Annotated in this window: 52 protein-coding genes (2 of these 52 only partly in view); 36 read left to right on the forward strand and 16 right to left on the reverse strand. The window is 30.8% G+C overall.

What is annotated here, in order from left to right:
- The 12 genes from leuC to ACZ5N4_RS08670 form a co-directional block, all read left to right on the forward strand.
- A protein-coding gene (gene leuC / locus ACZ5N4_RS08615; RefSeq protein ID WP_464209018.1) for a 3-isopropylmalate dehydratase large subunit crosses the window boundary here: on the forward strand, positions 1 to 702 show its 3' portion. 573 nt of this gene lie to the left of the window's left edge; 702 of the gene's 1,275 nt are visible here — the last part of the coding sequence; the start codon falls outside the window, past its left edge; the stop codon is at positions 700 to 702.
- Positions 696 to 1,187 carry a 3-isopropylmalate dehydratase small subunit gene (gene leuD / locus ACZ5N4_RS08620; protein WP_464209020.1) on the forward strand — a complete coding sequence of 164 codons (492 nt, stop codon included), beginning with the start codon at positions 696 to 698 and terminating at the stop codon, positions 1,185 to 1,187. The genes leuC and leuD overlap by 7 nt, the downstream gene beginning before the upstream one ends.
- Before the next feature lie 21 nt (positions 1,188 to 1,208).
- Positions 1,209 to 2,273: a 3-isopropylmalate dehydrogenase gene (leuB, locus tag ACZ5N4_RS08625; protein ID WP_464209022.1), complete on the forward strand. Its 1,065-nt coding sequence runs from the start codon at positions 1,209 to 1,211 to the stop codon at positions 2,271 to 2,273.
- The gene (locus ACZ5N4_RS08630) at positions 2,274 to 2,417 is read left to right on the forward strand and encodes a hypothetical protein (protein ID WP_464209023.1); all 144 of its coding nucleotides are present in this window, start codon (positions 2,274 to 2,276) and stop codon (positions 2,415 to 2,417) included.
- A 114-nt stretch (positions 2,418 to 2,531) separates the two neighbouring features.
- Positions 2,532 to 4,145, forward strand: coding sequence for a biosynthetic-type acetolactate synthase large subunit (gene ilvB, locus ACZ5N4_RS08635; RefSeq protein WP_464209025.1), 1,614 nt, complete (start codon positions 2,532 to 2,534; stop codon positions 4,143 to 4,145).
- Positions 4,146 to 4,227: 82 nt separating this feature from the next.
- On the forward strand, positions 4,228 to 4,704 hold the full coding sequence (gene ilvN / locus ACZ5N4_RS08640) for an acetolactate synthase small subunit (RefSeq protein ID WP_464210872.1): 477 nt from the start codon (positions 4,228 to 4,230) through the stop codon (positions 4,702 to 4,704).
- A gap of 571 nt (positions 4,705 to 5,275) precedes the next feature.
- The gene (aroF, locus tag ACZ5N4_RS08645; RefSeq protein ID WP_464209027.1) at positions 5,276 to 6,307 is read left to right on the forward strand and encodes a 3-deoxy-7-phosphoheptulonate synthase; all 1,032 of its coding nucleotides are present in this window, start codon (positions 5,276 to 5,278) and stop codon (positions 6,305 to 6,307) included.
- Between the two features lie 94 nt (positions 6,308 to 6,401).
- On the forward strand, positions 6,402 to 7,259 hold the full coding sequence (locus ACZ5N4_RS08650; protein ID WP_464210874.1) for a prephenate dehydrogenase: 858 nt from the start codon (positions 6,402 to 6,404) through the stop codon (positions 7,257 to 7,259).
- Between the two features lie 25 nt (positions 7,260 to 7,284).
- The gene (gene aroB, locus ACZ5N4_RS08655; protein WP_464209029.1) at positions 7,285 to 8,349 is read left to right on the forward strand and encodes a 3-dehydroquinate synthase; all 1,065 of its coding nucleotides are present in this window, start codon (positions 7,285 to 7,287) and stop codon (positions 8,347 to 8,349) included.
- A 71-nt stretch (positions 8,350 to 8,420) separates the two neighbouring features.
- Positions 8,421 to 9,707: a 3-phosphoshikimate 1-carboxyvinyltransferase gene (gene aroA, locus ACZ5N4_RS08660; RefSeq protein ID WP_464210876.1), complete on the forward strand. Its 1,287-nt coding sequence runs from the start codon at positions 8,421 to 8,423 to the stop codon at positions 9,705 to 9,707.
- Positions 9,679 to 10,752, forward strand: coding sequence for a chorismate synthase (gene aroC, locus ACZ5N4_RS08665; protein WP_464209031.1), 1,074 nt, complete (start codon positions 9,679 to 9,681; stop codon positions 10,750 to 10,752). The genes aroA and aroC overlap by 29 nt, the downstream gene beginning before the upstream one ends.
- A gap of 58 nt (positions 10,753 to 10,810) precedes the next feature.
- The gene (locus ACZ5N4_RS08670) at positions 10,811 to 11,962 is read left to right on the forward strand and encodes a chorismate mutase (RefSeq protein WP_464209032.1); all 1,152 of its coding nucleotides are present in this window, start codon (positions 10,811 to 10,813) and stop codon (positions 11,960 to 11,962) included.
- A 92-nt stretch (positions 11,963 to 12,054) separates the two neighbouring features.
- Here ACZ5N4_RS08670 and ACZ5N4_RS08675 read toward each other — a convergent pair whose 3' ends face one another.
- Positions 12,055 to 12,933 carry a LysR family transcriptional regulator gene (locus tag ACZ5N4_RS08675; RefSeq protein WP_464209034.1) on the reverse strand — a complete coding sequence of 293 codons (879 nt, stop codon included), beginning with the start codon at positions 12,931 to 12,933 and terminating at the stop codon, positions 12,055 to 12,057.
- Positions 12,934 to 13,171: 238 nt separating this feature from the next.
- On the opposite strand from ACZ5N4_RS08675, the gene ACZ5N4_RS08680 reads away from it, so the two are divergent.
- Entirely contained in the window at positions 13,172 to 13,741 is a 570-nt protein-coding gene (locus ACZ5N4_RS08680) for a flavodoxin family protein (RefSeq protein ID WP_464209036.1), read from the forward strand.
- A 454-nt stretch (positions 13,742 to 14,195) separates the two neighbouring features.
- Entirely contained in the window at positions 14,196 to 15,896 is a 1,701-nt protein-coding gene (locus ACZ5N4_RS08685; protein ID WP_464209038.1) for a PocR ligand-binding domain-containing protein, read from the forward strand.
- Positions 15,897 to 15,986: 90 nt separating this feature from the next.
- Here ACZ5N4_RS08685 and ACZ5N4_RS08690 read toward each other — a convergent pair whose 3' ends face one another.
- Positions 15,987 to 16,541 (reverse strand): BUD32 family EKC/KEOPS complex subunit, encoded by a 555-nt coding sequence (locus tag ACZ5N4_RS08690; protein WP_464209039.1) that lies wholly within the window; start codon positions 16,539 to 16,541, stop codon positions 15,987 to 15,989.
- A gap of 213 nt (positions 16,542 to 16,754) precedes the next feature.
- Positions 16,755 to 18,764 carry a PAS domain S-box protein gene (locus ACZ5N4_RS08695; RefSeq protein WP_464209041.1) on the reverse strand — a complete coding sequence of 670 codons (2,010 nt, stop codon included), beginning with the start codon at positions 18,762 to 18,764 and terminating at the stop codon, positions 16,755 to 16,757.
- Positions 18,765 to 18,981: 217 nt separating this feature from the next.
- Between ACZ5N4_RS08695 and ACZ5N4_RS08700 the strand changes: the two genes are divergently transcribed.
- On the forward strand, positions 18,982 to 19,941 hold the full coding sequence (locus ACZ5N4_RS08700; protein WP_464209043.1) for an aromatic acid exporter family protein: 960 nt from the start codon (positions 18,982 to 18,984) through the stop codon (positions 19,939 to 19,941).
- Positions 19,942 to 20,041: 100 nt separating this feature from the next.
- Here the strand turns inward: ACZ5N4_RS08700 and ACZ5N4_RS08705 are convergent, their stop codons facing one another.
- Complete coding sequence (locus tag ACZ5N4_RS08705; RefSeq protein ID WP_464209045.1) at positions 20,042 to 20,536, reverse strand: ferritin-like domain-containing protein; 495 nt, start codon at positions 20,534 to 20,536, stop codon at positions 20,042 to 20,044.
- A gap of 415 nt (positions 20,537 to 20,951) precedes the next feature.
- Here ACZ5N4_RS08705 and ACZ5N4_RS08710 point away from each other — a divergent pair, with 415 nt between their 5' ends.
- Complete coding sequence (locus ACZ5N4_RS08710; RefSeq protein WP_464209047.1) at positions 20,952 to 23,147, forward strand: ATP-binding protein; 2,196 nt, start codon at positions 20,952 to 20,954, stop codon at positions 23,145 to 23,147.
- A gap of 455 nt (positions 23,148 to 23,602) precedes the next feature.
- On the forward strand, positions 23,603 to 25,396 hold the full coding sequence (locus ACZ5N4_RS08715; RefSeq protein WP_464209049.1) for an ATP-dependent metallopeptidase FtsH/Yme1/Tma family protein: 1,794 nt from the start codon (positions 23,603 to 23,605) through the stop codon (positions 25,394 to 25,396).
- 29 nt (positions 25,397 to 25,425) lie between these two features.
- Here ACZ5N4_RS08715 and ACZ5N4_RS08720 read toward each other — a convergent pair whose 3' ends face one another.
- The gene (locus tag ACZ5N4_RS08720; RefSeq protein WP_464209051.1) at positions 25,426 to 26,133 is read right to left on the reverse strand and encodes a YczE/YyaS/YitT family protein; all 708 of its coding nucleotides are present in this window, start codon (positions 26,131 to 26,133) and stop codon (positions 25,426 to 25,428) included.
- 360 nt (positions 26,134 to 26,493) lie between these two features.
- On the opposite strand from ACZ5N4_RS08720, the gene cooS reads away from it, so the two are divergent.
- The 10 genes from cooS (at position 26,494) to ACZ5N4_RS08770 (ending at position 38,433) form a co-directional block, all read left to right on the forward strand.
- Positions 26,494 to 28,380, forward strand: coding sequence for an anaerobic carbon-monoxide dehydrogenase catalytic subunit (gene cooS / locus ACZ5N4_RS08725; RefSeq protein WP_464209053.1), 1,887 nt, complete (start codon positions 26,494 to 26,496; stop codon positions 28,378 to 28,380).
- Positions 28,381 to 28,401: 21 nt separating this feature from the next.
- The gene (locus ACZ5N4_RS08730; protein ID WP_464209054.1) at positions 28,402 to 28,851 is read left to right on the forward strand and encodes a 4Fe-4S dicluster domain-containing protein; all 450 of its coding nucleotides are present in this window, start codon (positions 28,402 to 28,404) and stop codon (positions 28,849 to 28,851) included.
- Complete coding sequence (locus ACZ5N4_RS08735; RefSeq protein ID WP_464209056.1) at positions 28,851 to 30,080, forward strand: NAD(P)/FAD-dependent oxidoreductase; 1,230 nt, start codon at positions 28,851 to 28,853, stop codon at positions 30,078 to 30,080. The genes ACZ5N4_RS08730 and ACZ5N4_RS08735 overlap by 1 nt, the downstream gene beginning before the upstream one ends.
- Before the next feature lie 398 nt (positions 30,081 to 30,478).
- Positions 30,479 to 30,910, forward strand: a complete 432-nt coding sequence (locus tag ACZ5N4_RS08740; RefSeq protein ID WP_464209058.1) for a CBS domain-containing protein — start codon at positions 30,479 to 30,481, stop codon at positions 30,908 to 30,910.
- Positions 30,911 to 31,074: 164 nt separating this feature from the next.
- Positions 31,075 to 32,739 carry a ribonuclease J gene (locus tag ACZ5N4_RS08745; RefSeq protein ID WP_464209060.1) on the forward strand — a complete coding sequence of 555 codons (1,665 nt, stop codon included), beginning with the start codon at positions 31,075 to 31,077 and terminating at the stop codon, positions 32,737 to 32,739.
- A gap of 118 nt (positions 32,740 to 32,857) precedes the next feature.
- Positions 32,858 to 33,133 carry a hypothetical protein gene (locus ACZ5N4_RS08750; protein WP_464209062.1) on the forward strand — a complete coding sequence of 92 codons (276 nt, stop codon included), beginning with the start codon at positions 32,858 to 32,860 and terminating at the stop codon, positions 33,131 to 33,133.
- 244 nt (positions 33,134 to 33,377) lie between these two features.
- Positions 33,378 to 34,619 (forward strand): S-methyl-5-thioribose kinase, encoded by a 1,242-nt coding sequence (gene mtnK / locus ACZ5N4_RS08755; protein WP_464209064.1) that lies wholly within the window; start codon positions 33,378 to 33,380, stop codon positions 34,617 to 34,619.
- Positions 34,613 to 35,686, forward strand: a complete 1,074-nt coding sequence (mtnA, locus tag ACZ5N4_RS08760) for an S-methyl-5-thioribose-1-phosphate isomerase (protein WP_464209066.1) — start codon at positions 34,613 to 34,615, stop codon at positions 35,684 to 35,686. The genes mtnK and mtnA overlap by 7 nt, the downstream gene beginning before the upstream one ends.
- A 14-nt stretch (positions 35,687 to 35,700) precedes the next feature.
- Entirely contained in the window at positions 35,701 to 37,032 is a 1,332-nt protein-coding gene (locus ACZ5N4_RS08765; RefSeq protein ID WP_464209068.1) for a CoA-disulfide reductase, read from the forward strand.
- A gap of 726 nt (positions 37,033 to 37,758) precedes the next feature.
- Complete coding sequence (locus ACZ5N4_RS08770) at positions 37,759 to 38,433, forward strand: NAD(P)/FAD-dependent oxidoreductase (protein WP_464209070.1); 675 nt, start codon at positions 37,759 to 37,761, stop codon at positions 38,431 to 38,433.
- A 220-nt stretch (positions 38,434 to 38,653) separates the two neighbouring features.
- Here ACZ5N4_RS08770 and ACZ5N4_RS08775 read toward each other — a convergent pair whose 3' ends face one another.
- The 6 genes from ACZ5N4_RS08775 to ACZ5N4_RS08800 form a co-directional block, all read right to left on the reverse strand.
- Complete coding sequence (locus tag ACZ5N4_RS08775) at positions 38,654 to 40,390, reverse strand: DUF4153 domain-containing protein (RefSeq protein WP_464209072.1); 1,737 nt, start codon at positions 40,388 to 40,390, stop codon at positions 38,654 to 38,656.
- 241 nt (positions 40,391 to 40,631) lie between these two features.
- Entirely contained in the window at positions 40,632 to 41,174 is a 543-nt protein-coding gene (locus ACZ5N4_RS08780) for a hypothetical protein (protein ID WP_464209074.1), read from the reverse strand.
- Between the two features lie 60 nt (positions 41,175 to 41,234).
- Positions 41,235 to 43,721, reverse strand: coding sequence for a glutathionylspermidine synthase family protein (locus ACZ5N4_RS08785; RefSeq protein ID WP_464209076.1), 2,487 nt, complete (start codon positions 43,719 to 43,721; stop codon positions 41,235 to 41,237).
- Positions 43,722 to 43,743: 22 nt separating this feature from the next.
- Entirely contained in the window at positions 43,744 to 44,127 is a 384-nt protein-coding gene (locus ACZ5N4_RS08790) for a hypothetical protein (RefSeq protein WP_464209077.1), read from the reverse strand.
- Between the two features lie 4 nt (positions 44,128 to 44,131).
- Positions 44,132 to 44,779, reverse strand: coding sequence for a hypothetical protein (locus tag ACZ5N4_RS08795; RefSeq protein WP_464209079.1), 648 nt, complete (start codon positions 44,777 to 44,779; stop codon positions 44,132 to 44,134).
- A 15-nt stretch (positions 44,780 to 44,794) separates the two neighbouring features.
- Positions 44,795 to 44,980 carry a hypothetical protein gene (locus ACZ5N4_RS08800; RefSeq protein WP_178906114.1) on the reverse strand — a complete coding sequence of 62 codons (186 nt, stop codon included), beginning with the start codon at positions 44,978 to 44,980 and terminating at the stop codon, positions 44,795 to 44,797.
- Positions 44,981 to 45,392: 412 nt separating this feature from the next.
- On the opposite strand from ACZ5N4_RS08800, the gene ACZ5N4_RS08805 reads away from it, so the two are divergent.
- Positions 45,393 to 46,295, forward strand: coding sequence for a diguanylate cyclase (locus ACZ5N4_RS08805; protein WP_464209081.1), 903 nt, complete (start codon positions 45,393 to 45,395; stop codon positions 46,293 to 46,295).
- A gap of 33 nt (positions 46,296 to 46,328) precedes the next feature.
- Here ACZ5N4_RS08805 and ACZ5N4_RS08810 read toward each other — a convergent pair whose 3' ends face one another.
- Positions 46,329 to 46,559 (reverse strand): glutaredoxin family protein, encoded by a 231-nt coding sequence (locus tag ACZ5N4_RS08810; protein ID WP_178906116.1) that lies wholly within the window; start codon positions 46,557 to 46,559, stop codon positions 46,329 to 46,331.
- Positions 46,560 to 46,819: 260 nt separating this feature from the next.
- On the opposite strand from ACZ5N4_RS08810, the gene ACZ5N4_RS08815 reads away from it, so the two are divergent.
- The 4 genes from ACZ5N4_RS08815 to ACZ5N4_RS08830 all read left to right on the forward strand — a co-directional run bounded on the left by ACZ5N4_RS08815 (position 46,820) and on the right by ACZ5N4_RS08830 (position 51,427).
- Positions 46,820 to 48,001, forward strand: coding sequence for an MFS transporter (locus ACZ5N4_RS08815; protein WP_464209083.1), 1,182 nt, complete (start codon positions 46,820 to 46,822; stop codon positions 47,999 to 48,001).
- Between the two features lie 38 nt (positions 48,002 to 48,039).
- Positions 48,040 to 48,516: a PaaI family thioesterase gene (locus tag ACZ5N4_RS08820; RefSeq protein WP_464209085.1), complete on the forward strand. Its 477-nt coding sequence runs from the start codon at positions 48,040 to 48,042 to the stop codon at positions 48,514 to 48,516.
- A gap of 230 nt (positions 48,517 to 48,746) precedes the next feature.
- Entirely contained in the window at positions 48,747 to 50,129 is a 1,383-nt protein-coding gene (locus ACZ5N4_RS08825) for a rhodanese-like domain-containing protein (RefSeq protein ID WP_464209087.1), read from the forward strand.
- Between the two features lie 773 nt (positions 50,130 to 50,902).
- Positions 50,903 to 51,427, forward strand: a complete 525-nt coding sequence (locus ACZ5N4_RS08830; RefSeq protein ID WP_464209089.1) for an FmdE family protein — start codon at positions 50,903 to 50,905, stop codon at positions 51,425 to 51,427.
- 369 nt (positions 51,428 to 51,796) lie between these two features.
- Here the strand turns inward: ACZ5N4_RS08830 and folE are convergent, their stop codons facing one another.
- From folE to ACZ5N4_RS08850, 4 genes are all read right to left on the reverse strand, one after another.
- Entirely contained in the window at positions 51,797 to 52,393 is a 597-nt protein-coding gene (gene folE, locus ACZ5N4_RS08835) for a GTP cyclohydrolase I FolE (protein WP_464209091.1), read from the reverse strand.
- Between the two features lie 4 nt (positions 52,394 to 52,397).
- Positions 52,398 to 53,063 carry a putative 7-carboxy-7-deazaguanine synthase QueE gene (gene queE, locus ACZ5N4_RS08840; protein WP_464209093.1) on the reverse strand — a complete coding sequence of 222 codons (666 nt, stop codon included), beginning with the start codon at positions 53,061 to 53,063 and terminating at the stop codon, positions 52,398 to 52,400.
- Positions 53,053 to 53,496 (reverse strand): 6-carboxytetrahydropterin synthase QueD, encoded by a 444-nt coding sequence (queD, locus tag ACZ5N4_RS08845; RefSeq protein ID WP_464209095.1) that lies wholly within the window; start codon positions 53,494 to 53,496, stop codon positions 53,053 to 53,055. Before queD ends, queE begins: the two co-directional genes overlap by 11 nt.
- A gap of 281 nt (positions 53,497 to 53,777) precedes the next feature.
- The gene (locus ACZ5N4_RS08850; protein ID WP_464209096.1) at positions 53,778 to 54,437 is read right to left on the reverse strand and encodes a phosphatase PAP2 family protein; all 660 of its coding nucleotides are present in this window, start codon (positions 54,435 to 54,437) and stop codon (positions 53,778 to 53,780) included.
- Positions 54,438 to 54,610: 173 nt separating this feature from the next.
- Here ACZ5N4_RS08850 and ACZ5N4_RS08855 point away from each other — a divergent pair, with 173 nt between their 5' ends.
- The 4 genes from ACZ5N4_RS08855 to ACZ5N4_RS08870 all read left to right on the forward strand — a co-directional run.
- Complete coding sequence (locus tag ACZ5N4_RS08855) at positions 54,611 to 54,799, forward strand: hypothetical protein (protein WP_464209098.1); 189 nt, start codon at positions 54,611 to 54,613, stop codon at positions 54,797 to 54,799.
- 264 nt (positions 54,800 to 55,063) lie between these two features.
- On the forward strand, positions 55,064 to 55,714 hold the full coding sequence (locus ACZ5N4_RS08860) for a PspA/IM30 family protein (protein WP_464209100.1): 651 nt from the start codon (positions 55,064 to 55,066) through the stop codon (positions 55,712 to 55,714).
- Positions 55,715 to 55,915: 201 nt separating this feature from the next.
- Positions 55,916 to 56,353, forward strand: a complete 438-nt coding sequence (locus ACZ5N4_RS08865) for a hypothetical protein (protein WP_464209102.1) — start codon at positions 55,916 to 55,918, stop codon at positions 56,351 to 56,353.
- Positions 56,354 to 56,568: 215 nt separating this feature from the next.
- Positions 56,569 to 57,671, forward strand: the start of a protein-coding gene (locus ACZ5N4_RS08870) for an ATP-binding protein (RefSeq protein WP_464209104.1). It continues 2,269 nt past the right edge of the window; the window shows 1,103 of its 3,372 coding nt (coding positions 1-1,103); the start codon lies at positions 56,569 to 56,571; its stop codon lies beyond the right edge, outside the window.

Genomic DNA, 57,671 nt, shown 5'->3' on the forward strand with positions numbered 1-57,671 from the left:
GGAGCACTTTATCAATCAATGGAATATACAGGAGATGGAGTTAGAAGTTTATCTATGGATGATCGTTTTGCTATGACAAATATGGCTATTGAGGCTGGAGCTAAAAATGGAATTCTTGAAGTAGATGAAAGAACTATAGAATATGTTAAGGAACATTCCAATAGAAATTATATGATTTATAAGGCGGATGATGATGCCGAATATACAAGAGTTATAGAAATAGACTTAGCCACTATTCGTCCAACAGTAGCTTTTCCACATCTTCCTGAGAATACTAGAACTATTGATGAGGTGGGAGAGGTAACTATAGACCAAGTTGTCATAGGTTCCTGTACCAATGGGAGAATAGAGGATTTAAGAGCAGCTGCAAAAGTTTTAAAGAATAAAAAAGTAAATCAAAAGGTAAGAACCATTATATTCCCAGCCACTCAAAAAATTTATCTTCAAGCTTTAAGAGAGGGTCTTATTGAAGCATTTATAGAAGCAGGTGCAGTGGTAAGTACACCAACTTGTGGACCTTGCCTTGGAGGACATATGGGTATATTAGCAAAAGGAGAAAGATGCATAGCAACTACAAATAGAAATTTTGTAGGAAGAATGGGGCATCCAGAAAGCGAAGTTTACTTAGCAAGCCCTGCAGTAGCAGCGGCATCAGCAATTACAGGTAGAATTTCATCACCAGAGGAGGTAGCAAAATGGTAAAGGGAAAAGTAATAAAATATGGTGACAATGTAGACACAGATGTTATTATTCCAGCTAGATATTTAAACACCAGTGATGCTTTAGAGTTAGCATCTCACTGTATGGAAGATTTGGATAAGGATTTTTCAACTAAAGCAAAATGTGCAAACATTATAATAGGTGGAAAAAACTTTGGATGTGGTTCTTCAAGAGAACATGCTCCTATTGCTATAAAGGCTGCTGGAATTAAATGTGTTATAGCTGAGACTTTCGCAAGAATATTTTATAGGAATTCGATAAACATAGGACTACCTATAGTTGAATGTGCTGAAGCGGCCAAAGATATTGAAGAAGGCGATGAAGTAAATATAGACTTTAAAACTGGAATTATTACTAATGTTACTAAAAATAAAACCTATAAGGCAGAAGCATTTCCAGAGTTTATGGAAAAGATTATAAAGTCAGAGGGACTTATAAATTATATAAAAATAGAAAGTAATAACTAACTATATAGAGGTGAATGTGATATGAAAATAACGATTATACCAGGAGATGGAATAGGAAAAGAGGTAATAAATCAAGCTGTTAAAGTATTAAAGAAGATTGAAAGCAAGTATAAATGTAATTTTGAGTTTAATGAGGCATTACTTGGTGGTGCTGCTATAGATGCAACAGGGAATCCAATACCAGAAGAAACAATACATAAATGCAAAAATAGTGAAGCAGTTATTCTAGGAGCAGTAGGTGGACCTAAGTGGGATAACCTTCCTTCAAACTTAAGACCAGAAAAAGGACTGCTATTATTAAGAAAAGAGCTAGGAGTGTTTGCAAATTTAAGACCAGCTATTTTATTTCCACAATTGAAATCAGCATCTACTTTAAAGGACGAAGTTCTGGGTGAAGGATTGGATATTATGATAGTTAGAGAGTTAATAGGTGGAGCTTATTTCGGAGAAAAGAAGAGAATAGATATTGATGGTGGACAAAGAGCTTATGACACAATTGATTATTGTACTAGAGATATAGAGAGAATTGCAAAAAAAGCCTTCGAGGTTGCCAGAAAAAGAGATAAAAAACTTATTTTAATAGATAAAGCTAATGTATTAGAAACCTCAAGACTTTGGAGGGAAGTAGTGACAAAAATAAGTGAAGATTATAAGGATATAAAATTAAATTATATGTATGTTGATAATGCTGCTATGCAGCTAATTAAAAATCCTAAACAATTTGATGTAATACTTACAGAAAATATGTTTGGAGATATTTTAAGTGATGAGGCTTCCATGCTAACTGGATCACTAGGGATGCTTCCTTCAGCCAGTGTAGGAGAAGGCAGTATAGGTCTTTATGAGCCAATCCATGGATCTGCACCAGATATTGCAGGGCTGGATAAAGCAAATCCTATTGGAACAATAATGAGCACGGCTATGATGTTTCGATACAGTTTTAATATGGAAGATGCAGCTAAAGATATAGAAAGTGCTGTATCAAGAATTATGAATAAAGGATACCGTACTGGCGATATTATGGAAGATGGTATGAAAATTGTGGGAACAGAACAAATGGGAGATCTTATTGCAGACGAGGTATAGATGTCCAACCTAAGTGTTTGGCTTATTAGCGGTATTCATATAGGTACTTCTTCTGTACTGTTAATAATTTTAGTTATCTCTAAAGCAACTTCGCCAAGAGCTAACATAAAACCATTAAATGCACTGTCAGATGTATCACTATGAATACCTTGATTAAGTCAATTATCCAATTTGGATATCTATATAGGGATAAAAGGCGATCAGTTAATTTTATGGAAAATATTACAACTATATTATATGAGATAGGAGGGAAGCAATATGAAAGTTGCTGAGGCAATTATACAGTGTTTGCATGAAGAAAATGTAGATACAGTATTCGGATACCCTGGGGCTACAGTTATTCCTATATATGAAGCTTTGAGAAAGTCAGGCATTAAGCATATATTAGTTAGACAGGAACAAGCAGCCGGTCATAGTGCAAGTGGCTTTGCAAGAGCTAAAAAGACGGTAGGGGTATGTATTGTTACATCAGGCCCTGGAGCAACAAATTTGATTACGGCTATAGCTACTGCATATATGGATTCTATTCCTTTGGTAATTATTACAGGTCAGGTTAAATCAAACCTAATTGGCAAAGATGCCTTTCAAGAAGCTGATATTACAGGAGCAACAGAATCTTTCACGAAGCATAATTATTTAGTTAAATCTGCTGAATATGTTCCTAAAATTATAAAAGAAGCCTTTTATATAGCTTCTACGGGAAGGCCAGGACCGGTATTAATAGATATACCAGTTGATATTCAGTGTGAAGATATAGAATTTTTTTACCCAAAAGAAGTAAATATTCGAGGATATAAACCTAAATTTGAAGGACATAAAGGACAGATAAAAAGAGCAGCAGAAAAGATTATGGAAAGCAAAAAACCTCTTATATGTGTAGGGGGAGGTATTATTTCTGGTGGAGCGGAGAAGGAGTTAAAAGAGTTTGCTCAGAAATCAAAAATACCAGTTGTCCATACATTAATGGGAAAAGGTAGTATTAATGAAGATAACCCATATTATGTAGGATTAATAGGATCTCACGGATTTTCCTATGCTAATAGATCTATATCAGAGGCGGACCTTTTAATACTTATAGGAACTAGAGCCGCAGATAGAGCTATTGCAGGATCAGACTTTGCAATAGATGCTTATGTCATTCATATTGATATTGATCCAGCGGAAATAGGAAAAATTTTAGGTCCCAATATTCCTGTAGTAGGAGATTCTAAGAAGGTTTTAGAAGAATTGATAAAGGAAGTTAACGAAGTCGACACAAAAGAGTGGCTTGATCAGATTTCAGCATGGAAAAAGGAAGTGAAGGAGCCTATTAAATTGAACTCAAAGGTAAGTCCTAAGTATGTTTTGAATATGCTGGATCAAATTTTAGAGGATAATGCAACTATTACTGCAGATGTAGGGCAAAATCAGATCTGGAGTGCAAGAAATTTTCAAATAAAGAATTCAACAAGTTTCTTTACTTCAGGAGGACTTGGCACTATGGGGTATTCTCTGCCTGCTGCGGTTGGGGCTAAAATAGCGAATCCTAGTAAGACAGTTATAGCTGTTGTCGGAGATGGTGGTTTTCAAATGAGTATGGCTGAACTTGGTACAATAGTTGATAATAATGTAAACATAATAATACTTTTATTTAATAATTCAGTGCTGGGAATGGTTAGAGAAATTCAAAAAAATATCTATGGCGTTGGCAAGTATAGTGGTGTAAATTTTAAGTGTCAAACAGATTTTATTAAAATAGCAGAAGCTTATGGATTAAAAGGTAGAAGGATTATTAGAAATGGAGAGTTCAAGGAAGCCTTTAGGGAAGCTATAAATTCCAATAACACATTTATAATAGAATGTATTATTGATTCTAGCGAAAGTACCTTTTAAGAGTATTAAACATCTTTAATTTGTTATTTTTTCAGATATCGTATTTAAGATAATTTATTGAATAAAAGAGAGGGTGAAGGTTATTAATAAATATATTTTGTCTGTATTAGTAGAGAATCACTCAGGAGTATTAAGTAAAATATCGGGATTATTTAGTAGGAGGGGTTATAATATTCACAGTCTAACTGTAGGTGTTACAGAGGATCCTAATGTATCTCGAATGACTATTGTAGTATCTGGTTGTGAACATATGCTGGAACAAATAAGTAAACAATTAAATAAGCTCATAGATGTTATAAAAATAGTAACCTTAGATTCTGTAGGCGCTGTTTATAGGGAATTGGCACTTGTAAAGGTTGCTATGAATCAAGCTAACCAATCAATAATTACGGAAACTGTTAACATTTTTAGAGGCAATATTGTAGATATAGATATTAGAAGTATGACTATTGAAATTACTGGTGATGAAGAGAAAATATCTGCGTTTATTGATATGATGAAACCTCATGGAATAAAAGAAATAGTCAGAACAGGTCTTACTGCATTAGAAAGAGGATAAGCGAAATTGATTAATTAATTTGATTGGTAAGATGCAGTGTAAAATTATGCAGTATATAAAAATGATATAATTTTTGCAAAATAATGAATAAAAAATATTTTTCATTCATTATTTTGTGAAAATTAATATAAGGGTTGATGTTAAGGGAATTTGTATAAAAAACATGCATAATTTTATTGATTGACATAAATAATAAAGTTGTTATAATAGGTTTAAATGAAAAATTAGTTTGCATATTCAAATATTGGTTATGAATTTTTATTATATATTATTGATTAAATATTGATTTGGAGGATAACATTATGGAAAATATCATTAGAAAGGGAATAAGCCAAAAATTTTATTTTTACTTTTTTAGCTGGAGCTTTTATTATTTTAGCGCTGGCTATTTTTGGTTCAAAAAAATATATATTTCTATTTCTAATGAGTTTAATAAATACAGGTATATTTCTAATAGCGCACTGCGATGCACTTAATTTAGATATATTTGATTTAGTTTATAGATAAGGCTCATTATGAGCCTTATTTTTTTATACTTTTTTACTAATAAATAACTAAGGGGGCATTTATCATGATAATAATTATGAAACCACACACACCAAAGGAAGAGATTTTAATACAAAAGCAAAGACTAGAAAGAGAGGGATTTGAAGTGAACTTATCACAAGGAGAGAATTACTGTATTCTTGGATTAATTGGGGACACTACAAAAATTGATGAAAGCAAAATAGGTGCAAATGAATATGTAGAAAAGATTCTTAAGGTTCAACAGCCCTATAAGTTAGCAAATAGATTATTTCATCCCGATAATACAGTAATTGATGTTAAGGGTGAAAAAATTGGGGGAAATAAAATTGCTATTATGGCAGGTCCTTGTTCTGTAGAAAGTGAAGAACAGATAGTAGAAATAGCAAGGCTAGTAAAGAAAAGTGGGGCAGGATTCTTACGTGGAGGTGCTTTTAAACCAAGAACTTCACCATACAGTTTCCAAGGACTTAAAACTCACGGGTTGGAGCTTTTAAAATTAGCAAGAAAAGAAACAGGACTTCCAATAGTAACTGAGATAATGACTGCAGATATGATAGATAAATTCGTTGAAGATGTGGATGTAATACAAGTTGGAGCAAGAAATATGCAAAACTTTGAGCTTTTAAAAGAGCTTGGAAAAACTAGAAAACCAATACTTTTAAAAAGAGGCCTTTCAGCGACTATAGAAGAGCTTTTAATGTCAGCAGAATATATAATGTCAGAGGGAAATGAAAATGTAATACTTTGTGAAAGAGGTATAAGAACCTTTGAAAATTATACAAGAAACACTTTAGATTTAAGTGCTATACCAGCTATAAAGAAGTTAAGTCATCTTCCAGTAATAGTGGATCCTAGCCATGCTGCAGGCTTATGGTGGATGGTAGAACCTTTATCTAAAGCAGCAATTGCAGTAGGTGCAGATGGACTTATTATTGAAGTTCACAATGATCCTGCTAATGCCAAGTGTGATGGCCAACAATCTATAAAACCTGATAAATTTCACAGACTTATGGAAGATATAGATGCATTAGCACAGTTAGGGTCAAGAGAGATTTATGAAACAATAAATTTTTAGGCTTTAATTAGTAAGGTTTTAGTTGTGAAAAAGAATACTTTGGAGTTTTTAGTGTAGTTTGCAAAAAACTTTTCAAATAAAAGGGGAAGATATAATGGATGAATCTGGCTTTAAACTTAATATAGCAATTGTAGGCTTAGGTCTTATAGGAGCATCTTATGCTATGGCACTTAAAGACTTGGTGCCCAAATGTATATATGGAGTAGATAAAAATGAAGAAACTTTAAAAAAAGCTTTAAATATGGGGATTATAGACGAGGCCTACAAAAATGGAGATGTATTTTTAAAGAATGTAGATTTAATTATTATAGCTCTTTATCCTCAGGATACAGTAGAGTTCATAAAGGATAATTTGCATAACTTTAAAGAAGGAGTTTTAATAACAGACACTTCTGGAGTAAAAGAAAGCATAGTTGATAAAATAAATTCCATTTTACCAGATAATATGGAGTTTATTGGTGGACACCCAATGGCAGGGAAAGAGGCTGGAGGTATTAAGTTAGCTTCTAAAGAAATTTTTAAAGGAGCTAATTACATCATAACTCCAACGACAAAAAATAATAAGTGTAATATTGACGTCATAGAAAATATGGCTAAAAGTATAGGTTTTAAAAATGTAATATATATAAATCCTGAGGAACATGATAGAATAATATCCTTTACTAGCCAGCTTCCGCATGTTATAGCAGTTTCGCTTATTGATGCATGTATAGAAGAAAATGATATTGGGTTATATACCGGTGGGAGCTTTAGAGATGCTACTAGAGTTGCTATTATAAATTCTATGTTATGGTCAGAGTTATTTACCATGAACTCAGAGAAATTAATATCTGAGATAGAACGTTTTGAGGAAAGTATAAGCAAATTAAAGGACGCAATAAAGTGTAGAGATGTTGATAAACTAGATCATATTTTTAAGAAAGTATCCTTGAAAAGAAAAAAATTGGTATAAAAATGAAATATATGGAAGTGATTGGATGAGTATAATAGACATTGAGCTTAAGCACAAAAAATATAAAATACACATAGAAAAAGGAATAATAAATACTATTGGTGAACATATAGCAGAACATTATAAGGGTAAAAATATAGTACTGATTACAGATTGGAATGTAGAAAAGTTTTATTTAGAAAGAGTTTGCATATCTCTTGAAAAAAGTGGATTTAACATAAAATATATATCCATTAAACCGGGGGAACAGAGTAAAACGCTTAGTACGCTGCAGGAAGTATATGAAAAGTTCTGTGATTATGGATTAAAAAGAGGAGATTTAATAATATCGCTAGGAGGAGGAGTAGTTGGAGATTTAGCAGGCTTTGCAGCAGCCACTTATTTAAGAGGAATAAAATATGTTCAAATTCCTACATCTCTTTTAGCTCAAGTGGACAGTAGTATAGGTGGAAAGGTAGCTGTAGATTTGCCCTTTGGGAAAAACTTAGTAGGAAGTTTCTATCATCCTGAGGCAGTTTTTATAGATTCTGAGGTATTACAGACCTTAGATAAAAAATTTTTTAACGATGGCATGTCAGAAATTATAAAATATGGGCTAATAAGGGATAGAAGTATTTCAGATACAGTTCTGAATTATGATAATAAAGAAGAAGTTCTAAAAAATATAGAAGAGATAATATATAAATGCTGCTCCATAAAGAAAAACATAGTTGAAAATGATGAAAGAGACAGGGGAGAGAGAATGCTGCTAAATTTCGGCCATACATTGGGTCACTGCATAGAAAAGTACTTTAATTATGAGATTTATACCCATGGGGAAGCGGTAGCAATTGGAATGGCTCACATAACTAAGGAAAGTGAAGAATTAGGGATTACAGAGAAAGGTACTTATGATTATATAAAAGGTGTTTTACAAAAATATGAACTGCCATTTGCAATACCAGATGTAGATTATAGTGAATTATTTGAAGCAATTAACTATGATAAGAAGGCAGAGGAGAATGCTATTAATTTAGTACTATTAACTAAGGTAGGAGAAGGTAAAATCATTAACGTAAGCATGGATGATATTGAAAAATATATAGTTTAATAATCTGATTATAAAAGTGTTTAAAATAACACTGTAAAATCAAAGAGATAGGGGGCTATTTAATGAAAAATATACAATATAAAATTATAAATCCGGTAAATTTATCAGGAAATATAACAGTTCCACCATCTAAAAGTGATTGTCATAGAGCAGTAATTTGTGCTGGCTTATCAGAAGGAGTTAGTGAAATAGAAAATATTACTTTTTCAGAAGATATCGAAGCTACCTGCCAAGCTATGAAACACTTAGGTATAAATATAGTAAAATTTAAAGACGGCTTAATTGTAAAAGGTAAAAATAAGCTCAGTGCTAAAGAATCTAGTATACACTGCTGTCAGTCAGGCTCTACATTAAGGTTTCTAATACCATTGGCAGCAACTTTAGGTGAGGAAGTTACTTTTGAAGGTGAAGGAAAGCTTGTAGAAAGGCCACTCAAGCCATATTATGATATTTTTAACAGCCAAAAATTGCAATATAAAAATCAAGATGGAAAACTTCCTTTAACAGTAAATGGCGTATTAAAGTCTGGGGAATATAAAGTTAAGGGAAATATAAGTTCCCAATTTATAAGTGGATTACTATTCGCACTTCCGCTTTTAGAGGGAGACTCCAAAATAGTGATTACTACGGAATTAGAGTCAAAACCATATGTAGATATGACCTTAGATATGCTGAATAAATTCTCAATAAAGATAGAAAACAATAATTATAAGGAATTTATTATAAAGGGAAATCAAAAATATAAATCCTGCAACCATAGAGTAGAGGGAGATTTTTCACAGGCTGCATTTTTACTTACCATAGGAATTTTAGGTGAAGGTATAAAATGCAGAGGACTTAATGTCAAATCACTTCAAGGAGACAAGGCTATATTAGATATTCTTAGAAGTATGGGAGCACAGATTATTGAAGATGAAGAAGAAATAGAGGTTTTACCTTCAAAAACGCAGGGCACAGTGATAGATGCATCTCAATGTCCGGATTTGGTTCCTGTACTTGCGGCTTTAGCATCTGTAAGTGAAGGCAATACGGAAATAGTTAATGCAGCAAGGCTTAGAATAAAAGAAAGTGATAGATTGGCAGCTATAAGCTCTGAACTCAATAAAATTGGAGCAGATGTAGAAGAAAAAGAGGATGGATTAACAATAAGAGGAAAAGATAAGCTGAGAGGTGGAGAGACATATAGCTGGAATGACCATCGTATAGCAATGGCGCTGGCATCTATTTCGTCAAAATGTACAGAACCGCTTATAATAAAGGATTCAAACTGTGTTAAAAAATCCTACCCAGAATTTTGGCAGCATTTTAGAAAGCTAGGAGGTAATATAGATGAGTGGAGTGTGGGGGAACAATATTAAGCTATCAATATTTGGAGAGTCACATGGCAAGGCTATAGGAATTACAATAGATGGACTTAAATCAGGGATAGAAATAAACCTAGATTATATAAAAAATCAAATGCAAAGAAGGGCTCCAGGATCTAGCACACTTTCTACCCCAAGAAAAGAAGGAGATAATTTTGAAATATTAAGTGGATTGTTTAATGGTAAAACCACAGGAACCCCACTTTGTGCAGTAATTTATAATCAAAATACTATATCAAAGGATTATGAAATTACAAAAAATCTAATGAGACCTGGCCACGCTGATTACGCAGGACATGTGAAATACAATGGCTTCAATGATTATAGAGGAGGCGGACATTTTTCAGGAAGACTTACAGCACCTATAGTTTTTGCAGGAGCTGTTTGCAGACAGATATTAGAAAACAAAAATATAATTATAGGAAGTCATATAAAGAGCATAGGAGAAATTAAGGAAAAGAATTTTGATTTAAAAGATCTAGAAGTTGAGAAGCTAATTGAGTTGTCAAAAGCTGAGTTCCCAGTGCTAAACCATAAAAGTAGAGAAAATATGGTGGAGAGTATTTTAAAAGTAAAGGAAGAAGGGGACTCCATAGGAGGAGTTATTGAAACAGCAGTATTAAACCTTCCACCAGGAATTGGCGATCCATTTTTTAATTCTATGGAGAGTACTATTTCAGGGCTATTATTCTCAATTCCAGCAGTAAAAGGAGTTGAGTTTGGTGCAGGCTTTGACATAGCAAGTATGAAAGGTTCAGAGGCAAATGACGAGTATTTTATAGATGATAATAAAAAAATAAAAGCCAGAAGCAATAATAATGGAGGAGTTACAGGGGGGATTACAAATGGTATGCCTCTTATATTTAGAGCTGCTATTAAACCTACTCCTTCAATATCAAAGGCTCAAAATACGGTGGATATAGAAAAAAAAGAAAATGCTGTTTTAAAGATAAAAGGCAGACATGATCCCTGCATTGTGCCGAGAGCAGTGCCAGTAATAGAAGCGGTGGCGGCAATAGCAATATTAGACTTAATATAGTCTTAACATAAGAATTTTGTGACGCAAAATTTTTGAATTTTATAACGGGGGTGCTATTTTGGAGAAGCTAAGCTGTTTAAGAGAAAAGATTGATATAATAGATGAAGAGATAGTTAAACTTTTTGAAGAAAGAATGGATATAGTGTGTAAGGTGGCAGAGTACAAAAAGCAAAATTCTATGGAAGTTCTAAATGCTAAACGAGAAAATCAAGTTATAGAAATGCAGCTAAATAATTTAAAAAACAAATCCATAGAAAAAGAAACGGAAGAGCTATTAAAACATATTATGTACATAAGTAGAAGCTTACAGAATAAGTTATTAAAGGATGATGATTTGAATTTTGAAAAGTATAAGAATAACTTTAAAATAGGCAGTGAAAAAGCACCTTTAGTAGGCTTTCAGGGAGTTCCTGCTTCATTTAGTCATGAAGCTTTGATTAAATATTTTGGAGAAGATACTGAGATTTTGAATTTCAAAAATTTTAAAGATGTATTTGAGGCTTTAAAGAATGGCGATATACAATATGGAATTTTACCTATTGAAAATTCATCAACTGGAGGAATTACTGAAGTTGATGATCTGTTGAGGAAATACAATTTCTATATAGTAGGTGAAAAGTGCCTTAAAGTAGACCATAATCTTATAGTAACTAAGGATGCAAAGGCTTCAGATATAAAAGAGATATACTCTCATGCCCAAGCATTTCTTCAGAGCAGTAAGTTTTTTGAAGAACATGATGATTGGATGCTAATACCCTACTTAAATACAGCACAAAGTGCCAAATATGTATGTGAAGAAAATAATAAGTCTAAAGCCTGCGTTGCAAGCAAAAAAGCAGCAGAATTATATGGACTTAAAATCATAGAAGAAAATATAAATTATAATAATAATAATTATACAAGATTCATTATAATAGCTCCAGAAATTAAAGTTAATAAGGAATGTAATAAAGTTAGCATAGTTATTGCACTGCCTCATAAAGTAGGTACACTTTACAATATAACAAGACATTTCTATAATAATAATTTAAACATGACAAAAATAGAATCTAGACCAGTGGTTAATAAATCATGGGAATACTTTTTCTATATAGATTTTAGTGGGAATATGCAGGATGAAAGTACCATTAATGCTCTAAAGGAAATAGAAAAAGAAAGTATATACTTTAAACTTTTAGGAAATTATAAATCAGATTGTAATGTAAAGTAAAAAATGCTTTTGCAATTTTAAGTAGTTATTATGAAAAAGCTTAACATTTCAGAGAATGACGCTTATATAGTTATAAAGAGAAAAAGAGGTTGTTATTTAACCTCTTTTTCAAAATATTCCAGTACTAATTTAGCCACCTTACTCAATTGATTGTTTTTAAGAACTATAGCACCACCTGTAAGTTCAAAGGTTGGAAACTCTGAAATAATTTTAAATTTGCCATCAGAAAGTTCTTTCGTTATATTCCCTTCTGGGATCAGCGATATGCCCATCTTATTTTCAACCATGTTCTTTATGGTCTCCACATTGGTAAAGTCCATATTTCTCTTTATTTTAATATTAAATTTTTGTAGAAATTTTTCTGCTATCAATGCATATTCACAGTTTCTTCCAAAGGAAAAGAAGGTAATATCATTGCAACTGTTCCTTTTAGTTTTTTCCCAATAGGATTTTTCTGAAATAAATACTAAGTTTTCTTTATAAAGGGGTATAAAATCTAGTTGTTTTGAACGAGGATTGTGTGGAATAATACCAAAATCAATCCTTCTCTTAAGAACAGAATCTATTACATCTTTTGCTGGAATTGTATCTACGCTGAAACTTAGTTCAGGATAAATATATGAGATTTTTCTGATAACCTCAGGAAGTTTGATAGGACCAAAGGTCTCCGAAGTAGCCATTTTTACTGTTCCTTGTGGTTGATGAAAATTGATCATGGAATTCGATAACTCTTTCTCAAAATCAATATACCTGTATGCATATTTAGCAAATTCTTTTCCCGCCTCTGTAACCATAACTCCTCTTGGCAATCTGATAAACAGCTTTTCACCAAAGGTTTCTTCTAAAGTACTAATATGTGTAGATATAGTAGATTGAACATATCCAAGACGTTCTGCTGCTTTAGTTATATTCTCTTCCTCGAATACGGCAATAAAAGTATGAAAAAGTTTTCCTTCTAAATTAAAAATCATGTATAACATCCTCTCAAATTTCCAGTACAAATAAATTTTACATATAACGGTTCTATATAATAATTCTAAAACCCATAAATTAACTAATCATTTTATTTTGCGATGGATCCAATCGGAATTCTTCGTTTTAAATTATTTTCAGTTGATGATATCATTTATGTTGTAAGTGATAAATAGTATCATAATTACTATTATAGCAGACAAATATATAATAAATAAATTGTTAGGAGGAATTTAGATGAAGGTTGTTGCATTTAATGGAAGCCCAAGACAAAATGGAAATACAGCTGAAAGCTTGAAATTAGTTCTTGGAGAGCTTGAAAAGAAAGGAATTGAAACAGAGTTAGTTCAATTAGGTGGACAAAAGGTATTTGGATGTCTAGCTTGTGGAATGTGTGCTAAAAATAAGGACAAACGCTGTGCTCGTAAAGATGATGAAATGAATAAGTTTATAGAAAAAGCAGCAGAAGCGGATGGCATTCTTATTGGATCTCCAACATATTTTAGCAATGTATCTCCAGAGGTAAAGGCATTTATTGATAGATGCGGTTATGTTAATATAGCTAATGATCGCAGCCTATTAAGGGGGAAGGTTGGAGCAGCAGTAGTATCCGTAAGAAGAGCTGGAAGTAATTTTGTATATTCTGCTATAAACTTCTTCTTTGGTATCAGTGAAATGACAATACCTGGCTCAACTTATTGGAATATGACTTTATCACGTGATATAGGGGATTTACAAAAAGATGAGGAAGGTATTCAAACCTTTAAAACTCTTGGGAAAAATATGGCATCTCTTTTGAAGAAGTAAATCATAGCCTCCGTACTATTAAAAGGTATGGAGGTTAACTTTTTATATAGATTTTAGATGAAATCACAAATTATCTATTAAAGAGTTACAATAAAATATTAATAAATTAATACTTAATCGTAATAAATTAATATTATTTATAACTTAATAAAAAGATATAATTTTAGTAAGTTATTAATATTATAAAAAAATATAATTAAATAGTAACATGTTTCATATGAATAACTATTAGGGGAAAAGTATGAGAAGCGACATAGTAAAAGGCGGATCAAAAGGAGTACCCACAATATCTTTTAAAATAGCTCTTCCATGAAATATTATATATATTAAAAGCCATTGCTGTATTTAGCCTGCAACTAAAAACAGCAATGGCTTTTTATTGGCGATTTAAGTTTATTATTATATAATATAGTTAAAATTCTTCTGTTAAGTCATAGGATTGGTGATAATAAATATGATAGACGATCTATATTATAGCAATAAACATGATATTCAAAAATTCGATTGGGGTGAAGTTATTTGGCTTCATGTTCCTTCTAATTTATTGACTCAAAGGCTGAGTGCTGGTTTAGTGAAATTTTTTCCAAGAAAAAAGCAGCCAAGACATGTTCATTTTGGAGAAGAACAGATACTGTATGTGATTCAAGGAAAGGGAATGCATACAGTAAATGGGGAAGAGCAAAAGGTAAAAGAAGGGATGGTTATCCATTGTCCACCTTATTCGGAACATGAAGTGGTAAATACAGGTAACGATGAATTGATTTTCTTGGCAACATATACTCCTTCTAAGTTATTAGAAGTTCATCAAAGTATAGCGACATCTAATAATAAACATATATTAGATATTGTAGATAAGGAAGTATTAGAAAATATTCAGGAGGAAATATCAGGGCTTTTAAAACTTTCAGTAGGTATAGCTGATAACAATAATAATTATGTTACAGATCCTATAAGAATACATAAGTTTTGTGATTTATGCAAAAATATGAACATCTGTAAAGAAAAAGATAACAAATATAAAAGTGCTCTTAAAGGATTAGATAATGTATTTATATGTTGTAACAATATAATAATTATTATAATTCCTATATTGATAGGGGAAGAGATTTTAGGCTATGTAAAATGTGGTCACTTTCTTATAAACAAACCTGTAGATATTAAAAAATATATTTTAGATAGCTATAAATGTGAGATTACAAACATTAAGGAACTAGTAGCTGCTTATAACGATATACCTATTATTCCTAAAAGCAGATTTTATGCTCTTCAAGAATCTTTAACTATAGTTTCTAAACTTATTTCTAATATTATAGAGAATAATTTAGTAGAAAAGGAGTTAAAAGAAAAAAATAATGAAATACTTAAAAATGCAAAAGAAAAGTTATACTTAGAAGATGCATTAAAACAGGCCAACATAAAACTTTTAAGATCCCAGGTGTCCTCAGGCTTTGAGAATCATAGATTTAAACCTAAAAGCTTTTTCAGTAGGGAAAGTATTGAGTATCCTCTTAAAGCAGAAAATAAACTAAGGGCTGCAATCAAAAAATTTGATGAAGTTTTGTGTGAACAGATTATTTCTGAAACTGTTAATATGTATATACAAAAAGAATTTTCTGTTCAAGAGGTAAAAGAAACTTTTGAAGAACTTGTAGTAATTTTAAGCAGATTAGTCTACGAAGAAACTAACGATGATAAATTGTTTCTAAGCATTAGACAGAAATATAAAGAAAAAATAAAAAAGTGTAATAGTTATAAGACTTTGCAAGAAATTTTAGTGGAATTTTCTAAAGAAAATATAGGTATATTAAGAAACATAATGTTAAATGGCAAGTATGATCTTATACAGAAAATTAATTTATATATAGAAAATAATTTTCATCAAGATATTACCTTAGGCTTCCTTGCAGATATGTTTTTTATAACTCCTAATTATTTAAGTACTATTTTTAATGAGAAAAATGGTATGTCTTTAAAGGACTATGTAAACAAGTTGAGAATAGAGAATGCTAAGAAATATTTGATAGAAACTGATATGAAAATATCAGATATAAGCAAAATAGTAGGATATAATCAACTAAGTTACTTTGGAAGTATATTTAAGAAATTTGAAGGATATACACCTAATGAGTATAGGATAAAACTAAGAAATAAATAAAAGGGCAGAGTTTTTACGACTCTACCCTTGATTTTTAAAGGACTATTAACAACAAGTTGTAGTTAAATATTAAAGTTTTTGCTCCTTAGATTAGAAATTTTTTCTCCAATTATTATATTGATTGACATACTTATATTGTATTATATTAAAGAATTTATCTAAAACACCTAGCCTTTTTAGTCCTTTCAGCATTGACATTGGGTATTTTTGAATAATTTCAAAGTTTTTTCTAGGATCTATTATCTTTATAGATTCATCAGCTTGTACAAATATATGACCTAAACGTATATCTATTCTTGTAAATCCTAATGATTCAAAATCATTAAATATCTCAACTAATTGAAAGGCCAAATTTTCATTTAAATCATGAGTCTTCAAATATTCTTTTAGGGTCATTCCATTTATAAAATCCATGATAATAGAATACTCATCATGCTCGTATACTTTAGGGAAAAACCTGCTTTTGCTTCCACACTGTAGAAGATAGAGCTGGCTTTTACAGGAATTTGCTTTGTTAAAAACCTTTATTACTTTATTCGGTGGCAGAAAATAAACTTTACCTTGATGACCTTGTCCAATAAATTTCAAGTTACTTATGTCTATACCACAGTAATAATTTTCACTACTATACTGATATAGATTCATAATAACAACTCCTCATTTAGTTATTTATAAATTTAATCTTTAGATTATGATGTTTTTTTAATGCATTATATTACAAAATATATTAAAAGGTTACTATAGGGAAATAACTAGAAAATTGACTTACACAAAGGGATATATTTACGCAACCAGGAACTGTAAATATATTCGGTCGTATAAGTTAGCTTTCGGTCTTTGAATTTTATACTACAAATTTTATGAATATATATCAGAAAACTCAACGCTTATTCTTTCAACCTTTTTATGTAATTCATCTTCATTATTTATAATATCCAAAGGCTTATGGTATACTTCAGTATTATCTACTATTTTGCTAGGAAGAGAAATTACAAATTCACTGCCTACACCACAAGTACTATAGGCACTTATAGTACCTTCATGGGCTTCTACTAATGCTTTAACTAAAGACAAACCTATCCCGCTTCCTTCAGCTCTTCTAGTAAGCACTTCATCAACTTGTCTAAAACGCTCAAATATTACATCTAGTTTATCTGAAGGGATTCCACATCCAGTATCTTTAACAGTTATCATGATAATGCTGTCCATATCTTTAACAGTTACCTCTATAGTTCCACCTAATTTAGTGTATTTAATAGCATTAGATAAAAGATTTAACATGATTCTTTCAATTTTATCATCATCATAAGCTATTATCTTTTCCTCTGTATTCGTATCAAATATTAAATTAATTCCTTTACTTTCAACATAATCTGCAACGGATAAAGTAATATTTTCTACTGTTTCAATAATGTTATTATTAGCAAAGTGCATATGAAGAAATCCAGAATCAAGTCTTGTAAGGTCGATTATATTATTAATAAGCTTTAAAAGCCTGTAGGAGTTTTGCTTCATAATACCAATATATTTTTCAAATGCACAGGTAAAGTTATTATAATTATCTTTAGAGTTATTGTACATAGAGTTAAGGAGCTGAATGCTGCTTAAGATAATATTTAATGGTGTTCTAAGTTCGTGAGATATATTACTAAAAAATTCAGTCTTTAGTCTGTCATACTCTATTGTCTGCTCTAAGAGTTTTTTATTTTCTTCAATCATCTTTTTTTGTTCTGTAATGTCTTTAATATAACTTAGAACTTGAATACTATTTTCATTAGATAATGGAGTAGAGTATGCATCGCAAACAATCTGTGTACCATCAATTCTAAGCATATTCATCTCTTTTGGCTCAACTTCAAACCCCTGTTCTAAACTGCTTATTCTTTGAGATACTAACTCTTTACAGGAGACATCTACAAAATCCAGTATAGGTTTTCCTACTACTTCATTTATATTCTTTGCTCCAAATAGTTTTAATCCTGGTTCATTTACATAAGAGATAATTCCTTTGTTATAGGTATAAACACCAAGTGGTGATAACTCAATTATTTTTTTGTTTATTTCAGTAATTTTTCTTAACTCTTTTTCTGCTTTTAATCTGTCACTTATATCTCTTATAACGCATAGTTTTACAAATTTATCATTAAGCTTAAATGCATGTGTATTTACTTCAACAGGTAATGTTGTGTTATCTTTTTTCAGAAGGCTAATTTCAAAAGTATAGCAATGTTCTTTTGTGGAGTCCTTTATATGTACCAAGGTGTCTTTAAAAAACTTTTTATAGTCTGCTGGAAACTCTCCTTCAGCATAAACATCATCAGGAGTCATATTTAGTAGCTCCTCTTTGCTATAACCAAGAAGCTTTGTAGCTACGCTATTTACTTCTATAAATTTTCCAGAGGTTCCATCAGAATTTAAAGGAGACAAGAAAATTATATCGTTTACGTTGTTGAATATTGCCGTATGCTTCTGTTTGCTTTCTTCAATATGTTTGAATGATGTAATATCCATATGATATCCTGCTAAATATATGTTTTTGCCATTCTCATCTTTTAAAGCTTTGCCATTACTTTTTATCCACTTGTATCCCTGATACTTGGATTTAATACGGTATTCAGCCATAAAGTAATCATCCTTGCCTTCTATAACTTTTTTTAAAGCATTTGACAGCTGACCAACATCGTCAGGATGAATAAGTGTAAACCAAAAATCTATATGTTCTATAATTTCATATTTAGAATAACCTAAGAAATTTACTAAGGCTCTAATTATAGCAGTTTCACCGGTTATCAAGTCATACTCCCAGATCCATTCAGATAGGCTATCGGCAATTAGGCTATCTCGTATCGATTTATCTATATTAAGCAATACTATGTCCCTCCAAATAAAGAATTTACTGTTATAAATTACTTTTATTGTAGCACATTTTGCTGAATTTACACAAATACTCTCATAATTTTATATGAAATTATAGAGTAAGAATTAGTTTTTATAATATAGATTCTTTTCATATAATACAAGTTTTGATATATTATAAAGTGAAACTTAAATAAACTTTATCTGATTCTCAGTGAAGGGAGATTTTATGAAATTCATTGGCTACAGAACATTAAAAACAGGAATAGGTGCATCAATTGCGATGATTATAGCAAAGCAGATAGGTTTAGAATACGCTGTATCTGCTGGAATCATTACTATACTAAGCATTCAAAATACAAAAAGACAATCAGTAAATATAGCCATTCAACGTATGGCTTCTTGCATAGCAGCACTATTAATTTCATCTGTTGTATTTATGCTTTTAGGATACAACGCAATAGCCTTCGGTATCTTTCTATTAATATTTATTCCTATAACAGTAAGATTTAAATTAGAGCAAGGGATAGTTGTAAGTTCCGTGCTTATAACTCATTTATTAGTTCAGAAATCCTCCAGCATGTTTTGGATTGAAAATGAGTTAGGACTTATGATTATAGGTGTTGGAGTTGCACTACTACTAAATCTATATATGCCAAGCATAGAAGAAGAAATTAAAAAGGATCAGGTATACATAGAAGAAAAAATGAAAGAAATTTTGTTTCAAATGGCAAAATCACTTAAAAATAATAATATCTCTATAAAAGAAGAAAAACTATTTAATAAACTTGAAAAAAGACTCCATATGGCTAGAATACGTGCATACAATAATTTAAATAATTACTTTATGTCAGATGTCAGTTACTATGTTCAATATATGGAGATGAGAACACAGCAGCTTGAAACGTTAAAAAGGATGCAAGAGCATTTTCAAAGGTTTTTTATGACCTATGAACAAAGTATTATAATGGCATATTTTACAGAAAGTGTTGCAAATTCTCTACATGAGGAAAATACAGCTGAAAAGCAATTAAAGGCTGTAGAGATACTAAGGGAGGATTTTAAAAAAATGGAGCTTCCTTCAACAAGAGAAGAATTTGAAAATAGAGCAATGCTTTTTCAATTTTTAAATGACTTAGAACAATTTCTAATAATAAAAAATGAATTCAGAAAAAACTTTATCAAATGATTTTAAGGCTCAGTTGGAGTTTACTTATAAGGAATCCATCTCTCAATCTGAGCCTTAGGCTACTGACAAGCATATTTTGTAAGTAGTTTTTTATTTTACATTAAAATGGTTCAAAACCTTGGTCTGCCCACCACTCTTCAAGCAAGTTATCATACTCCTTAGAAAAGGCTTCTACATGCAATTCTTCCCACTTTGATAACACTTCATATAATTTTTTTGCCTTATCTATATTAGTGTTAGCAGCAGCATTTTTATAGAATTCAACAGCGGCCATTTCATTTTGTATAGCTATACCAAAAACAGATACTACAAGTGCAGCACTTTTTCTATCAAGTTTATCCCAGCTAAAAAGTTTTGGTGATGGTAGGGCTTCTATTATAGCTAAATTAAAATCATCCTCTTTATCGTTTTTTATTTTATCGAAAAGATTTTTTAACCAGTCTATATGTTTTATCTCCTCATTATGTAAATCAATAAAGGCCTCTTTTACTTCCTCAGATATTCCATTTTTCTCGGAAGCAAGCTTGTAGAATTCTGAACCCTCAATTTCATTAATTATAGCTTGTTTTAATAATTGAAGTTCTTTTTTATCCATTATAATACCCCCTCTTAAATTAATTATTATTACTTAGTAATTATTATTAATTTAATTATAACATTTATAAAATAAATTACCAGTATTTTTTAAAATTAATTGCAATTTTTTATCACAAAAAGTATAGCAATAAATATACAAAATTCAACAAAGGTATAAGCCTCTATTGGTATTTACAGTGTTATATAAAGTAATGCTCAAATATATTAAAACAAATTCGGAAAAACGAAAAAAATTATAGGTCTAATTAAAAGAATTGTAATTTACTGTTTTTTTACTACTATAAAAGTAATATAAAATTTACTTCTAAATGTAAAAATATGTTTGATAAAAATGCTTTAAAATATCTAATAATGTAGTTAAAATTGTATTAAGGGCAATGTTCTGAATATTAGGACGAAAGAGGGGGACGTACTTGGTTTTTAATTATTTAATAATACATTCGCTTAGAGTATCTCTAATTGTACTTTTATCTGTTTTTTTTCTAGTTATGCTGATGGTTTTTTTGCTAGATCGTAAGGTATATTTAGGTATGTGGGCAGGAGGATTAAGTCTATTTTTGACAAATATTATACTGCTTATGAGTGTTAATCATGGTTATGGAAATGAATTTATAATATTATTGCAAAGAACTTTTAGTTCATTAGGAGCTTTTCTTATGGCAGAAGGATGCATGAAGCTCTTAAATAAAAAAATTAATCGTAGTATACTTGTCTTTTTATGTCTTAACATAATAGCTGCAACAAATTATGCATTAGGCTTAATGCCGATTAGATTCCTTTTATTTATTCACTTCACTTTTTTAACCTCTATTAATATATACGTAGCTATTGAACTAATTAGATCTAAACAGGCTATTATGTTTAACAAATATGTATTAGGATCTGCCTTTTTAGCCTGGGGGATGTCATATGCTGTTAAGGGTATTGTTTTTATAATAAAGCCACAATTTAGGTTATGGGGAGTTGTTACCACTCTTATAATAACCTTATTCTTTTTAATCTATACTATTTTTGCTTTTTATAGGCACAAAACAAATCTATTATATGAAAAAGAAATGTGTTTTGATGATATTTTTAATTATTCAGCAATTGGTATGGCAGTGGTTGGAGTAGATGGCAGTATTATGCTGGGGAATCAATCTCTTAGTAAAATATTAGGGTATTCTTGCGCCGAGTTGAAGGGCCTATATTCTAAAGATATTACATATAAAGAGGATAGGGATGTGACTTTGAAGGGAGTAGAGGAACTTTTATCAGGACCAAAAAATTCCTTTCAAGTAGAAAAAAGATATTTGAATAAGAATGGGCATGTTGTATGGGCCATTGTAAATATTTCTTTAATTAGAGACAAGAAATGGAAGCCGATATATTTTGTTTTACAAGTTCAAGATGTAACTAGTTATAAAACTTTACAAAATGAGCTTATAAAAAGTAATGAAAAGTATAAGACATTACTAAACTCCTATGACAATTCGATAGCAGTATTGGACAAAGAGTATAGATATGTAGTTGCAAACCAGCATGTTGTAGATACAATAAATCATCAAATAAATAAAAACTTTACACTCAGCACTATTATTGGACAAAAATTTAGTGATATATACCCTACTATATATAATAGTGAAATTTTTAAAATATATAAATATGTAATGAACACGAGAAAATCTAAACATGATATCGTTGAATATACCAATTCCAAGGGTTGTACAGAATGGTATGAGCTTAATATTACACCATCACCTGAGGGTATTCTTGTTATTGCAAATGATATTACTGACAGAGTTAAAGATCATCAAATAATGAAAGAAACTATAGAGTTAGATAGATTGAGAACGGAATTTTTTGCAAATCTTTCACATGAATTTAGAACCCCTTTAAATATTATACTAAGCTCTAACAAAATGCTTTTAGATTCTGTAAATAATCACAAAGGACTAACTAAAGACTATACAGCTAAATATTTACGAGCATCGAAACAGAATTGCTATAGATTGCTTCGACTAATTAATAATATAATGGATATTACAAAATTTGATTCTGGTTTTTTACATTTAAATCTTCAATGCTGGAATATTGTAAATGTAGTTGAAGAAATAGCACAGTCCATTGTAGGGTATGTACAAAATAAGAATATAGATGTGATATTTGACACCGATGTTGAAGAAAAATATATTATGTGTGATGCGGATAAGATTGAGAGGGTAATATTAAATCTACTTTCAAATGCAATTAAATTTACACATAATGGAGGAACTATTGAAGTTAAAGTCTTTGATAAGAACGATTTTATAGAAATTATAGTAAAGGATACTGGAATTGGCATACCAGAAGATAAACTAAATTTGATATTTGATAGATTTAGACAAGTTGATAAGTCTCTTACAAGAAATCAAGAGGGAAGTGGAATAGGTTTATCTTTAGCGAAGGTATTCGTGGAGATGCATAAAGGCACAATTGAGGTTTTCAGCACTAAAGGCGAAGGAACAACTTTCTTAGTAAAATTGCCCACAAATAATTTCTGCAGCTTGGATGAAATTGCTGCAACTAAGCAAATATGTGATAGTAAAATAGAGAAAGTAAATGTCGAATTTTCAGATATATATTTTTAGAATTTCAAGAGAATGAAAGTATTTTCATTCTCTATTATTTTTGCATTTTATCCGAAATGGTATTTAATCTCAACCTAACGCCAAGAATTCTGTTTATTAATAATAATACTTTAGAATAAGTGAATATTTATATGATTTGAGTTTCAAAAAAATTATTTAAATTTACCCAAAATAAAGACTTTTACTACTGCACTTATTGAAATATTGATATTAAGTGGTTTGCATAAGTCTTATTTCTATGTATTCTAAATAGAAAATAAAATCTATATTTTGAAAATGCTGACTTAAAATGAAATTATAAATTTTTTATTAAATAGTGGGAAAAAGCATTAAAATCTATACCTTTTTTTATGGAAATAACTATAATATTCAGTGGAAGAGAAATCGTAAAATATAAGTTGTTTTACGTTTGAATATGTTAAAAAATGTTATTTGTTAAAGGAGAAAAGGTGTGTATGAGTTGGGAAAAATTTACGACATATGTTTTAATGGGAATAGTATTACTTCCTATTATTGTTTGTCCATTTATATTATTAAAGAATCCTAGTTTTGCACCGTATAATAATTTAAACGTTCTGAAAAGTACAGTAGCACGTAATTATACGGATGCAGATATTAGATTTAATGATTTCAAAGCTATGGTTGAAAGTGGCAAGGTACAAAAGGTTTATTATAATGAAGTAGACTCTATTCTTGAAGCAGAAGATAAGTCAGGAAAAAACTTTACTTTTGAAAATCCTAAGAACTCACAGTTCAGACAGTATTTGTTGGAGCATAAAGTAATAATTAAAGAATCTTCTAATGTTTATTCAAATATACTAAGTGTTGTATTATTCAGCATAATTATATCCTTTATAATAAAGCTAATAGCTGGGTATAGAAAAAAAGAAGCTTCCCCAGCAGGAATAGGAGGAGAAAGTTCCGAGGACTTTAGTGAGTCTAAAGATGTCAATGTTAGATTTAACGATGTAGCTGGTAATTCAGAAGCTAAAGATAACATGCAGGATATAATTGAATTCTTGAAGGATCCAGATAGATTTAAAAGATTTGGAGTGAGGATTCCTAAAGGAATAATATTATATGGACCTCCTGGAACAGGGAAAACCCTCTTAGCAAAAGCTTTAGCAGGTGAGGCAGGTGCTTCCTTTATTGCAACAAGTGGATCTAACTTCGTGGAGAAATATGTAGGAGTAGGAGCATCTAGAATAAGAAAATTATTTACAGAAGCTAGAAAAAAGACTCCAGCTATAATATTTATTGATGAAATAGATGCAGTTGGTGGCAAAAGAGGATCAGAAGGCACAAGCACCAGCGAAGATGCTAAAACACTAAATCAACTTCTTGTAGAAATGGACGGATTTAAAGATGATGAAAACATTATAGTTGTAGCTGCAACAAATAGGCTCGATATGTTAGATGATGCGCTAATTCGTGCAGGAAGGTTTGATAGACATGTAATGGTAGGCCTTCCAGATTTAAATGCGAGACACGAAATTTTAAAAGTTCATTCAAAGAATAAGCCTTTATCCAAGGAAGTTGATTTGCTACAGATAGCTAAGCAAACAGTTTATATGAGTGGAGCTGATTTATCAGGAGTAATGAATGAAGCGGCTATATACGCTATTAAGGAAAATAGTGCAGAAATTACTCTAAGACATATTGACAGAGCAATAAACAAAATCGTTGCAGGAGATGAAAAGAAAGATAGATCAAATATATCTGATCTAGAAAAGAAAATAACGGCGTACCATGAAGCGGGACATGCTATAATAGCAAAACTATTAAATAAAGAAAGTGTACCAAAGGTTTCTATCATTCCTACAACAAAAGGAGCAGCTGGATATACTTTAATAAATCCAGGTGAAAAAATGTTTCAAACTAAAGAAGAAATATTAAATAAAATAAGTGGATTGTTAGGTGGGAGAGCAGCTGAAGAAATAATATTTGGAAAGCAGAATATAACAGGCGGTGCCTCTAATGATCTACAAAGAGCTACAAAAATGGCTTTAACGTTAATAACAAAATACGGGATGAGCGAAAAATTAGGTCTTGTAAGCTTTGATGACAGGGAAATTTCTCTTCAAAATGAATTGTTATTAAGTGAAACTAAACAAATATTAGATAAAATCTATAAAAAAACTTTAGATTATATACTAGTAAATAAGGATAAATTAGAAGCTGTTGCACAAAGATTATTAAACTACGAAATAATAGACGAAAATGACCTAGATATGCTGCTTGTAGGTTAGATATAGGGTTTCAATAAGAAACCCTATATCTATTCCTCTACAAAGTTTTTTTCTAAGTGTTCATCACAGGTATGTGAGTTAAAGCGCTTATATAGATCTATAAGATTCATGTGATTTGTACTTTGAGAATCGTATTTTCCTAATTTGAAGGCGAGTTGTACAGAAAAACCTATGCAGCCAGCAAGGATTATTGTTCCAATTCCAGCAGGCCCACCTAAAAAATATCCAACAATTAAGACAGTAACTTCAATGGTTCCTCTAATCATCCAGACAGGTTTGTTTAGCTTTTTTACTAGCCCTTCCATTAAGCCATCTCTAGGACCAGCACCTAAGTTTACTCTAAGATAAAAAAAAGTTGCCCAACCTATTATAAAGATTCCTAAAATAAGCAATAGGATTTGTCCCAATAAGCTATTTGGAGTACTAAAAAATTTAAATTTTTCTATGATATCTATAAATAATCCTATAAATATCATATTAAATACACTTCCAAGACCAGGAACAACTCCAATAAAGTAACATGCAATCAGTATTAATAAACCAGTTAACTCAGATACTTGACCTAAGGTAAGTGAACTATGATAAACAATTCCCATATGCAGAACATCCCAGGGACTCATTCCGAGCTTAGAATACAAAGTACATAGTATACCTATAGAGTATAGAAGAAGCCCAAACATTAATGATGGCATTTTTTTTAGCAGTTCAATTAAAATCACTTTATATTTTTTCTGCAATTTAAGTTCTCCTTTCTCATCATCAAGAAACTCTCTATCTAATTTTACAACTATAGCAGTACAGAGGCAATAATTACCTTTAAGTAACTTAGAATATAGATGGATACTGAAAAGTGAAACTAAGAATTCAGAGAAGATAGCCTGCGAATAGATTCTGTCCTCGCATTTAACAATGATTATTCTTAAATATAAATTTTTTATTGATAACTTATTGACAAGCAGAAGAAAAAGGTTTATATTAAAAGTATACGAATTAAGTATACTTTATAAAAAATTAGAAATATATGACCAGGCATTAGTATGCCTTAATTTTAAAAATAAAAGTATACCAATATGGTAAACAATAAGGAGGAATTTATTGTGTCAATGTGTGGAAACTGTACAACTTGTCAATCAGCAGATAAGGTTTTAGAAGGATTTATAGGTTCTATGGATATGGAAACTTCTCACCATAGAGTTGAAAGCCAAAAGATAAAGTGTGGATTTGGACAACAGGGTGTATGTTGTAAATTGTGTGCTAATGGACCTTGTAGAATAACTCCAAAATCACCAAGAGGAATATGTGGAGCTAATGCAGACACAATAGTAGCTAGAAATTTCCTAAGAGCGGTGTCATCAGGAGCAGCTTGCTATTTACATGTAATTGAGAATACAGCAAGAAACTTAAAATCCATAGGAGAAACAAAGGGAACAATAAAAGGCGTTAATGCTTTAAATAAAGTAGCTAAAGTTTTTGGAATAGAAGAAGAAGATAACCATAAGAAAGCAATAATGATAGCGGATAAAGTTATTGCTGATTTATATAAGCCTAGATTTGAAAAGATGGAAATTGTAGAAAAAATGGCATATAAGCCTAGAGTAGAAAATTGGAAGAAGCTTAATATAATGCCTGGTGGAGCTAAATCAGAGGTTTTTGATGCTATAGTTAAGACTTCAACAAACTTAAATAGTGATCCAGTAGACATGTTATTAAACTGCTTAAATCTTGGAATATCTACAGGACTTTATGGATTAACTCTTACAAATTTATTAAACGATATCATGCTTGGAGAACCTGTTATAAGAGCAGCTAAAGTAGGCTTCAAGGTTGTAGATACAGATTATATAAATATTATGATTACTGGACACCAACATTCAACAATATCACATCTTCAAGATGTTTTAACAGATGAGAAGGTAGTAGAAAAGGCTAAGAAAGCTGGGGCTAAGGGCTTCAAACTTGTGGGATGTACTTGTGTGGGACAGGATCTACAGTTAAGAGGAGAACATTATCAAGAAGTATTCTCAGGACATGCTGGTAACAACTTTACAAGCGAAGCATTAATAGCTACTGGTGGAGTAGATTTAATAGTTTCAGAGTTTAACTGTACACTTCCAGGTATTGAACCTATTGTTGATGAATTTAAGGTTAAAATGATATGTCTAGATGATGTAGCAAAGAAAGCAAATGCTGAGTATGTTGAATATTCCTTTGAAAATAGAGAAGAAATAAGTAATTATGTAATAGACGAAGCTATTAAGAGTTACAGCGAAAGAAGAGGTAATGTTACTATAAATGTACCAGCAGATCATGGTCATGATGATGTAATAACTGGAGTTAGTGAAGAGTCTCTTAAAGCTTTCTTAGGTGGAACATGGAAACCACTAGTAGATTTAATTGCAGCTGGAAAAATTAAAGGGGTAGCTGGAGTTGTAGGATGTTCAAATCTTACTGCTAAAGGTCATGATGTGTTTACAGTAGAACTTACTAAAGAACTTATAAAGAGAGATATAATTGTACTTTCAGCTGGATGTTCAAGTGGCGGACTTGAAAATGTAGGATTAATGTCACCAGGTGCAGCAGAGCTTGCTGGAGAAAATTTAAAAGAAGTATGCAAGAGTCTAGGAATTCCTCCTGTATTAAACTTTGGACCATGTCTAGCTATAGGAAGATTAGAATTAGTTGCTACAGAACTTGCAGAGTATTTAGGAATAGATATTCCACAGCTTCCATTAGTACTTTCTGCTCCACAATGGTTAGAAGAGCAAGCTTTAGCTGATGGAGCCTTCGGTTTAGCGCTTGGACTTCCACTTCACCTTGCAATACCTCCATTTATAACAGGAAGCAAGGTAGTAACAAAGGTATTAACAGAGGATCTTGAAACTTTAACTGGTGGAAAACTTGTACTTGAAGATGATGTAATAAAAGCAGCAGATAAACTTGAAGAAATCGTACTTAATAGAAGACAAAAACTAGGCCTTAAATAATTTGATTGGTGGTGTGCTCCTATGAAAAGAATCATGATAAATAAGGATTTGTGCAGCGCATGTTTAAATTGTTATATGGCATGCATGGCAGAGCATAACGAGAAGGGTAAATCTATATTTGATGTAGATCTTGAGAATGTTGAAAATGAAGGAAGAAACTATATAACTCTAGATAAAGAAGGCAAACCAGTCCCTATATTCTGTCGTCATTGCGATGACCCAGAATGTGTTAACACTTGCATGAGTGGCGCTATGACTAAGGATAAGGAAAGTGGGATAGTCTCTTATGATGAAGAAAAATGTGCTTCCTGCTTCATGTGTGTTATGTCCTGTCCTTATGGAGTATTAAAGCCCGATACAAAAACAAAAAAGGTTGTAGTTAAATGTGATTTATGTAATGGTAGAGAAATACCAAGATGTGTAGAAAACTGTCCAACTGGTGCAATATATCTTGAGGAGGTGGACTGCTAATGAGATATGTAATAATAGGAGCTAGTGCTGCAGGAATTAATGCTGCAAAAACTCTAAGAGAATTAGATAATCTAAGTGAAATTGTTATCATATCAAAGGACACCGATGTATATTCAAGATGCATGCTTCATCATGTTATTAGTGGTAATAGAGATTTGGAGAAAATTGCTTTTGTAGATAAGGACTTTTTCTATAAGAATAATATAAAATGGATAAAGGGTATTGAGGTTATAGATATAAATACTGATGAAAAGCAAGTTGTATTAGAAAAAAACACAATAGAAAAGTATGATAAATTACTAATTGCTTCAGGAGCCTCCTCATTTGTTCCACCTGTTAAGAACTTAAGGGAAGCTAAAGGAGTATATTCCTTAAGAAATTACGATGATGTGTTAAATATAGAAGAAGGAATAAAAAAATCAAAGAAAGCTGTAATATTAGGAGCTGGCCTCGTTGGTATAGACTCAGCTATAGGACTTATGGAGAGAGGAATAAAACTTTCTATTATAGAGATGGGAAACAGAATACTTCCTCTTCAGCTAGATCAAAAAGGAGCTGATAGATATCAAAAGCTTTTTAAGGATAATGCCGTAGATATTTATACTTCAGTAAGCTTAGAAGAAGTAATTCTAAAAGAAGATGGATATGTAAGTAAGGCTAAATTAAGCGATGGAACCTTAATAGACTGCGATATGATAGTTGTAGCTGCAGGAGTTAGACCTAATATAGATTTTGTAAAAAATACCAGCATAAATGTGAATAAAGGAATTGTAATTGATAAAAGTTGTAGAACTTCTGAAAAAGACGTATATGCTGCTGGAGATGTTACTTTTACTGCTCCAATTTGGCCGATTGCTGTAAAACAAGGTATAGCAGCTGCATATAATATGTACGGAAAAGAAAAAGTTTTTGATGATACCTTTGCATTAAGAAATTCTATGAATTTTTTAGGATTAGAAACTGTATCTTTAGGTATAGTAGAAGCTCCAGACAATAGTTACACTGTAGACATTATTGAAACAAAAAATGTCTATAAAAAAGTAATTCATAAAGATGGAATAATATATGGAGCAATTCTTTTAGGTGATATATCTTATTGTGGAGTGCTGCATCAACTTATAAAGAATAAAATAAATATATCTAATATAAATAAAAATATATTCAAAATTGATTACGCAGACTTTTTCAATGTACAGAAAGATGGTCAATATAAATACGAATTTGTATAAAGTTCAACTAAGAATCAGATGGGATTTTAAAGCCCATCTGATTTTTAGTTAAAAGGACAAAGCACTTATGCCACCAATACTAGGGCCAAAAGCAACGGTAGTATTAGTGGTGATTTTTGGTTTTGCATCTCTATAATGTAGTTTTATATATGAAAACTTTGATTATACAGTAAATCAATAGATTATATAGATATAAGACAATCGATATCTAAAAATTACAAAATGTTAATAATTAATTTATTGAGTTTTAAAATATTAGAGGTATAATAAATCTATAAGTATATATAATGATAAATAAAATATTAAGTGGTATTGAGAACTGTAAAATGAGAAAAGGTAGGTGAAGTTGTTACTAATTAGCAAGATAAATTCTAATAATTTAGTAACATAAAGTCGATATGAATATAGCATTTTTTTTAACACCTAAAGAAGAAATAGTATATGAAAATATCAATTCGACTATGAGGCAAGCATTAGAGAAAATGGAATACCATAGATATACGGCTATTCCTTTATTAGATGACCAAGGAAAGTATGTTGGAACACTTACAGAGGGTGACTTGCTTTGGAAACTAAAAAATACTGCAGATTTAGATTTAAAAAGTACAAGTAAGATAAAATTAAGTGATATACCTAGAAGAATGGTAAACAAGCCTATTCATATTAATTCAAACATAGAAGATTTACTTTATACTTCTGTAAGTCAAAACTTTATCCCAGTAGTAGATGATAAAGAAATATTTATTGGAATAATAAAGAGAAGTGACATATTAAACTATTGTTATAAAAGTTTTGTTGAAGCACAATTAAAAGCATTAGCTTTAGATTAGAAATTGAATATATTTATTGCAAAGAAACTTAGTTTAGATATTTATAATTATCATAACTAAGTTTCTTTATTTTAAAAATAAAAAGGATTATTTTTATAATTTAAAGAAAAAATAAAGTATAGGAAAATCCTTAGATAATTAATAGGTATTAAGGAGGAATTCAAGTGAAAAATGAAAATTGCGTAAGAGTTATTCCTTTAGGAGGGCTCGGAGAAATTGGCAAAAATATAACTGCAATTGAATATAAAGACGAAATCATGGTAATAGACTGCGGAATATCTTTTCCTGAGGAAGACATGTATGGTGTAGATTTAGTAATACCTGATATATCATATTTGTTAGATAACAAAGAAAAAGTTAAAGGAATATTTTTAACTCATGGGCACGAAGATCATATAGGCTCAATACCATATTTTTTAAAACAGCTTAATGTACCTATTTATGGCACAAGATTGACTTTAGGAATAGTTGAAATAAAATTAAAAGAGCATGGTTTGCTCAATAGCTCTGAGCTTCATGCGGTAGAACCTGGTGATACAGTGGAGCTAGAAAATTTTAAGGTTGAATTTATACGAAATAACCATAGTATATCAGATTCCTGTTGTCTTGCTATTTTCACACCAGTAGGAGTGATACTACATACTGGCGATTTTAAAGTAGATTATACACCGATAGATGATAAGGTTATGGACTTAAAGCGTATATCTAATCTTGGAAGCAGCGGAGTACTACTGCTTATGGCAGATAGCACAAATGTTGAGCGTTCTGGTCATACAATTTCAGAAAGTTCTATAGGAGAAACGCTGATTAAAATTTTTTCGAAGGCTGAAGGAAGAGTTATTGTAGCCACATTTGCTTCAAATATTCAAAGAATGCAGCAAATAGTTAATGCTTCTGTACAATATGGAAGAAAGATAGCCTTTAGTGGAAGAAGTATGGAAAACATATCTAAGGTTGCAATGGAACTAGGATACTTGCATATACCAGAACATTATATGATTTCTGTAGATGAAATTCGTAATTACCCGAATGAGCAGATAACTATCATAACTACAGGAAGTCAAGGAGAACCTATGTCAGCCCTTGCTAGAATAGCCTTTTCTACTCATAAAATAATTAAACTTGAACCTAATGACTTAATTATTATATCTGCATCACCAATACCTGGCAATGGAAAGTTCATATCAAGAGTAATTAATGAACTATTTAAAAAAGGAGCAGAGGTTATTTATGAAGCATTAGAGGAAGTACACGTATCCGGCCATGCTTATCGAGAAGAGTTGAAGTTAATTCATACACTGGTACATCCTAAGTATTTTATGCCAGTTCATGGTGAATATAGACATTTGAGACATCACTCAATATTAGCACAAAGGCTTGGTATGGAAAGTTCAAATACTTTTATTATGGAAACTGGTCAAGTTTTAGAGTTATCAGAAAATGAAGCAAAAATTTCTGGTAGAGTTCCAACTGGTATTGTTCTTGTAGACGGACTTGGAGTTGGAGATGTTGGAAATATAGTTCTTAGAGATAGAAGGCATTTAGCTGAAGACGGTATTTTAACAGTAGTTGTAACTATAGAAAAAGAAACCTACAATATCATTGCAGGACCAGATATAATCACCAGAGGCTTCATTTATGTAAAGGAATCAGAACCCCTAATTAATGAAGCAAAAGAAATTGTAAAAAAAGAATTGGATAATTGCTTAGAAAATAAAGTAATTGAATGGTACGTATTAAAATCTAACATGAAAAAATCTTTAGAGAAATTTTTATATGAAAAAACAAAAAGAAGACCAGTTATACTTCCAATAATCATGGAAATCTAAAATATATCTTATTTGTAGTACAGTCATAAGGAATTGCCTTGTGACTGTATTTATTTTTATGGAAAAGGAATAATAAGTTAAGTAAAATTATATTTTTATAAATGCTGGAGGGAAAAACATGAAAGATATAGATGATGTATTAAAAGATATAAGACAAATCGATGGTCAGGCGGATAGGTTAAAGAATATGATATCAAATGCTTACGAAGGTTATGAATATAATGGAGCATCTGAAGTTATTATAAATAGAGATAAAGGATTAGATAGAATAAATTCAAGTGCCTATAGGATACATGTTAACAGTCCTAGTTCTCCTACAATAATAGCTATGGTAGATGAAGGAATAGATCATTATGTGGCTACTGTTGTGGATGCCTATATAGAAAATCAGTAGAAATTAATATTCTTTAACAAAGGCTATTTTTCTTGTGTAAGAAAGGTAGCCTTTATTGTATTAATTGAAAAACACAACATGCTATGGTAGTATATAGTTAAAAATTCAGTTGTTTATCTATATTTAAATTTATTTCTGTAAACGTTATAACTGAATTGAAAAAATAGTAAACGGAACAGGTCAAATAGATTATGTAATGTATTATGGGGAATAAGAAGCATTGGCAAAATGGGAGGGTTTAATTATGTCAAAGTTAGATTTTACTAAAGAATATTTTACTATGAAGGAAAGTGATGTTGTAGAATATGCTAAAAATGTTTTAAGGTTTTTTAATGAGGATGCAGTTTTAACTTGTAAGGAGATTGGGGATGGAAATCTTAACTATGTATTTAGAGTGATTGATGAGAAAGATAATAAGTCTATAATAATAAAACAAGCTGGTCCTGTAGCGAGAATATCTGATGAATTTAAAGTTTCACCAGATCGTAATAGAATAGAAAGTGCAATACTAAAGCTTCAACATTCTCTTGCTAAAGGTTTAGTTCCAGAGGTTTATCACTATGATCCTATTATGAATTGCTGTGTAATGGAGGATTTATCCGATCATACAATACTGCGTACAGCATTATTACAGCATAAAAAGTTTCCAATGTTAGTAGATCATATAACAACCTATATGGTAAATACTTTATTACTTACTTCAGATGTTGCTATGTGTCATAAAGAGAAAAAAGCTCTTGTTAAGAGTTTTATAAATCCTGAGCTTTGTGAAATTAGTGAAGACTTAGTTTATACTGAGCCATTCTTTAATTGTAAAAGAAATGATATATTTGAGCCAACAAAGGCTGTAGCACAAGAGCTTTTGTGGAATGATAAGAAGTTTATATTAGAAACAGCAAAATTAAAATTTGAATTCATGACAAATTCTCAGTGCTTAATACATGGTGATCTTCACAGTGGCTCCATATTTGTTAAAGAAAATTCCACAAAAGTTATAGATCCTGAATTTGCATTCTATGGTCCAGCAGGGTATGATGTTGGTAATGTTGTGGCACACTTTATATTTGCATTAGCAAATGCTGAAGCTACAATGGAAGAAGGAGCGGAAAAAGATAGTTACATAGCTTGGGTTAAGGAAAGCATTTTAAATACAGTTAATATGTTTAAAGAAAAATTCAATAAAGCATATGATGAAAATGTAACTGAAAGAGTTGCTAAATATGAAGGTTTTAAAGAATATTACTTAAATAATATTTTAAGAGACACAGCAGCGGTTGCTGGACTAGAATTATGTAGAAGAATTTTAGGAATAGCTCATGTAAAAGATATAACAACAATTGAAGATGTTCAAAAAAGAGCAGTGGCTGAAAAGTTCTGTTTAACTTTTGGTAAAGAAGTTGTTATAAATAGGGAAAATATGATAGATGGCAAGAGCTATTTAGAACTAATAGAGCATTGCAAAAAGTTAGGAGGAACATTATGTTAGAAAATGGACAACTTGATAGTACTATAATTCAATCAGTAGTACTAGATGATGATAGTAACGCTTTGATAGTATTAGATCAAACCTTACTTCCTAATGAAAAAATATTATTAAGATTAACTAGCCAAAATCAAATATGGGAGGCTATATATTCATTAAGAGTTAGGGGAGCACCGGCCATAGGTATCGCAGCTGGCTATGGTGCTTATCTTGGAACAAAGGAATCACAAGCAGAAAGCTATGATGAGCTATATGAGGATTTTAAAAAAGTAAAAGAGTATCTTTCATCTTCAAGGCCTACAGCAGTAAATCTGTTTTGGGCTCTTGATCGCATGGAAAATAGATTTAAGAGAGAAAAAGGAAAGTCTGTACAAGAAGTTAAAAGAGCTCTTAAAGAAGAAGCAGAAAATATAAGAGCAGAAGACGAGATAGTTTGTAAAACCATAGGAGAGAATGCACTATCTCTATTAAAGGACGGCATGGGAATATTAACTCACTGTAATGCAGGAACAGTTGCCACTGCAAAGTATGGAACAGCACTAGCGCCTATATACCTTGGTAAAGAACGAGGTTATGATTTTAAAGTATATGCAGATGAAACAAGACCTCTTCTTCAAGGAGCAAGGTTAACGGCATGGGAGCTTAAGGAAGCGGGAATTGATGTTACATTAATATGTGATAATATGGCTTCAATAGTGATGAAAGAAGGAAAAATTCAAGCAGTTTTGGTTGGCTGTGATAGAGTTGCCGAAAATGGGGATACTGCTAATAAGATTGGAACTTCAGGGGTGGCGATTTTAGCTAAGCACTATGGAATACCTTTTTATGTTTGTGCACCACTATCTACTATTGATTTAAAATGTAGTACTGGTGAGGATATTCACATAGAACTAAGAGCTGACGAAGAAATAACATCAAAGTGGTACGAAAAACCAATGGCTCCAGCAGAAGTAAAAACCTATAACCCATGTTTTGATGTTACAGATAACTCACTAATAACTGCTATAGTAACAGAAAAGGGTATAGCATATCCACCATATAGTGAGAGTCTTCCAATACTTTTTAAGTAGATAGGAGTGGTCTTATGAAGGTTATTGTTATTGGTGGAGTTGCAGCAGGAATGTCTGCTGCTTCTAAAATAAAGAGAATTGATAGTAGTACTGAAATTGTAGTTTATGAGAAAGGTCCATTTGTATCTTATGGTGCTTGCGGACTTCCTTACTATGTATCTGGTATGAATGAAGACTATACTAAGATGATAGCAAGAACTAAAGAAGAGTTTGAAAAGACAGGAATGAAAATAAATCTTAAACATGAAGTTGTAAAAGTCGAACCAGAAAGTAAACAAATTTTAGTTAAGGATTTAGAAAATGATAGGCTGTTTATGGATTCCTATGACAAACTTATGATAGCTACAGGTACTGTACCAGTAGTTCCTCCTCTAAAAGGAAAGGATTTAAAAGGAGTATATGTGCTTAAAACCTTGGAAGATGGAATGATACTTAAAAAGTCAGTAGAAGCTCCAGAGGTAAAGAACATAGTAATTGTTGGTGGAGGATACATAGGAATAGAATTGGCAGAAACCTTATTACATGCCGGCAAAAATATTAGGGTTGTAGAACTAGCCCCGAGGATATTACAACCTTTTGATTTTGAATTAACAGAAATGGCAACTAATATTATGATGGAAGCTGGAGTTAAATTTAATTTAAATGAAAAGGTTGAAGAACTTGTAGGCACAGATAAGGTTACAGGGGTAAAAACTGATAAGGAAAGCTATGAAGCAGATTTGGTTATTTTAGCTATAGGTGTAAGACCTGCTACTAGTTTTTTAAAAGATTCAGGAATAGCCCTTGCTAGAAATGGTGCAGTAGTGATTGACAGAGAAATGAGAACTAATATTGCTGACATATATTCAGCGGGAGATTGTGCTGAAGTATACAATAAGGTAAAAGAAGAGAACTCCTTTATACCACTGGGAACCACTGCTAACAAGTGTGGAAGGCTGGCAGGGGAAAACATTATAGGTAAGCATAATAAGTATGTAGGGACCCTTGGAAGTTCTGCAATTAAAATTTTAGATTATGAATTAGGAAGAACTGGACTATCTGAAAGTGAAGCTAAGGCTTTAGCTATAAACTATAAAACAGTTTTTGTTAAGGCGTATGACCATCCAGGATATTATCCAGATCCAACGCTTATATGGATTAAGCTTATATATGAAGAAAGAACTAATAGAATTTTAGGTGCTCAGGCTATGGGGAAAAAAGGAGCTGTATTAAGAGTTGATATGTTTGCTATAGCAATTCATAACAATATGACTACCATGGATTTAGGAATGACAGATTTATGTTATGCACCTCCTTTTGCAGGAGTATGGGATGCAGTTCATATAGCTTGTAATGCAGCTAAATAATGATAGTAATTAAGATATTGAAGATGATTTTAGAATAATGGAGCTTTTGTAAAATAAGGAAAATGTAGGGGGGGGAAGAGACTTCTTTTATCTGCTTTTTTGTATATTAATCAGTAAATTAATAGAGCTAGTTTAATTTAGTCTAGCTCTATCAACTTTACACTATAAAATTTAAACTATTTTTATTATCCAACCTATATTACATTTTCCATAACTAAACTGATCTTATATAGGTGTATACATACTTAAAACATAATATTTTTAAATTAATCTTAATATCAATCTTTTTTATTTGTTTTTTTATTATGTTTAGTTCCAGAGTTATTTTCTTTCTTTTCCTTTTCTTGTTGGCTTGCACAAGAAGAACAATGTTTTTCACCCATAGTATTTATCCCTCCTAAATAAGAATTTACCCATAGTATTACTCTACTATTTTGTTCAATATACAAATTATAATTCTATGAAATTGATAGAAAAAAGAAGCACATCATAGTAAAAATTAGTATTCGAAGTTTTCTTAAAAAGCGTACTACGTACAATTATAAAAGTATCGCAGATTTTATAGTTTATTAGGCTAATAATACGTAGTTAATATATTTACTATAAGTGTAAATATTTTTACAATTAGTATCCTAGTAGTCTGCACTGGCTAAATATGATACAATTAAATTGATATTAATTATTTAATAATATATATTAAAAAAACCAATTTAGGAGGTTACACGAATGAAAACTGATTTATTAGAAAAAGGAGCAATATTACAAAGAGATAAAGAAACATATGCAATAGCACCACATTTAACTGCTGGAATTGTAACACCAGATATTTTGAGAACTATTGCATATGTAGCTGAAAAATATAATGCAGCAGCTATTAAGGTTACTGGAGCTCAAAGAATTGCAATAGTTGGATTGCAAGAAGAAGATTTAGATAGTGCTTGGAAAGACTTAGATATGGATCCAGGTGCAGCAATAGGTTTATGTGTAAGAAGTGTAAAAGTATGTCCAGGCACTACTTTTTGTAAAAGAGGTCTTCAAGATTCAGTAGCAGTTGGATCAAAAATTGATAGTTTATATCATGGTAAAAAGTTACCTAATAAATTAAAAATAGGTGTAAGTGGTTGTCCTAATAGCTGTGCAGATAGTGCATTTAAGGATATAGGATTAATAGGAGGCGGAAAAGGATGGATGTTCTATGTTGGCGGAAAAGGTGGGGCCAAGCCAAGAATAGCAGATAGAATAGCACTTTGTGTACCAGAAGAAAACATATATGACTTAACAGAAAAAATTATTCAAGTATATAATGAAAATGCAACTAATAGAGAAAGATTAGGAGATTATATAGACAGAGTAGGATTGGATTCTTTCAAAGAGCAAATAGATCTTAATAGTTATTTATAAAATAAAAATTAAATGTCATGGACATGCAAAAGTTTGCTATAAAAATAGTGATTTTGCATATAGTCTATGACATTTTTTATAATTGTATAATTGAGGAACGTAAATAAATTGATGTAACTATTTTGATAAATTAATTCTTAAATTTTCTCCAATTACTGCTGCTCCACCAAAAATAACTTGATTTACAAAGCTTTTTCCATCAATTTATTAAAATAAAATTTTATTTAATTTTAACAAGCATATAGAACTCGATTCCTTTAGCATCAACATTTCCAGTGGATGGGTTTTTGTTGCCAGATATGTTTAAGAATATAAATTTAACCTTAATTTTTTCATTTTCTTCAACTAAAGTCATTTCCTCAGAAGAGAGTGAATTTTCCTTTGAAAATAGTCCGTGTTTATCAATAAGGTTCTTTACAAAAGAATTTAAATTTTTATTATAAATCTCAATTCCTTTGTAAGTAACTTTTACAACTGCGGTTTCATAATTATATGAAGCTGACAGGGGAGAACTTGATGCGTTAGCACTGCTATTAAGAATTCTTGTATCAAAGAGGTAATCATATCCACTTATATCTAGTGTATTTTCTGATTGATTTCTCATAAAAGTGAAGTATTCTCCAGTAGGACCGTAGCTTGGTGCTACAAAAGAAAATCCAAATACCTTATCCATATCATCTAATTTGAAATTTTGTGGAAGATATTTAACATCTTTAAGGTTGTGATTTCGATTAAAATAATCAAGTATACTGCTTATTTCAGCTTTATCTTCCTTAGGAATATCGGGAGAACTTTGTAGTTTTCCATCTTTAAGCATGTTATCTTTAATAAGAATTTTTTCAAATCTGTTATTTTGACTTATCTTTGAAATGGAATAGCTACTAAGAGGACCGAATACAGAAATTAAGGCAACTATAGAAAGTGTAAGAGGAATTATTATGTTTCTGTGCTTTTTAGTAAAGGATAAATAAAGCATTATTAAAAATAACCATATTCCTAAAATAACAACAAAATATCTTCTTTCTGTTACTCCATAAGCATTTATTCTTATACCTATGGAAATAAACATCATTATAAGAAGTGGCAGAATGATTTTAGGAAAAAACTTTAAAAATTTGTTTTGCCATGGATTTTCATCCTTTATAGGGGTAATAAAGAATAATACTATTGTAACAATAACTGAATACCACAGAACTAGATGAGAAACTATGCCAATTGGCCAATGTGCTGTTATTATTATTTTTCCAAAGTATATATATAGTATTATTGTGTATGCTGTCAAAAGTGGCATTACAATATATAAAAGCAGTATCCTCAAGAGCTTTGGATAAGCTTTTACAGTTAGATCTTGATTCTTAAGTGGTATTACAGAAAGAAAATATGATACTGCAAAGATAAAAACTACAGAAAGCCATGTGTAGTAGTAGACTTTACCTAAAATCTTTATTCCAAGAAGCTTATCTATTGTAAACAAAATTGCAGAAAGGCCAGAATATAATACAATGGAATAGATAATAGTGACGAAAAAGCCTGTAAATACAGTTATAACGTACATTTCAAATTGTTCTTTTTTAAGAAGATGTGGTATAAAAAGAAACCATAGATATAGTGCAAGACTTACAGCAACGTATCTTGTAATAGGAATCATTTCTCTAGTTTTTAAAAATAAGAAGTAATAAAGAATTAGGAATAAAGCTCCACCAATATAACCCAGAACTAACTTGTATGTGCTTTTTTCATCTTTTTTCTCAAAGAAAAGCTTTATACAAAGTGAAAGGGGAATTCCAAGTGCAAGGATCATAGCTATCCTAGCTAAGGCATCTTCCTTTGGATTAGTTTCTGATATTACTATAAGTACAGCAGCAACAGAAGCTGAAAATACTATGGTTAATGGAAATCTCTTGATGCTTAAATACAACCCAGATAAAATATTTCTGATATATTTCACAATTTTCATAAAGACCTCCTATTAAATGATTTTTAGGCTCAGGTGGAGTTTGTCTATAAGGATTACTCTTATTATCTGAGCCTTAGAAGAATTTATCTAGATACGTATTGTATGTTATTTCCCATCACAGGGTGTGGTGGGAGTGTTATAGACAGTATCCATTGGATAATTATAGTTTTAGATTAATCTTTATATTAGGTTTATCATTAATACAATATTATATGCAAATCACATTTGCTGCAATATAATTTTATTCGCCACTGTTTTCAGAAGCTGTAGTAAGCTCTCCGCAGTCTTTAATAGTACCTTCAGGAATATAAACTTTGTAAAAATACCTGTTTTGTGTTTTTAATTCTTTGGTTTTATCCTCTTTAGTATAGGTTCTTGTATAGGCTTTAACAGTTCCAGGTTTTTCAGTAGAATTATTTGATGAAACATAAACTATCTCTATTTCCTTTTCGGTCACATCTACATTATTTGATTTTTCACCATTCTTTTCTGCTTGAAAAATATAATGCACTTCATCATTTAGGACACCTTTTCCAAGATAAAAGCCTTCAACAGAAACTAAATTGCAGCTATCAACTAACTTCTCATCTTTTAGTGTGTAGCCTATAAGATTTTTGTCATCTTTTTTTTCTTTAGATTGCTTAACTGAATATATTCCCACAGCAGTAAATATAACTAAAAAAAATATTACTACTTTTTTAATTGTCCTTATGGAACTATCTATTTCAGCTGACTTTGATCTTGATAATGTAACATTGCTTAAAGATTTATCTTTTTTACTCATAAAAATCTCCTTATGCTATTTTTACCTGACTAACTTGGCGTAAGTCATGCATTTGCAGCTCTAAAATTCAGATGGGGTAAAAAAATCTCTATCTGAGTTAAGATCTTGCTTCAAAAATATTGGCGTATATATACAAGAGCTTGTAGTAATTAATTCACCAAGTCTAGTGTACACTCCACAAAACTTATCACCGGCTATATATGTTCCTATTATTGGGTATAATAACTTCTTATCTTCACCTGTAGTACGATATCCAACATAGTCTAAAGGTTTGATATCTTCTCTTTTTTGAAATACAAAATCATATTCTGGTTCTTCAAAAACATCACAACCAAGTAGAACTCCATTACCTTCTCTATCCAGTAGAGGCTTTAGGCATATATCAACAGTGTTTAAGTTTTCTACATCAAAGGATGTTTGAGTTATATACTTATCAATTAAATTAGCTTCTTCTTCGGAGAAGAATCCTTGCAACTTTAGTTCGAAAATTAGTGCTAGAAATGCCTTAGACTGGGTTATTATAGTATGTGGAGGATTTATACTTAAGGTATTAAACTCTAGAGCTTTAAGTATTTGTTCACTTTCATCTTTCAAAAACCAATCTAAAGGATAATATCTAAACACAGCATCTATGGGTTCACCATATAAATATAGTTTATTATCATATACTTTAACATCAAAAATGTTTCCCATTGTGATATTATAGGGCAGACTTTTAACTAAATTATATATAGCACTGGTATTATACCAATCCTCATAATAGGTACTGGATAGAATAGCTATGTTGTTTATTTTTTTCACCTTTTCGTAATCTTTTATTATTTTATGGAATTCATTCTTTAATAGATATTCCATATTTTTATTTGGATTTTCATATTTGATATTTAACTCTTCTTTTATAATTCTGCTTATGCCTATGCTTTCTACCAGACCGGCTGGGGTTTCTGAATTAAACTCCAAAAGTTTCCACTGTCCTCTACTATTAAGACACCAGTCCATTCTTCCTAGAAAAACAAGAGAGTCTGTATAGTTTTGAACAGCTAAGTTATCTAAACCGGAAATTCCTAATACAGGCGAAAAGGTGTCAATATTATCAATAACTAACTTTTGAGCCTTTTTAAAAACATGACAAATGGCTTCTGATGCATTTTTTAATTCTAAAAATTTACTTTTATCTATTAAAAGGCTATCTAATCCGATATACTCCTTATCTCTAAAATACCTTCCTGTAAATCCAGATTCCATCATGGCTCTATCTGTTACTCTATCCCATACTTTTTTTCTGCACTGAAGATTTGGTTTAACAACTTTTAAAGGATTTTCGGCTAATCCGATAGGTGATATCCAAGTACTTTCATCGCAAGTGAGGTAGCTTTCGTTCCATCTTGTGCAAAAGCCTTTAACCTTTCCCTCTATGAGGTAAACTCCAAAGTTTCCAAAGGCTTCTTTAGGTATATGGCGATGTTTGGAAGCAGCAGTTACTGAATCCTTATGAATAGGACAGAATTCTTGTAATATAAAACTATTGCCTTTCTCCAATACATAGTTTATAACTTCCAGCCATTCTTTTCTGCTATAAAGTTTCCCTATAAATACATCTTCACTATACCTTCCGTATACTGGTTTTAATACATATTTATCCTTGTTATCTATAACTTCATTGATATATTCTTTTTTAAAAGGTACAGTATAGGGAATAGTTTTTCGTATTACTTCTTTTTCAATATTTGTTAACCTAGTATCATTAGTTGAAACAAGGCTCCATAAAAAAGAGAATAAATTTTTACATTGGCCTATAATAATTCTAGGATCATTTAATATAAGTATTTTTTCTTTATTATACAACTCCAGTATAGTCTCTATATCTGTTACTTCATCTAAATGTTCCGTAGGGAATTGTCTTAGTATTATATCTATTTTCTCTTTGCCAAAAGCAAGAAGTTCATCATTTACTACTTTCAAGTTTTTAGGACCAACTGGTATGAAATGAAAATTACTGTCCTCTAGCAGTTCAGTATATAAATAGGAAAGTCTAGATTCTTCTAGATGACAAGGATCTATTAATATAGCAGTATTGAACCTTCTTTTTTCTTTAAAGAATTGAGAAGCTATACTTTTATAGGAGTTGATAAAGCGTCCCTTAAAACCCTTATTAATATTATTTTCAGCATATAGATATTCGCTTGCTAGGATTTCTCTTTGAGCACAGGGTTTATCATAATTAAATTCGGAGAAAAAGATACCCCCATCTTCTCTTATAAAACCATCAAATCGGACCCAAAATACAGGGCTTAAAGGAACTTTTAGATTTAAAATATCTCTTTTATAATTAAAGTCAGGTATAAAATCTATAAAGTCACTAAAACTAGTATTAATATCTGTAACTATCCTTTGCACTAAAATATCTAGTATTTCTGCTGAAAGTTTCATGCTTTGTGCAATTTCCTTTTCTAAATAAAAGGGAGCAGGAGAAAATATGCTATCTTTTCTTCTGCTATCTATCATATAATAATCAAATAATAATTTATCCGTTAAAGATTCATACATAATCCATCATCTCCTGTTATAATTAGCCTGCTACACTGCCAGCATGTACCCCAGAATATCCTCCTGAAGAAGAGGGAGTTGTCCACGCATGCCAGCCGCTAGAAGATTGATTAGATACTGTGGAATTTCCGCTACTGCTTTTGCTTGAAGAACTAAATATAAATGGAGATGAGCTATGACTATGGCCGCTGCTGACATAGCCGCCGCCACCACCAGAACCGCCTTGTTGCTCTTCTTCTTCCTCTTCTTGATTGTTATTAATATTTTGGTTTTGATTAGTTGGATTCTGTACAACCTTATTATTAGAAGAACTGCAGCCTGATAAGGCTATAGGGTTAACCATAACCATAGATACAGCTAAGGTTAACGCAGCAGATTTCTGTTTCCATGAATTGTTCTTATCCATAATATTAACATTCTCCAATCTTACACTTGCTTACTTTAATATCAAAATGCTCCAGATAATCAAGATAACAATTTATATCTTCTTTTATTTTATCAGAGTAAATATAAACGGCCTTTGAGTAACAAAGTTCTTTTAATAATTCTACATTTGGCATATCTTCTTCTGTAGTTTCGTATTGGTTGTTAAATGAATTTTTTTCAGTACCATCAGATTCCAATAAATATCTTCCACTATCTAATATGAAGATATATCCCTTAGGATTAATACTATTTAATTTATCTCCGCAAAGAAGTAAATTACCTATAAGTTTCTTGCCGCCTATTAATCCATAAGGATGAAAAAGCAGATTAAGCGTTAGTATAGGTTTAATATTTAAATTATTTTGAAGCAAATATCCTAATAATACACTTTGGTGTCCTGGTATATCTAAAAGAAAAATGGTATCTGATGTATTATTTGAATCTATTATTGTCTTAATCTTATCATACATTATATTTTCTTCTAGAGAAATATAAGGATCCTCTAATTCAAAGTTTGGATAATTTTTCAAAGATACAAAGGCTGTTGATTTAAGGAAACATTCAAAGGCATTCGTACCTTCTCTCCATTTTAAATATATAGGATATAATTCTAGATCCTTTAAAAAGCTCAATTTCGATTTGCCCCCCTAGTAAACTACCGCTACGAATTTATTTACGTTTATTATATGAGTATAATTGTTAGAATCCTTTATTACTAAAAAACCTTCTCTTTGAATCTCAATGCTTGCATCTTCAATGACTATATCTGGTTCAGAGTTGTTATAAGATTCTATACTTGTATAAAGATTTAGTGTTTTCTTTTCATTAAACATTTTTTATGCCCCTCCAGTTATATTAAAGTATTACACAATGTTACTATCTTTTATTTATATTATCAATGTTAAATTAATGTTAAATTAATATGAAGAACTGCTTAGTTTCATGTTTAGAACAGTTTGGCTAATACAAGCTAATAGTTGCTTTTATTATTTTAAACTCTCTTTGGTTTTATTTTATACTTTAACCTTACTTAACTAACAGTATAAAAATTTTGGATAAAACTTGCTATTTACTTTGCATAACTTCTTTTGGTAAAATTAAGTATATTATTTGGTGAAATGTGTCGATTTTTAGATAAAAGTTTTTGATTAGAATCATTAGCCAAAAGAAAAATAAACATATTATCACGGTAATTAGTCGTATTATACTATTAATAAATGGGAAAATGGATAGGTGATAAATATAATGACTAAAACAATACTTATAGTAGATGATACAAAATTAAATTTAAGAATTCTCATAGATATATTATCAAGAGAGGGATATGCTGTATTTGCATGTACTAACGGATTGGAGGCCTTAGAGTTAGCTAGTAGAATTAATCCGGATGTAATTTTATTGGATATAGTTATGCCTGAGCTTGATGGCTTTGAAGTTTGTAAATTATTAAAGGAAAAGGATGAAAGTAAGGATATACCTATAATAATGGTTACATCAGAAACTAAAAGCCAAAATATAAAGAAAGCTTTGGAACTTGGAGCTTTCGACTATATAAGAAAACCTATAGATGAGGTGGAGGTATCTGCCAGGGTAAACTCTGCATTACGCTTTAAAACTCATCAAGATAAATTGAAGGAATTAGCCATGAAGGATGGGCTTACTGATTTATATAACCATAGAGTTCTAATAGAGCTATTTGTAAAAGAGTATGAGAAACAATTGAAACTTAAAAAAGGAATTTGTTTTGCAATGCTTGATATTGATTTTTATAAAAAAATCAACGATAACTTTGGACATACATCTGGAGACATGGTTTTGAGAGAAATTTCATCTATTATAAAAAGTTCTGTTAGGTGTTGTGATATAGTTGGTAGATATGGAGGGGAAGAATTTGGTATAGTTTTTCCGGATATAGAATTAGGTGAAGCTTTAAGGTTATGTGAAATGATAAGAAAAAATATTGAAGAATATGAATTTAATGTAGGTAATAAATCTATTAGAGTCACAATAAGCATAGGAATATGCTACAAATCAGCAAAAGAACATATAAAATATAATGAAATTATAGAAACGGCGGATAAAGCTCTTTATAAGGCAAAACATAGTGGTCGAAATAAAGTCGAGGTTGGAATGCATACAGCAATATAATAAGGCATAGAATTAAATTCTATGCCTTGTTAGCTATAATCCTAAAATTGAATCAATTTTATCTTTATCAAATCCCAGGATTTCCTCACTATCAATTACAATTAAAGGAACAGATCTATAGCCCTTTTTCATAAGTTCTTTTCTAGCTTCAGAATTTGATGAGATGTTATATTCAGTAAATTGAACATTATTCTGATTAAAATAATCTTTAGCAGCATGACAGTAACCACAAGTATCGCTAGTGTATATCTCAATTTTTTTCATAAAAATCACCTCATTTATATAATTTAAGATTATAATGTAAGTTTTGTAATTACATCTATATTATTATTATATAATATTTTCTCGTAAAGTAAAGTAATTATTCATAAATTAATGTTTTCCTAAAGCAAGTTTTTTGCTTAAGTGCTTTTTAGACCACTAAAGAGACCTGTAGTTCAAATATTTTACCCAATTATGATGTTAGCTTATTCTATGTATGATAAAATAATAAATATTGATGAACTACATAGGGGGATATACAATTGAGAAAAAAAGATTTTACATTATTCCTAATTGCCGGTGCATTTATGGGGATTAGCCAAAGCATTGATTCTTCAGCTTTTAATAATTTTTTTAGTGATGTTTTTCATGTTACTGTTACACAAAGAACTTTAATGGAGCTGCCAAGAGAGTTTCCAGGGATTATGGTAGTATTTGTTTTAGGAATGTTGTTATTCTTAGGTGATATAAGAATAGCCTTCGTAGCCAATATACTTTCTGCATTGGGGATGCTTGCTATAGGCTGCTTATCAAAAAATTTTGGAATAACTATGTTATGGATGATTGTATACAGTATGGGACAGCACCTTTTAATGCCAGTACAAAATAGTATAGGAATGAAACTGGCAGAGGAAGGGGATGTAGGAAAAATACTTGGAAAGATAAATGGGCTTAATACTGCCGCTTTTCTTGTAACAAGTATTATAACTGCCATTGCGTTAAGATATGTAAAATTAGATTATAGAGTTGCCTTTTCAATAGGAGCAATAGCTTATATGGCTTCTGCAGTATTAATATTTAAAATGACACCCTATAAAAACGAGAGTAAAATAAAGAAACTGTTTGTAAAAAAAGAATATAGCTTATTTTATTATCTTAGTATATTAAATGGTGCAAGAAAACAGATATTTATAACCTTTGGCCCATGGGTACTTATTAAGATATTTAATCAAGGAGTTAGTACTTTTGCATTATTAGGATTTTTGACTGCAGGGATTGGAATCTTCTTTAAACCCTATGTTGGTTATCTTATTGATAGTATGGGAGAAAAGTTTGTACTAACAGCGGAGGCACTGCTGCTTATTTTAGTATGTACAGGTTATGCTTTTGCGAAAAATATTCCAGGAACTGGTTTGCTCACGAATATTGCTTTATATATAACTTGTGCCTGTTTTGTAGTAGACCAGCTTCTTACGGCAGCTACCATGGCAAGGGCTACTTATTTGAAAAAAATTGCTGTAAACAGCGAAGATATATCACCTACTTTATCCATGGGAATCAGTATGGATCATGTAGTGTCAATGTTTATTCCATGGTTAGGAAGTTTAATTTGGAATGCTTTTGGGTATGAGTATGTATTCATTGCTGGAGCATGTATAGCTATAATGAATTTTACATTAGCAATGAAAATTAAGATACCTATGCAAAAAAGCATATCAGTATAGGAAGGGTTTACATAAGGAATTATTAATTTTATATAAGTATGATATTTTTTATAATAAAAGGAGAAATGGATGCAATGAGATATATAGAAAAAGCTCTAATTAGTATTGGAAAAGAGTATATGTTGACATCTCTTGAAGAAATAACAGCAAGTTGTTTTGAATTAATGCAGCCAACTTTACTAGAATATGTGCCAAATGAAAAGCTTAAGATAAAGTTTCCTGTGCTAGAGATGTATTTAAACCCGGTGAAGTCTATGCAGGGAGGGTTTATTTCCGCAGCTTTTGATAACGCCTTTGGTATGTTAGGCTTACTTTCTACAGAAAATAAGGCAGTTTCATTGGATTTGAATACTAATTACCATAAACCGATTTATGAAAATGACCAGCTTGTGATTAATGTGTATTTAAAATATAAAGGAAATACTTTAATAAATATGTATGCTGAGGCTTTTAATAGCAATGATGAACTTGTCGCTACAGCTGATAGTAAAATGATGGTTATAAAAAATCAATAATTACTGTAACAATAGCCTTAATTATATGACACTAGTGGCTCAGATAATTAAGGCTATTATCATATTTAAAAACATGTGATCTATTCGGTTTTGTAATAGAGTTAAAACTGGTTATTTGAAAATTTAATATAGAGGAAGTATATATTTACTTCTTAATTAAGTGATAGTAAACTCTATAATTAGGGACCATAAAGCTTATAAAAACTAAGGATATCTAGGAGGGAATAATCTTGAAAAAAAGTACTAAATTATTAGGTATACTTTTAACTTTATCTCTTTCCGTGACAGCATTAGCTGCATGTGGAAGTAAGCAAGAAGTTAAAGAAGATGGAAAAGCTAAAACTATTACTACTAAAGAGCTTAAAGACAAAGTTGGGAAAAGCGATTGGGTAATAGTAGATACAAGAGAAAATGACGCTTTTAATGGCTGGACACTAGATGGCGTGAAAAGAGAAGGACACATTAAAGGTGCTACAGATTTCTCAGCTGCTTGGCTAAAAGCAGATAATAAGAATAAAGATAAGCGTTTAGAAGATGCTCTAAAGACTAAGGGAATATCATCAGAAAAAAATGTAGTTCTTTATGATGCCAATGGAAAAGATGCCAAAGAAGTCGGAGATTATTTATCTAAAAAGGGATATAAAAATATATATACATATGATGTAAAAGAGTGGGCTAAAGATGAAAGTATGCCAATGGAAGCATATACAAACTATCAAATGTTAGTGCCAGCATCATGGGTAAAAGATTTAATAGATGGTAAAAAACCAGAAACTTATAAAGGTAAAGAATACAAGGTTTTTGAAGTTTCCTGGGGAGATGAAACAAAGTCACCAGATTATTTAAAAGAAGGTCATATTAAAGGGGCAGTACATATCAATACTGATGAAGTTGAAGAAGGTCCACTTTGGAATCGTCTTTCTGATGATAGACTTCAAAAATTTGCAGAAAGTAGTGGTATAACAACAGATACTACAGTTGTATTATATGGAGCTGATTCAATGCCATCCTTCAGAGTTGCTGCAATACTAAAGTATATGGGCGTAAAAGATGTTAGAGTTTTAAATGGTGGAACTGCAAAATGGAAAAATGCAGGTTATGAGCTAGAGAAAACATCTAATAAGAAAACTGCTGTAGCTTCTTTTGGAGCAACAGTTCCTGCAAACAAAGGCTATATTGTTGATTTACCACAAGCTAAAGAAATAATAGCAGACAAGCAGGGAAGTAAATTAGTTGATATTAGAAGCTGGGATGAACATATTGGTAAGACATCAGGATATGACTATATAAAACCAAAGGGACGTCCAGCTGGTTCAGTATGGGGACATGCGGGCACAGATAATTCAAATCTAGATGATTATAGAAATGTAGACAATACAATGCGTAATAAAGATGAAATAATTGCTATGTGGAAAGAATGGGGTATTACTCCAGAGCAAAGATTATCTTTCTTCTGTGGAACAGGCTGGAGAGCAGCAGAAGTTTTAACTTATGCAGATGTTATGGGATTAAAAAACATATCACTTTATGATGGTGGTTGGAATGAATGGAGTGGAAACACTGGAAACCCAGCAAATCCTATAGAAACGGGAGAGCCTAAAAAACAACAATAAGAAACTAATACTAGAGGAATAAGTACAATGAGAATAAAAAGTTTTTTAAAATGGTTAGGTACTATTATTCAAGCATGCTTAATAGCATTTTCTCTGATTATTTATTATCTATCTGATAAAAAGATGGGATTAATGCGCTCTTTGACATACAGGAATGATGTATATAATAAGTTATCTTTAAAAGTTTGGATAATTTATGGTTTACTCTTTATACTAGTACTATTTATCATTACTATGGTTAGAGCGTATAGAGAATCAGTTAATTTTAAATGCTGTTTAGTGTATATAGTAATTAACGTACTGTCTATTATTTTTACAGTTAAACTAAATACTGAAATGGTATTATCATATTATGTTTTAGTTATATCTCTTTCGTTTTTGCTGTGTATACAGCTTATAAAACTTAATTTTCTTAAGATAAAAAAGTAGGCAGAATTGAAGTGCCCCCAAATGTTAGATACATCTAATATTTGGAGGTGCATTTTTTTGTCCATGCTTGAATAATATAAATCGAAAATTCTATAATTTATAAATTATTTTAGTTATAATATTTAGTAGGTAATGTAATAAAGTGAAACTTACTTCAGGTGAAGTTTTAGACGTCATCTGAAGTTTAGTTGAACGAATCCAGGGACTTAGCCGCTCTTTATTCCCACCTTGAAGAAAAGTAGAGAACAAAAATCTACGATTTTGTGTGAATCACTTTCACAGAGTGTGATGGGAGTATTAGAGCGGGTAGTCATCGGATAAAGTGAATTCAAGGGGGTATAAAAATGAATAATAAATTATGGGAAAAGTGTATAGAGTTTCACGGACATGAATGTCCTGGACTAGCTATAGGCTATAAGGTGAGCGAAGCAGCAAAGGAAAAGATGGGATTGAGCTTTTCAAAGGATGAAGAAATAGTATGTGTAGTTGAGAACGATGCTTGCTGTGTAGATGCTGTGCAGGTTTTAACAGGCTGCTCTATAGGAAAAGGAAACTTGATACATAAAGATTCAGGGAAAATGGCCTTTACATTTTTCAATAGAAAAAATGGCGATGGGGTTAGGATTGTGCTTAAATCCCGAAAGAAAGGTGAGGATAGGCAAAAGGAAATGGAACGCATATTGAATGCTTCTTGTGATGAACTATTTCAATTTAAAAAGCCTAATTTTCAACTTCCAGAAAAAGCACGAATATTTACTAGTGTAGTTTGTGAAGAATGCGGAGAATCTGCTGCAGAACATAAAATAAGACTTATGAATGGGAAAAAGGTTTGTATTGATTGCTTTACAGACTATACAAGACGTATTTAATAAGTTCAAGATATCTATATAGATATCCAACTTTAGTGCTTGACTTATTAGCGGTATTCATAGGGGTACCTATGTTAAGCCAATCATCAAAGTTATTTATCTATAGGGTTTGAAGCTAGAAAATTGACTTACACAAAGGGATGTGTTTCCAAAGCTGAAGGTAGATTTAAAAACTTTGTGTCAGTCTTAGTGAAGAGTTTTAAGAGAACCTTAGAACTTTAGAGTTGTTTGAGCACAGCGAGTTCTCGAAAGTTCTTAGGTTATCTTGAAACACAAGCTTTAGACTGACTAAAAGTTTTTAACGGACTGAAGCTTGGAAACATAGCCCGGGGTGTAAGTCAATTTTCGGTTTTTTACATCTATAAATATTTACTTACTATAAAGCATCATCAGCTTGCTATTCAGCATTGGATCAGTATTAAATCTTCCTCTTAGCGTAACGGATACTGTTTTAGTACCAGGCTTTTTTACACCTCTGGTAGTCATACATCCGTGTTCGCCCTCTATAATAACAGCTACATCACTTGAATCAGTTATTTTTTGAATAATTTCAGCTATGTCTGTACCTATTCTTTCTTGTAATTGAAGTCTTCGTCCTACCATTTCAGCTATTCTAGCGATTTTACTTAATCCAATCACTTTTTTATTAGGTATATATGCTACTGCGACCTTCATGTTATACATTAATGCTAGGTGATGCTCACAATGGCTGAATATTTCTATATCTTTCATTATAACTATGTCATTAGTATCGGAGCCTTCTTTTAAAGATAAATCATCTTCAAAGGTTTTGTTAAACATTTCCGCAATTTCATCATTGGTATAGAGCATTCCTTCAAATATTTCTTCATACATTTTAGCTACACGTTTAGGAGTATCCTTAAGACCTTCTCTGTTAGGATCTGCGCCTAATGCTATAAAAATACCTCTAATATGCTCCTCAATTGCATTTGTATCGATTGGCATTACATTACACACCTCTCTTGTCTGGGGCCCATATAATTTTATGAAGCTGCATTTGCAAGTTTACCCCATTCATTTTATTGTCTTTCATAAATTCTACAATTTCGCTCATATCAATTTTTCCGTATACTGGACTAATATATACATTAGTTTTATCTACAAGTTTATATTTATCTATTATATTTTTGACTCTTTGTAAATCTTCAATACTGCCGGATACAAATTTAACTGTATCCTTGGAAGTTAAGTATTTGAAGTTATCTAATATCATTTTATCTTCCATTCCACTTGAAGGAAGCTTATAATCCATAGTAAAGGTTGGTGGATTTTCTATATAAAAAAACCTACTTAATAACATACTACCATTAGTCTCTATTTCAATATTAAGTGTCTCATCACTGCAGAGTTTCTTTAATAATTCTATTATGTCTTTTTGAAGAAGAGGCTCACCTCCAGTTAGAGTTATGTTTCTGATCTCAGTAGATTTTATATACTCATATATGGCATCGCCAGTCATTAAGTCATAAGTTACGTCATCTTTATTGGCCCATTCTGTATCGCAGTAGCTGCATTTTAAGTTACAGCCTGCAAATCTTATAAATACTGCTAGCTGGCCGGACAAAGAACCCTCGCCATTTACACTAATAAATTTTTCAACTACTTTAAAACTCATTGGATTTCATCTCGCTTTCTTCATATATGGCACTATTACTAGGAGTTTCGTAAACAATAGATCTTTTTACATTATAGCCCTTATTTTTTATTGCTTTGAAGAAAAAAACTGCGAAATTCTCTGCTGTAGGTCTAAAGTTAACTGTTATTACTTTAAATCCATCTTGAAGTATACAGTTCAATGTTTCTTGTCGCATAGTTCCTTCTTGTATAATTAATGCATGATCATAGTAATCTATCATATCTTTAACATCTTTTTTCAGATCACCAAAATCCACTACCATACCGTCAAGTTGACCACCTTTTGCTAATGTTTCAGATTGTATCTCAATTTCCACCCGCCATCTATGTCCATGAATATTCCCACACTTACCTACATATTGAGCAAGAAAATGAGCACTATCAAAACTGTGTTCTGTTTTTAAAATATACATGTAAATTCCTCCTAAAATAAAAAAGGGCAGAAACTGCCCTTAAACAAAAAACTACCTAAGCCGGTAGTTACGTCCTAGTTTTGTTTATAGACAGGATGGTTACGAACTGTCTTTTGTATGCTTTTGTACTCATATATTTTAATATATGTTAAGAAGTAAGTCAAATCAATGTTTCTGGAAATTGGAACCAGGTCTACAGAGGAATTATTTAAGTTTTATATTTGCATAAACTATCTTCTTTGGAATTTAATAAATATAGAATAATACTAGAATTTTCTGTTTTAGTTTTCTATGTTATCTATCTTCGGTGAAGATGCAAATAATTTTGGTGTTTGATAAATAAATATATAAATTATTGTAGCAAGAATAACCCCTCCAACAACATCTATAATTGAATGTTGTTTTATAAACACTGTGGAAGCGCATATTGATAGTGCCGCCACAAATGATAAGCTTTTAAGTAATGTTTTATCCTTTAATTCATAACAATTAATTAGTGAAATATGAACTCCAATGGCATTGCAAACATGAATGCTTGGAAATACATTATTTGTGCCATCATGATCATAAATAAAATTAACTAGCCAAGAAAAAACATCATTACCTGGTACACTTGGTCTGGGAAATTGAGCGTTTGGATATAGTATAAATATTATAAAGGAAATAGTCATGCCTAACGAAAGAAAAAGCTCCATTCTGTAAAAGTCTCTTTTTGATACAAACCCAAGATATAGAAACCCAATAGCCATATATGCAAACCAAAAATAATAGGCTACAACAAACTCTTTCAGAAAAGGTATTTGAGAATCAAGATAAAAATACATAATATGCTCAGGAATTATAGTTTTCTTTAGATAAGCAAACCATAAGGTTAAAAATAGGAATATAGTTAAGGACAAAAAGTGTTTATATTTTTTATAAGTATTTTTTATTAATAGCATTATTTTCTCCGTTTCTACCATAAACATTTTTTAAACTATTTTTAATGTACCACGATTATTATATACCTTTTAAGTTTTTATTATAATTTTTGACAGAAAGATTGTATGGTATTCACCAACATGAATACCATAAGTTTATTTTGGATAGCTTAACATTAAAAGAGGTGAAAGCTATGAGTGAAAAAATAAGAGACTTAGATAATTTCGAAAATGCTTTTCAAAATGCTGTTGCACAAGCAGCTAATATAGGAGTGTTCAATTTTGCAACAACAACAGTAACGGATTTTACTCAGATTAATACAAATGGAGTAGAATTAAATAATAATCTTGCTGAGAAAAGAGAATCAATAGAAAATAAATAAGAGTAAATATAAAGTATAAAAGGCAGTGATGCCTTTTTTTATTTGCATAATTTAAGATATCTATACCTTGGAAAATTGAGCAAAATATTAGATATATTTAGATATATAGAGATTAAGCTTAGTAATACTAGATAAATAGTCGAAAACAAGTGGAAATAAGTTTAAATTAATATTGTTAAATAGTATATATAACTATATAATAGGATTATAGTTTTTGAACAAGAAATTAAAAAGTTAAAAAATAATCTTTAGGAGGATGTTTTTATGGGAATGATTAAAAGAATATCAAATATTTTTAGGGCAAAGGTTAACAACGCTTTAGATGAGGTAGAGAATCCAATAGAGCTTTTAGATCAAAAAGTAAGAGATATGGAAGAAAGCTTAAATCAAGCAAAACTTTCATCTGCACAAATCTTAGGTAATGTTCGTGAGAATGAAAAGAAAATGAATAATGCTAAAAGAGAATCTGAAGAATATGATGAAAAAGTAAAGCTTGCAATGAGCAAAGGTAATGAAGAGTTAGCTAAAAAAGCCTTAGCTAAAAAACTTGAGGCTGATAAGAGCTATGATTCATTAAAAACAAGTTATGAGGACGCAGTAAAAAAAGGAGAGGCTATTAAGAAAAAATTAAGAGATTTAGAAGAGGAAATTGGCAAAACAAGAACTTATAGAGATGAAGCTGCTGCAAGATATAACAATGCTGAGGCAAGTAAAAAGGTTAATGAAATTTTAGCTAATGTAGATGATGGAAATAATAAGATAAACTTAGATGATATAGAAAGAAAAATCCAGAAGAAAGAAGCTTTTGCAGAGGGATTACAGGATCTAAGACAGGAAGATTCTTTAGATAAAGAATTTGCAAAGCTGGAAGAAGTTGACTTAGATTCAGAATTACAAAAATATAAGCAAAGCTAAAGGATATAATATTAACAAATAGCTTATTATGGTGTAATATTATGTTGATGGATAATTTTACACCTTACTATTCTTTAAATCCATTAATAGCAAGATAAGTTTTAAATCTTATTTGGTCCAAGTTTCAATTAATTGGTAAAGGGTATATTTTGAGAGGTTATGGTCAGTGTTCGTTAATATTGTATAAGGGGGAATGTAGAGATGTTTTTAAGTGAATTTAATAAAAAAGAAGCCATTGCATTTGTTAATTTGGTTGAAGTTTTGGCTAATATAGACCAAGTATTTGCTGAAAATGAAAAAGAATTATTAGAAGAATATGTCGAAGAACTTTCTTTGTCTAAAGAGGATATAAAAAAGCTAGATTTTGAATCAGCTATTAAGGAATTAGAGGGATCTACAGATAGAATTAAAAATATAATATACTTTGAATTAGTTGGGCTAGCTTTATCAGATGGAGCATATGATGAAAAAGAGATACAGTTTTTAATGGGACTTGCAGCAAGATTTAATATAAGTATAGAGAAGCAGCAGGAATTTATAAACTACTTTAAAATGGTTAAAGAAGTATATGACTCTACTTTTCTTAACTATGAAAGTAAATTAGAGTATCTAAAAAAGGTAGCTTTAGATATAATATAATATATATGTAAAGATAAAACAGTTTGCTTATATGCAAACTGTTTTACTTTTTTACACAATAATAAAAAAGACTATGTCAATATTGCTATTGGAATAGTCTTTTGTCAATTTTTTTGCTCAAAAATGAAGAAGAATGTTATAATTGGTAGAATAATGGCTAAAATTTTGGTAAAATATCTTTAGAAGTTATAATAATAAATTATAAGGAGATTTTTATGCGGAAGTTAAAGCCTGCTATTGTTAGGGCAGTTCTAATATGTACAGCACTATCTATATGTTTAATATTGCTTTTAATGTTTATTAATAAAAACACTGAAACTTTCAAAGCGCAGCCAATAGCTAAGGATGGTGTTTTAGATTTAAAAAATTGGAATTTTAAAAATCAAGGTATTGTTAAATTAGACGGACAATGGCAAATTTATTATAATCAACTTTTAACTCCAGAGGATTTCAAAAAGAAAAGTGATTTGAAGAAAACAGGAGTAATTAATATTCCAGGAAATTTTTCTACGTATGAATATCCAGAAAAACAGCTAGATGGCAAAGGATATGCTACTTACCGTTTAAAAGTCCTTACTAATAATGCAGAGAACTTGTATGCTATAAAAACAGAGTTTATTCAAACAGCGCATAAAATATGGATTAACGGTAAGCTTGTAGCGGAATCTGGAGTTGTGGGAACATCTAAAGCAGAGATGATCCCAAAGGTTGCTACAAGTACAGGAGCTCTTTATAACAATACTGGAGAACTTGATATAGTTCTTCAAACAAGTAATTTTTATTATGGCACAGGACAAATTGACAGCATTTTATTGGGAACGGAATCACAAATTAGCAGATATAATGCTAAAAAATTAGGATTCGATTTATTCCTTTTTGGCAGCACTATAGTAGCTGTTATATATCATTTTGCCATGTTTCTAAGAAGAAAAAAGAACAAGGCTCCTTTGTATTTTGCTATAGTATGTGCCTTAGTAGGACTAAGAACTATTTTAGTTGGAGAAAGATTAATCTACAGTATATTTCCTAATATGAACTATGTTTTAAATACAAAACTTCTTCTGTGGACATTTTTTCTTTATATACCTATGCTTGTACTTTTTATAGATAGCTTTTACCCCAAAATCATATCTAAATCAATAGTTAAATTTTCGAAGACTGTAGGAATAGCTTACTTTCTTATAATATTGCTTTTACCTGTTGTAAATTATAACAATTTATTATTTCCTTTTGAAATAGTAGCACTCTTTCTATTATTATACATTTTGGGTAACTTATCTTATAGATATTTTACACAAGGTGAAGGGTATCCAATGGT

It is taken from the genome of Clostridium nitrophenolicum (assembly GCF_055391695.1).

Excerpts from the sequence above, each read along its gene's own strand:
- ACZ5N4_RS08865 (WP_464209102.1), top strand. The coding sequence starts at position 55,916 with ATGTTTTTAAGTGAATTTAATAAAAAAGAAGCCATTGCATTTGTTAAT.
- ACZ5N4_RS08805 (WP_464209081.1), top strand. The coding sequence starts at position 45,393 with ATGACTAAAACAATACTTATAGTAGATGATACAAAATTAAATTTAAGA.
- ACZ5N4_RS08830 (WP_464209089.1), top strand. The coding sequence starts at position 50,903 with ATGAATAATAAATTATGGGAAAAGTGTATAGAGTTTCACGGACATGAA.
- mtnK (WP_464209064.1), top strand. The coding sequence starts at position 33,378 with ATGTCAAAGTTAGATTTTACTAAAGAATATTTTACTATGAAGGAAAGT.
- ACZ5N4_RS08820 (WP_464209085.1), top strand. The coding sequence starts at position 48,040 with ATGATATTTTTTATAATAAAAGGAGAAATGGATGCAATGAGATATATA.
- ACZ5N4_RS08790 (WP_464209077.1), bottom strand. The coding sequence starts at position 44,127 with ATGGATAAGAACAATTCATGGAAACAGAAATCTGCTGCGTTAACCTTA.
- ACZ5N4_RS08780 (WP_464209074.1), bottom strand. The coding sequence starts at position 41,174 with ATGAGTAAAAAAGATAAATCTTTAAGCAATGTTACATTATCAAGATCA.
- ilvB (WP_464209025.1), top strand. The coding sequence starts at position 2,532 with ATGAAAGTTGCTGAGGCAATTATACAGTGTTTGCATGAAGAAAATGTA.
- ACZ5N4_RS08775 (WP_464209072.1), bottom strand. The coding sequence starts at position 40,390 with ATGAAAATTGTGAAATATATCAGAAATATTTTATCTGGGTTGTATTTA.
- ACZ5N4_RS08685 (WP_464209038.1), top strand. The coding sequence starts at position 14,196 with ATGATAGACGATCTATATTATAGCAATAAACATGATATTCAAAAATTC.
- ACZ5N4_RS08675 (WP_464209034.1), bottom strand. The coding sequence starts at position 12,933 with ATGATTTTTAATTTAGAAGGAAAACTTTTTCATACTTTTATTGCCGTA.
- ACZ5N4_RS08690 (WP_464209039.1), bottom strand. The coding sequence starts at position 16,541 with ATGAATCTATATCAGTATAGTAGTGAAAATTATTACTGTGGTATAGAC.
- queE (WP_464209093.1), bottom strand. The coding sequence starts at position 53,063 with ATGAGTTTTAAAGTAGTTGAAAAATTTATTAGTGTAAATGGCGAGGGT.
- ACZ5N4_RS08740 (WP_464209058.1), top strand. The coding sequence starts at position 30,479 with ATGAATATAGCATTTTTTTTAACACCTAAAGAAGAAATAGTATATGAA.
- ACZ5N4_RS08765 (WP_464209068.1), top strand. The coding sequence starts at position 35,701 with ATGAAGGTTATTGTTATTGGTGGAGTTGCAGCAGGAATGTCTGCTGCT.
- ACZ5N4_RS08715 (WP_464209049.1), top strand. The coding sequence starts at position 23,603 with ATGAGTTGGGAAAAATTTACGACATATGTTTTAATGGGAATAGTATTA.
- ACZ5N4_RS08860 (WP_464209100.1), top strand. The coding sequence starts at position 55,064 with ATGGGAATGATTAAAAGAATATCAAATATTTTTAGGGCAAAGGTTAAC.
- ACZ5N4_RS08680 (WP_464209036.1), top strand. The coding sequence starts at position 13,172 with ATGAAGGTTGTTGCATTTAATGGAAGCCCAAGACAAAATGGAAATACA.
- ACZ5N4_RS08730 (WP_464209054.1), top strand. The coding sequence starts at position 28,402 with ATGAAAAGAATCATGATAAATAAGGATTTGTGCAGCGCATGTTTAAAT.
- ACZ5N4_RS08800 (WP_178906114.1), bottom strand. The coding sequence starts at position 44,980 with ATGTTTAATGAAAAGAAAACACTAAATCTTTATACAAGTATAGAATCT.
- ACZ5N4_RS08855 (WP_464209098.1), top strand. The coding sequence starts at position 54,611 with ATGAGTGAAAAAATAAGAGACTTAGATAATTTCGAAAATGCTTTTCAA.
- aroB (WP_464209029.1), top strand. The coding sequence starts at position 7,285 with ATGAGTATAATAGACATTGAGCTTAAGCACAAAAAATATAAAATACAC.
- ACZ5N4_RS08630 (WP_464209023.1), top strand. The coding sequence starts at position 2,274 with ATGTCCAACCTAAGTGTTTGGCTTATTAGCGGTATTCATATAGGTACT.
- ACZ5N4_RS08735 (WP_464209056.1), top strand. The coding sequence starts at position 28,851 with ATGAGATATGTAATAATAGGAGCTAGTGCTGCAGGAATTAATGCTGCA.
- mtnA (WP_464209066.1), top strand. The coding sequence starts at position 34,613 with ATGTTAGAAAATGGACAACTTGATAGTACTATAATTCAATCAGTAGTA.
- ACZ5N4_RS08750 (WP_464209062.1), top strand. The coding sequence starts at position 32,858 with ATGAAAGATATAGATGATGTATTAAAAGATATAAGACAAATCGATGGT.
- ACZ5N4_RS08785 (WP_464209076.1), bottom strand. The coding sequence starts at position 43,721 with ATGTATGAATCTTTAACGGATAAATTATTATTTGATTATTATATGATA.
- ACZ5N4_RS08850 (WP_464209096.1), bottom strand. The coding sequence starts at position 54,437 with ATGCTATTAATAAAAAATACTTATAAAAAATATAAACACTTTTTGTCC.
- ACZ5N4_RS08810 (WP_178906116.1), bottom strand. The coding sequence starts at position 46,559 with ATGAAAAAAATTGAGATATACACTAGCGATACTTGTGGTTACTGTCAT.
- queD (WP_464209095.1), bottom strand. The coding sequence starts at position 53,496 with ATGTATATTTTAAAAACAGAACACAGTTTTGATAGTGCTCATTTTCTT.
- leuD (WP_464209020.1), top strand. The coding sequence starts at position 696 with ATGGTAAAGGGAAAAGTAATAAAATATGGTGACAATGTAGACACAGAT.
- aroC (WP_464209031.1), top strand. The coding sequence starts at position 9,679 with ATGAGTGGAGTGTGGGGGAACAATATTAAGCTATCAATATTTGGAGAG.
- leuB (WP_464209022.1), top strand. The coding sequence starts at position 1,209 with ATGAAAATAACGATTATACCAGGAGATGGAATAGGAAAAGAGGTAATA.
- ACZ5N4_RS08700 (WP_464209043.1), top strand. The coding sequence starts at position 18,982 with ATGAAATTCATTGGCTACAGAACATTAAAAACAGGAATAGGTGCATCA.
- ACZ5N4_RS08705 (WP_464209045.1), bottom strand. The coding sequence starts at position 20,536 with ATGGATAAAAAAGAACTTCAATTATTAAAACAAGCTATAATTAATGAA.
- ACZ5N4_RS08650 (WP_464210874.1), top strand. The coding sequence starts at position 6,402 with ATGGATGAATCTGGCTTTAAACTTAATATAGCAATTGTAGGCTTAGGT.
- aroF (WP_464209027.1), top strand. The coding sequence starts at position 5,276 with ATGATAATAATTATGAAACCACACACACCAAAGGAAGAGATTTTAATA.
- folE (WP_464209091.1), bottom strand. The coding sequence starts at position 52,393 with ATGCCAATCGATACAAATGCAATTGAGGAGCATATTAGAGGTATTTTT.
- ACZ5N4_RS08770 (WP_464209070.1), top strand. The coding sequence starts at position 37,759 with ATGAAAACTGATTTATTAGAAAAAGGAGCAATATTACAAAGAGATAAA.